The sequence below is a fragment of the Rhizobium sp. CCGE 510 genome (genome assembly GCF_000292525.1).
Classification (GTDB): domain Bacteria; phylum Pseudomonadota; class Alphaproteobacteria; order Rhizobiales; family Rhizobiaceae; genus Rhizobium.
Genome location: NZ_AEYF01000040.1, coordinates 112773 through 167955, shown reverse-complemented (window position 1 = coordinate 167955; position 55183 = coordinate 112773). Strand labels below are relative to the sequence as shown.

Annotated in this window: 57 protein-coding genes (2 of these 57 only partly in view); 16 read left to right on the top strand and 41 right to left on the bottom strand. The window is 61.8% G+C overall.

Annotated features, from left to right (window positions below; translation table 11 throughout):
- The 3 genes from RCCGE510_RS18955 to RCCGE510_RS18945 all read left to right on the top strand — a co-directional run.
- A protein-coding gene (locus tag RCCGE510_RS18955; RefSeq protein ID WP_007632590.1) for an ABC transporter substrate-binding protein crosses the window boundary here: on the top strand, nucleotides 1–76 show its 3' portion. Its footprint begins 935 nt before the window's first position; 76 of the gene's 1011 nt are visible here — the last part of the coding sequence; its start codon lies beyond the left edge, outside the window; it ends in the stop codon at nucleotides 74–76.
- A 156-nt stretch (nucleotides 77–232) separates the two neighbouring features.
- Nucleotides 233–1453 (top strand): acyltransferase, encoded by a 1221-nt coding sequence (locus RCCGE510_RS18950; protein WP_007632589.1) that lies wholly within the window; start codon nucleotides 233–235, stop codon nucleotides 1451–1453.
- A 167-nt stretch (nucleotides 1454–1620) separates the two neighbouring features.
- On the top strand, nucleotides 1621–2358 hold the full coding sequence (locus RCCGE510_RS18945) for a sugar transferase (protein ID WP_007632588.1): 738 nt from the start codon (nucleotides 1621–1623) through the stop codon (nucleotides 2356–2358).
- Nucleotides 2359–2487: 129 nt separating this feature from the next.
- Here the strand turns inward: RCCGE510_RS18945 and RCCGE510_RS18940 are convergent, their stop codons facing one another.
- The 8 genes from RCCGE510_RS18940 to RCCGE510_RS18905 all read right to left on the bottom strand — a co-directional run bounded on the left by RCCGE510_RS18940 (nucleotide 2488) and on the right by RCCGE510_RS18905 (nucleotide 10541).
- Nucleotides 2488–2895: a F0F1 ATP synthase subunit epsilon gene (locus RCCGE510_RS18940; RefSeq protein WP_007632587.1), complete on the bottom strand. Its 408-nt coding sequence runs from the start codon at nucleotides 2893–2895 to the stop codon at nucleotides 2488–2490.
- Nucleotides 2895–3134: a hypothetical protein gene (locus RCCGE510_RS18935; protein ID WP_007632586.1), complete on the bottom strand. Its 240-nt coding sequence runs from the start codon at nucleotides 3132–3134 to the stop codon at nucleotides 2895–2897. Before RCCGE510_RS18935 ends, RCCGE510_RS18940 begins: the two co-directional genes overlap by 1 nt.
- Nucleotides 3134–4570 (bottom strand): F0F1 ATP synthase subunit beta, encoded by a 1437-nt coding sequence (gene atpD / locus RCCGE510_RS18930; protein WP_007632585.1) that lies wholly within the window; start codon nucleotides 4568–4570, stop codon nucleotides 3134–3136. The genes RCCGE510_RS18935 and atpD overlap by 1 nt, the downstream gene beginning before the upstream one ends.
- 23 nt (nucleotides 4571–4593) lie before the next feature.
- Complete coding sequence (locus RCCGE510_RS18925; RefSeq protein ID WP_007632583.1) at nucleotides 4594–5478, bottom strand: F0F1 ATP synthase subunit gamma; 885 nt, start codon at nucleotides 5476–5478, stop codon at nucleotides 4594–4596.
- Between the two features lie 28 nt (nucleotides 5479–5506).
- Complete coding sequence (gene atpA / locus RCCGE510_RS18920) at nucleotides 5507–7036, bottom strand: F0F1 ATP synthase subunit alpha (RefSeq protein ID WP_007632581.1); 1530 nt, start codon at nucleotides 7034–7036, stop codon at nucleotides 5507–5509.
- Nucleotides 7036–7602: a F0F1 ATP synthase subunit delta gene (locus tag RCCGE510_RS18915; protein WP_192815328.1), complete on the bottom strand. Its 567-nt coding sequence runs from the start codon at nucleotides 7600–7602 to the stop codon at nucleotides 7036–7038. Before RCCGE510_RS18915 ends, atpA begins: the two co-directional genes overlap by 1 nt.
- A gap of 255 nt (nucleotides 7603–7857) precedes the next feature.
- Nucleotides 7858–8247, bottom strand: a complete 390-nt coding sequence (locus RCCGE510_RS18910) for a DUF4345 family protein (RefSeq protein WP_007632575.1) — start codon at nucleotides 8245–8247, stop codon at nucleotides 7858–7860.
- 77 nt (nucleotides 8248–8324) lie between these two features.
- Complete coding sequence (locus RCCGE510_RS18905; protein WP_007632573.1) at nucleotides 8325–10541, bottom strand: primosomal protein N'; 2217 nt, start codon at nucleotides 10539–10541, stop codon at nucleotides 8325–8327.
- Nucleotides 10542–10750: 209 nt separating this feature from the next.
- Between RCCGE510_RS18905 and RCCGE510_RS18900 the strand changes: the two genes are divergently transcribed.
- Complete coding sequence (locus tag RCCGE510_RS18900; RefSeq protein ID WP_007632571.1) at nucleotides 10751–11683, top strand: dihydrodipicolinate synthase family protein; 933 nt, start codon at nucleotides 10751–10753, stop codon at nucleotides 11681–11683.
- Nucleotides 11684–11706: 23 nt separating this feature from the next.
- Here RCCGE510_RS18900 and RCCGE510_RS18895 read toward each other — a convergent pair whose 3' ends face one another.
- Nucleotides 11707–12177 (bottom strand): GNAT family N-acetyltransferase, encoded by a 471-nt coding sequence (locus RCCGE510_RS18895; RefSeq protein ID WP_007632570.1) that lies wholly within the window; start codon nucleotides 12175–12177, stop codon nucleotides 11707–11709.
- A 12-nt stretch (nucleotides 12178–12189) separates the two neighbouring features.
- Complete coding sequence (locus tag RCCGE510_RS18890; protein WP_007632568.1) at nucleotides 12190–13140, bottom strand: GNAT family N-acetyltransferase; 951 nt, start codon at nucleotides 13138–13140, stop codon at nucleotides 12190–12192.
- Nucleotides 13141–13279: 139 nt separating this feature from the next.
- On the opposite strand from RCCGE510_RS18890, the gene RCCGE510_RS18885 reads away from it, so the two are divergent.
- Both RCCGE510_RS18885 and RCCGE510_RS18880 read left to right on the top strand, forming a co-directional pair.
- The gene (locus RCCGE510_RS18885) at nucleotides 13280–14215 is read left to right on the top strand and encodes a tyrosine recombinase XerC (RefSeq protein ID WP_007632567.1); all 936 of its coding nucleotides are present in this window, start codon (nucleotides 13280–13282) and stop codon (nucleotides 14213–14215) included.
- A gap of 135 nt (nucleotides 14216–14350) precedes the next feature.
- Nucleotides 14351–15424, top strand: coding sequence for a TraB/GumN family protein (locus RCCGE510_RS18880; RefSeq protein WP_007632566.1), 1074 nt, complete (start codon nucleotides 14351–14353; stop codon nucleotides 15422–15424).
- A gap of 13 nt (nucleotides 15425–15437) precedes the next feature.
- On the opposite strand, the gene RCCGE510_RS18875 is transcribed toward RCCGE510_RS18880, so the two are convergent.
- The 18 genes from RCCGE510_RS18875 to sdhC all read right to left on the bottom strand — a co-directional run bounded on the left by RCCGE510_RS18875 (nucleotide 15438) and on the right by sdhC (nucleotide 33741).
- Entirely contained in the window at nucleotides 15438–15938 is a 501-nt protein-coding gene (locus RCCGE510_RS18875; protein ID WP_007632565.1) for a cytochrome b/b6 domain-containing protein, read from the bottom strand.
- A gap of 103 nt (nucleotides 15939–16041) precedes the next feature.
- Nucleotides 16042–17448 (bottom strand): dihydrolipoyl dehydrogenase, encoded by a 1407-nt coding sequence (gene lpdA / locus RCCGE510_RS18870; RefSeq protein ID WP_007632564.1) that lies wholly within the window; start codon nucleotides 17446–17448, stop codon nucleotides 16042–16044.
- Between the two features lie 26 nt (nucleotides 17449–17474).
- Entirely contained in the window at nucleotides 17475–18113 is a 639-nt protein-coding gene (locus tag RCCGE510_RS18865; protein ID WP_007632563.1) for a LysE family transporter, read from the bottom strand.
- 19 nt (nucleotides 18114–18132) lie between these two features.
- Complete coding sequence (locus RCCGE510_RS18860; RefSeq protein WP_007632556.1) at nucleotides 18133–18885, bottom strand: SDR family oxidoreductase; 753 nt, start codon at nucleotides 18883–18885, stop codon at nucleotides 18133–18135.
- Complete coding sequence (locus RCCGE510_RS18855) at nucleotides 18882–19412, bottom strand: hypothetical protein (protein ID WP_007632554.1); 531 nt, start codon at nucleotides 19410–19412, stop codon at nucleotides 18882–18884. Before RCCGE510_RS18855 ends, RCCGE510_RS18860 begins: the two co-directional genes overlap by 4 nt.
- Nucleotides 19409–20158: a DUF4241 domain-containing protein gene (locus RCCGE510_RS18850; protein WP_007632552.1), complete on the bottom strand. Its 750-nt coding sequence runs from the start codon at nucleotides 20156–20158 to the stop codon at nucleotides 19409–19411. Before RCCGE510_RS18850 ends, RCCGE510_RS18855 begins: the two co-directional genes overlap by 4 nt.
- 11 nt (nucleotides 20159–20169) lie before the next feature.
- A complete protein-coding gene (gene odhB / locus RCCGE510_RS18845; RefSeq protein ID WP_007632550.1) occupies nucleotides 20170–21438 on the bottom strand; it encodes a 2-oxoglutarate dehydrogenase complex dihydrolipoyllysine-residue succinyltransferase in 1269 nt (422 codons plus the stop codon).
- A 40-nt stretch (nucleotides 21439–21478) separates the two neighbouring features.
- Complete coding sequence (locus RCCGE510_RS18840) at nucleotides 21479–21787, bottom strand: YciI family protein (protein WP_037079201.1); 309 nt, start codon at nucleotides 21785–21787, stop codon at nucleotides 21479–21481.
- 15 nt (nucleotides 21788–21802) lie between these two features.
- Nucleotides 21803–24787 carry a 2-oxoglutarate dehydrogenase E1 component gene (locus RCCGE510_RS18835; RefSeq protein ID WP_007632543.1) on the bottom strand — a complete coding sequence of 995 codons (2985 nt, stop codon included), beginning with the start codon at nucleotides 24785–24787 and terminating at the stop codon, nucleotides 21803–21805.
- A gap of 170 nt (nucleotides 24788–24957) precedes the next feature.
- Nucleotides 24958–25860 (bottom strand): succinate--CoA ligase subunit alpha, encoded by a 903-nt coding sequence (gene sucD / locus RCCGE510_RS18830; RefSeq protein ID WP_007632542.1) that lies wholly within the window; start codon nucleotides 25858–25860, stop codon nucleotides 24958–24960.
- A gap of 19 nt (nucleotides 25861–25879) precedes the next feature.
- Entirely contained in the window at nucleotides 25880–27073 is a 1194-nt protein-coding gene (sucC, locus tag RCCGE510_RS18825; protein WP_007632541.1) for an ADP-forming succinate--CoA ligase subunit beta, read from the bottom strand.
- Nucleotides 27074–27109: 36 nt separating this feature from the next.
- Nucleotides 27110–28072, bottom strand: coding sequence for a malate dehydrogenase (mdh, locus tag RCCGE510_RS18820; protein ID WP_007632540.1), 963 nt, complete (start codon nucleotides 28070–28072; stop codon nucleotides 27110–27112).
- Nucleotides 28073–28250: 178 nt separating this feature from the next.
- The gene (gene zapE / locus RCCGE510_RS18815) at nucleotides 28251–29414 is read right to left on the bottom strand and encodes a cell division protein ZapE (RefSeq protein WP_007632539.1); all 1164 of its coding nucleotides are present in this window, start codon (nucleotides 29412–29414) and stop codon (nucleotides 28251–28253) included.
- Between the two features lie 64 nt (nucleotides 29415–29478).
- Nucleotides 29479–29991, bottom strand: a complete 513-nt coding sequence (locus tag RCCGE510_RS18810; RefSeq protein ID WP_007632537.1) for a protease inhibitor Inh/omp19 family protein — start codon at nucleotides 29989–29991, stop codon at nucleotides 29479–29481.
- Nucleotides 29992–30307: 316 nt separating this feature from the next.
- Nucleotides 30308–31087: a succinate dehydrogenase iron-sulfur subunit gene (locus RCCGE510_RS18805; RefSeq protein ID WP_007632536.1), complete on the bottom strand. Its 780-nt coding sequence runs from the start codon at nucleotides 31085–31087 to the stop codon at nucleotides 30308–30310.
- Between the two features lie 18 nt (nucleotides 31088–31105).
- Entirely contained in the window at nucleotides 31106–32947 is a 1842-nt protein-coding gene (sdhA, locus tag RCCGE510_RS18800; protein WP_007632534.1) for a succinate dehydrogenase flavoprotein subunit, read from the bottom strand.
- 7 nt (nucleotides 32948–32954) lie between these two features.
- The gene (gene sdhD / locus RCCGE510_RS18795; RefSeq protein ID WP_007632532.1) at nucleotides 32955–33335 is read right to left on the bottom strand and encodes a succinate dehydrogenase, hydrophobic membrane anchor protein; all 381 of its coding nucleotides are present in this window, start codon (nucleotides 33333–33335) and stop codon (nucleotides 32955–32957) included.
- Between the two features lie 10 nt (nucleotides 33336–33345).
- Nucleotides 33346–33741 (bottom strand): succinate dehydrogenase, cytochrome b556 subunit, encoded by a 396-nt coding sequence (gene sdhC / locus RCCGE510_RS18790; RefSeq protein WP_007632530.1) that lies wholly within the window; start codon nucleotides 33739–33741, stop codon nucleotides 33346–33348.
- A gap of 313 nt (nucleotides 33742–34054) precedes the next feature.
- Between sdhC and RCCGE510_RS18785 the strand changes: the two genes are divergently transcribed.
- A complete protein-coding gene (locus tag RCCGE510_RS18785) occupies nucleotides 34055–34543 on the top strand; it encodes a hypothetical protein (RefSeq protein WP_007632527.1) in 489 nt (162 codons plus the stop codon).
- On the opposite strand, the gene RCCGE510_RS18780 is transcribed toward RCCGE510_RS18785, so the two are convergent.
- From RCCGE510_RS18780 to tsaD, 5 genes are read right to left on the bottom strand one after another with little or no spacing between them, the layout of a single operon-like run.
- The gene (locus RCCGE510_RS18780; RefSeq protein ID WP_007632525.1) at nucleotides 34540–35202 is read right to left on the bottom strand and encodes a methyltransferase; all 663 of its coding nucleotides are present in this window, start codon (nucleotides 35200–35202) and stop codon (nucleotides 34540–34542) included. The genes RCCGE510_RS18785 and RCCGE510_RS18780 overlap by 4 nt on opposite strands.
- Complete coding sequence (locus RCCGE510_RS18775; RefSeq protein WP_007632523.1) at nucleotides 35199–35630, bottom strand: EVE domain-containing protein; 432 nt, start codon at nucleotides 35628–35630, stop codon at nucleotides 35199–35201. The genes RCCGE510_RS18780 and RCCGE510_RS18775 overlap by 4 nt, the downstream gene beginning before the upstream one ends.
- Nucleotides 35631–35633: 3 nt before the next feature.
- Complete coding sequence (locus RCCGE510_RS18770; protein WP_007632518.1) at nucleotides 35634–35927, bottom strand: YciI-like protein; 294 nt, start codon at nucleotides 35925–35927, stop codon at nucleotides 35634–35636.
- Between the two features lie 9 nt (nucleotides 35928–35936).
- On the bottom strand, nucleotides 35937–36920 hold the full coding sequence (locus tag RCCGE510_RS18765; RefSeq protein ID WP_007632516.1) for an NAD(P)H-dependent glycerol-3-phosphate dehydrogenase: 984 nt from the start codon (nucleotides 36918–36920) through the stop codon (nucleotides 35937–35939).
- Nucleotides 36917–38014, bottom strand: a complete 1098-nt coding sequence (gene tsaD / locus RCCGE510_RS18760; protein ID WP_007632514.1) for a tRNA (adenosine(37)-N6)-threonylcarbamoyltransferase complex transferase subunit TsaD — start codon at nucleotides 38012–38014, stop codon at nucleotides 36917–36919. Before tsaD ends, RCCGE510_RS18765 begins: the two co-directional genes overlap by 4 nt.
- 72 nt (nucleotides 38015–38086) lie before the next feature.
- On the opposite strand from tsaD, the gene hemC reads away from it, so the two are divergent.
- The 6 genes from hemC (at nucleotide 38087) to RCCGE510_RS18730 (ending at nucleotide 43973) form a co-directional block, all read left to right on the top strand.
- Complete coding sequence (hemC, locus tag RCCGE510_RS18755) at nucleotides 38087–39016, top strand: hydroxymethylbilane synthase (protein WP_007632513.1); 930 nt, start codon at nucleotides 38087–38089, stop codon at nucleotides 39014–39016.
- Nucleotides 39017–39023: 7 nt separating this feature from the next.
- Nucleotides 39024–39731: a uroporphyrinogen-III synthase gene (locus RCCGE510_RS18750; protein ID WP_007632511.1), complete on the top strand. Its 708-nt coding sequence runs from the start codon at nucleotides 39024–39026 to the stop codon at nucleotides 39729–39731.
- 68 nt (nucleotides 39732–39799) lie between these two features.
- A complete protein-coding gene (locus tag RCCGE510_RS18745; RefSeq protein WP_192815321.1) occupies nucleotides 39800–41101 on the top strand; it encodes a COG4223 family protein in 1302 nt (433 codons plus the stop codon).
- Between the two features lie 4 nt (nucleotides 41102–41105).
- Nucleotides 41106–42716, top strand: a complete 1611-nt coding sequence (locus RCCGE510_RS18740) for a heme biosynthesis protein HemY (RefSeq protein WP_007632507.1) — start codon at nucleotides 41106–41108, stop codon at nucleotides 42714–42716.
- Nucleotides 42717–42733: 17 nt separating this feature from the next.
- Complete coding sequence (locus RCCGE510_RS18735) at nucleotides 42734–43219, top strand: TerB family tellurite resistance protein (RefSeq protein WP_007632506.1); 486 nt, start codon at nucleotides 42734–42736, stop codon at nucleotides 43217–43219.
- Nucleotides 43197–43973, top strand: a complete 777-nt coding sequence (locus tag RCCGE510_RS18730) for a glutamine amidotransferase (RefSeq protein ID WP_240539669.1) — start codon at nucleotides 43197–43199, stop codon at nucleotides 43971–43973. The genes RCCGE510_RS18735 and RCCGE510_RS18730 overlap by 23 nt, the downstream gene beginning before the upstream one ends.
- Here RCCGE510_RS18730 and RCCGE510_RS18725 read toward each other — a convergent pair.
- Nucleotides 43970–45217 carry an MFS transporter gene (locus RCCGE510_RS18725; RefSeq protein ID WP_007632504.1) on the bottom strand — a complete coding sequence of 416 codons (1248 nt, stop codon included), beginning with the start codon at nucleotides 45215–45217 and terminating at the stop codon, nucleotides 43970–43972. The two genes, RCCGE510_RS18730 and RCCGE510_RS18725, sit on opposite strands and share 4 nt — an antisense overlap.
- A 109-nt stretch (nucleotides 45218–45326) precedes the next feature.
- Between RCCGE510_RS18725 and RCCGE510_RS18720 the strand changes: the two genes are divergently transcribed.
- The gene (locus RCCGE510_RS18720) at nucleotides 45327–45647 is read left to right on the top strand and encodes a YggT family protein (protein WP_052029490.1); all 321 of its coding nucleotides are present in this window, start codon (nucleotides 45327–45329) and stop codon (nucleotides 45645–45647) included.
- Nucleotides 45644–45955: a DUF167 domain-containing protein gene (locus RCCGE510_RS18715; RefSeq protein ID WP_007632502.1), complete on the top strand. Its 312-nt coding sequence runs from the start codon at nucleotides 45644–45646 to the stop codon at nucleotides 45953–45955. Before RCCGE510_RS18720 ends, RCCGE510_RS18715 begins: the two co-directional genes overlap by 4 nt.
- Nucleotides 45956–45959: 4 nt before the next feature.
- On the opposite strand, the gene ppa is transcribed toward RCCGE510_RS18715, so the two are convergent.
- The 4 genes from ppa to RCCGE510_RS18695 all read right to left on the bottom strand — a co-directional run bounded on the left by ppa (nucleotide 45960) and on the right by RCCGE510_RS18695 (nucleotide 51453).
- Nucleotides 45960–46496 (bottom strand): inorganic diphosphatase, encoded by a 537-nt coding sequence (gene ppa / locus RCCGE510_RS18710; RefSeq protein WP_007632500.1) that lies wholly within the window; start codon nucleotides 46494–46496, stop codon nucleotides 45960–45962.
- A 147-nt stretch (nucleotides 46497–46643) separates the two neighbouring features.
- Nucleotides 46644–47150 carry a GNAT family N-acetyltransferase gene (locus tag RCCGE510_RS18705; RefSeq protein WP_007632498.1) on the bottom strand — a complete coding sequence of 169 codons (507 nt, stop codon included), beginning with the start codon at nucleotides 47148–47150 and terminating at the stop codon, nucleotides 46644–46646.
- Between the two features lie 237 nt (nucleotides 47151–47387).
- Nucleotides 47388–49208 carry a translational GTPase TypA gene (typA, locus tag RCCGE510_RS18700; RefSeq protein ID WP_007632497.1) on the bottom strand — a complete coding sequence of 607 codons (1821 nt, stop codon included), beginning with the start codon at nucleotides 49206–49208 and terminating at the stop codon, nucleotides 47388–47390.
- A gap of 157 nt (nucleotides 49209–49365) precedes the next feature.
- Nucleotides 49366–51453 carry a M3 family metallopeptidase gene (locus tag RCCGE510_RS18695; protein WP_007632495.1) on the bottom strand — a complete coding sequence of 696 codons (2088 nt, stop codon included), beginning with the start codon at nucleotides 51451–51453 and terminating at the stop codon, nucleotides 49366–49368.
- A gap of 210 nt (nucleotides 51454–51663) precedes the next feature.
- Here RCCGE510_RS18695 and RCCGE510_RS18690 point away from each other — a divergent pair, with 210 nt between their 5' ends.
- A complete protein-coding gene (locus RCCGE510_RS18690; protein ID WP_007632493.1) occupies nucleotides 51664–52095 on the top strand; it encodes a hypothetical protein in 432 nt (143 codons plus the stop codon).
- A 1-nt stretch (nucleotide 52096) separates the two neighbouring features.
- Here RCCGE510_RS18690 and RCCGE510_RS18685 read toward each other — a convergent pair whose 3' ends face one another.
- The 3 genes from RCCGE510_RS18685 to RCCGE510_RS18675 all read right to left on the bottom strand — a co-directional run.
- Entirely contained in the window at nucleotides 52097–52738 is a 642-nt protein-coding gene (locus RCCGE510_RS18685; protein ID WP_007632491.1) for a LysE family translocator, read from the bottom strand.
- Between the two features lie 274 nt (nucleotides 52739–53012).
- On the bottom strand, nucleotides 53013–54122 hold the full coding sequence (locus tag RCCGE510_RS18680) for a sulfite oxidase (RefSeq protein WP_007632489.1): 1110 nt from the start codon (nucleotides 54120–54122) through the stop codon (nucleotides 53013–53015).
- Between the two features lie 677 nt (nucleotides 54123–54799).
- Nucleotides 54800–55183 carry the 3' end of an argininosuccinate synthase gene (locus tag RCCGE510_RS18675; RefSeq protein WP_007632487.1) on the bottom strand. 840 nt of this gene lie beyond the right edge of the window, so 384 of the gene's 1224 nt are visible here — the last part of the coding sequence; the start codon falls outside the window, past its right edge; its stop codon occupies nucleotides 54800–54802.

Sequence of the window (55183 nt, the reverse complement as noted above, 5' to 3'; positions counted from 1 at the left end):
GGTCGATGCGAATGGCGCCGCACTCAAGGAGAAGCCGGACTTTTCCGCCTATTACACCAACGAACTGCTGGCCTGAACCCATTCGCGGCCTTGCCCATCGCGGCTCACCGCGGAAAGGGCACTGCATAGTTTCTTAAATCGGAATCGATATAAGAAATAATCATGGGGTTATTCAATGTGTTGCAACACCGCGCATCTAAAAGGCGCGCGGTGTTGTGAGGCGAAGGACAAGATGCGCCAACAGGAGAGACTGGCCGGAGCGGACTTTCTGCGCGCAACGGCCTGTCTGCTGGTGCTCGCCCACCATCTCGCGCTCCGATTGGACATGCGCAGAATTCCCGACGAACTGGGACCGACCGCAAACATCCTCCGTTTCGGCAATTTCGGCGTTGCCATTTTCTTCGTGCTCAGCGGCTTTCTTCTTGCTCATCCCTTCTGGCGCGCGCTCGACGACGGCCGCACCATGCCCAGCCTCCGCCATTACACAATCCGCAGGGCGGCGCGCATCGCTCCAGGCTTCTGGGCGGCCGCAACCGTCAGCTTCGCCCTCAGCCTGACGCTGCTTGCCCTGCCGCTGACGCCGGAGCTCGCCCTCCGCTACGTCTCCGGGCTGCTGTTCATGAGCCAGTGGCATTGGCGCACCTTCTTTCCGGTCGAAGCCGATGGGCCGCTCTGGTCCATTCCCTTCGAGGTCACCAGCTATGTGCTCCTGCCCGCCTGCTTTTTCCTGCTGTTTCGTTTGTCCGTCCTGAGGCAGCGTCCGTTGCTTGCCCGCTTTGCCTGGCTCTGCGTCATTGCGGGCGTGCTGCTCGCCCACGTGCTGGTCCTCACCGCCTTTCCGCTCGATGACATCGGACGCGGCTGGCAATACGGCCTCCAGGGCGGGGCTAAGGAGTGGATGCCGCGATATAATCCGATCGGATTCTTCGCCGTCTTCGCCCTCGGCGCGCTTGCCGCCGGCGTCGAGATCATGCTGCCTAGGAGGCCCTCCGCCTGGTTCGATGCAGCAGCGCTGCTGGCTCTTGCCGTTGCCGGCTACCGTCTCGTGATATCGCCCGGCGGCTCCGCCGAAGCTTACGGTTGGCTCGAAATTCCCTATGGCTTCCCGGTCTTCCCGCTGGCGGTCGCTACGGCCCTCGTTTCGCTCTGCCATTCGCAACAACTCGGCAGGCTGCTCGACAACCCGCCTGTTCGCTACATCGCGAAAATCTCCTTCGGCATCTATATCTGGCAGGAGATCATCCTGATATCGATCCAGAGACTCGACCCGGGCTCATTCGGCGTTTCCTCGGAAAATGTCGTCATCGGCTGGCTGCAGTCTTGTGGACTGGCCACTGCGCTCGTCCTTCTGGCCGCGAGCCTCAGCTACTTCATGCTCGAAAGGCCGGCGATCGACGTCGGCAATCGTCTGACATCCCGGCAATCCAATCGGGCTACTCCTTTTAAAGTATAATTCCCCAGCAAGCTCAACTACTGGCGTTATTTTTAAAAGGAAATACTCCCATTTTTGGCCTCATTCGGGTTAGCAATTTCTTATTTAGACCGATGACAAACGATAGAAGAGCATGTATTTGTCTCACTTCAGTTCAGTATCGCATCTAAACTTGTGGACCTTGCGTTATGAATGCTTTTACTTCGAAGACGAATTCACGCTTCGATCCGTCTCAGCGTCAGGACAAAACCAAGACCCTGGTTATCGCCAACTCCAACATTCGCCAGCCGGATAGTTTTCCCCTCGTCGAAAGAAAGATGATCGTGCGGCTGGGCATGAAGCGGCTGTTCGATATCGTCGCCTCTCTCAGCGCCCTCATTGTGCTGGCGCCGTTTTTTCTGGCAATCGCTCTCTTCATCAAACTCGACGATGGCGGCCCGGTATTTTTCCGCCAGATCCGCTGGGGGCTGAACGGCCGGAAGATCACGGTCTTCAAGTTCCGCTCGATGCGCGCAGACGCTTGTGATCCGAGCGGCATTCAGCAGACCGTCAAGGGCGACAGCCGGATGACAGCTGTCGGCGCATTGCTTCGAAGGACCAACATCGACGAGCTGCCGCAGCTTTTCAACGTCCTTTTGGGCGAGATGTCGCTGGTCGGTCCGCGCTGCCATGCGGTCAATATGCGCGCAGCCGGCAGGCTCTACGAGGAGCTGGTGCCGGACTACCACCACCGCCACGTCATGCGTCCCGGCATCACCGGCCTGGCGCAGACACGCGGCTGGCGCGGCCCGACGGCACGGCCGTTGCAAGCCCGCGCCCGCATCGCCTGCGATATCTACTATGTCAGGCATTTCAGCCTGCTGCTCGACTTGAAGATTCTATTGAAGACGCTCGTCATCGAGCTGCGTGGCGGCACCGGCTACTGAGACGATCAGGCATATCCGCCACGTCTTCCTTTGAAGCCGCCGATGGACTCAGCCTGCCCCATCCCGAGAGACGAACCAACAAAAAAGGCGGCTGTTGCAGCCGCCTTTGATCGTTGCAGTCGATTGCGATCAATCCTGCTGGACGACGCCGCTCAGATGCGTCAGTTCCATGATGAAATGCTCGAGCTTCGACTTATGCTCATGCAGCTCGGTATTCTCGAGTTCCGTGCGGGCGGCCTCGATGCGACGGGTCAGCTCGTCCTTGTGGAGTTCCTCGACCGGAACGGCGGATTCGGCAAGCAATGTGCAGCCGGTCGGCAGGATATCGGCAAAACCGCCGAATACGACGTAATCCTGCTTCTTGCCGGAAGCCGAACGGACGCTCACGACACCGGGCTTGACCGTCGTCATCGTTGGCGCGTGGTGCGCCATAACAGTCATCTCGCCTTCGGTTGCGGGAATGACGACCTCAGTCACCATCTCCGACAGCAGCAGACGCTCCGGCGAAACGAGCTCAAAGTTGAAATTGTCAGCCATCAGTGACTTACCTTCTCGGCTATGGCTTTCGCATCTTGCAATTGGGTCCCGCAGAACGGGCAGTGCAGTATCGCTTGGTCGAGATAACCGAGGCCTTCCTCGCTCTGGACCAGGCCCACCACCATCATCAACACACCATTATCGGCGCGATAGATGGTCGGCGCTGCCGGTTCCGGAAGATCCGCCACGACCCCTTTCAGGGGATCGCAGCAGAATATCTCGTCAAGCGCGTCGCTCATCAAGCAGCTGCGAGCTTCTTGGCCTTTTCGATCGCTTCTTCCATCGAGCCGACCATGTAGAAGGCAGCCTCCGGCAGGTGATCGTATTCACCGTTGACCAGGCCCTTGAAACCCTTGATCGTGTCTTCGAGAGCAACCAGCTTGCCCGGCGAGCCGGTGAAGACTTCAGCGACGAAGAACGGCTGCGACAGGAAGCGCTCGATCTTGCGGGCGCGAGCAACAGCGATCTTGTCCTCTTCGGACAGTTCATCCATGCCAAGGATGGCGATGATGTCCTGCAGAGCCTTGTAGCGCTGCAGCGTCGACTGGACCTTACGGGCGACTTCGTAATGCTCTTCGCCGACGACCAGCGGATCGAGCATGCGCGAGGTCGAGTCGAGCGGGTCGACGGCCGGGTAAATGCCCTTTTCAGCGATCGAGCGCGACAGAACCGTCGTTGCGTCAAGGTGAGCGAACGAGGTTGCCGGCGCCGGGTCGGTCAAGTCGTCGGCCGGAACGTAGATGGCCTGGACCGAGGTGATCGAGCCGGTCGTCGTCGTGGTGATGCGCTCCTGCATCTGGCCCATGTCGGTTGCGAGCGTCGGCTGATAGCCGACGGCCGACGGGATGCGGCCGAGCAGAGCCGACACTTCGGAACCTGCCTGGGTGAAGCGGAAGATGTTGTCGACGAAGAACAGAACGTCCTGGCCCTGGTCGCGGAAGTGTTCGGCGACCGTCAGGCCGGTCAGCGCGACGCGGGCGCGGGCGCCCGGCGGCTCGTTCATCTGGCCGTAAACCAGCGCAGCCTTCGAGCCTTCGCCGCCGCCATGCTTGTTGACGTTCGATTCGATCATTTCATGGTAAAGGTCGTTGCCTTCGCGGGTGCGTTCACCGACGCCTGCGAAAACCGAATAACCACCATGCGCCTTGGCGACGTTGTTGATCAGTTCCATGATCAGAACGGTCTTGCCGACGCCGGCGCCGCCGAACAGGCCGATCTTGCCGCCGCGTGCGTAGGGGGCGAGAAGGTCGACGACCTTGATACCGGTGACGAGGATCTGCGATTCCGTCGACTGCTCGACATAAGACGGTGCATCCTGGTGGATGGCGCGCTTGTGGGCGGTAACCAGCGGGCCTGCTTCGTCGACCGGCTCACCGATGACGTTCATGATGCGTCCGAGCGTCTCGTTACCGACCGGAACCATGATCGGAGCGCCGGTATCGGCGACTTCCTGGCCGCGGACCAAGCCTTCGCTCGAGTCCATCGCAATGGTACGGACGACGTTTTCGCCAAGGTGCTGCGCAACTTCGAGAACCAGGCGGTTGCCGTTGTTGGTGGTTTCCAGGGCATTCAGGATCTTCGGCAATTCGCCTTCGAAAGCAACGTCGACGACGGCGCCGATAACCTGGGTGACTCTGCCGACAGAGCCGATCTTGGGGGTAGCTGCCTCAGCCATTTTCTGACCCTCTTTTCCTAGCTTCAGAGCGCTTCCGCGCCCGAAATGATTTCAATGAGTTCCTTGGTGATCTGCGCCTGACGCTGGCGGTTGTAGCTCAGCGTCAGTTTGTTGATCATCTCACCGGCATTACGCGTCGCATTGTCCATCGCGCTCATCTTGGCGCCCATCTCGCCGGCGACGTTCTCAAGGAGCGCGCGGAAGATCTGGACGGAGATGTTGCGCGGGATCAGATCTTCGAGGATCGACGCCGGATCCGGCTCATATTCGTAGACGGCGCCCGCGTGCGCGGCATCTTCAGCCGGCGCAGCTCCTGCTGAAGCCGGAATGAGCTGCTGTGCCGTCGGGATCTGGCTGATTACCGACTTGAATTCGGAATAGAACAGCGTGCAGACGTCGAACTCGCCGGCAGCATACATCTCGATGATGCGCTTGCCGATCTGGTCCGCATTCTCGAAGCCGACGCGCTTGACCTCGCGCAATTCCTTGCGCTCGATGATCAACGACGCATATTCGCGGCGAAGGATGTCGTAACCCTTCTTGCCGACGGTGAAGATCTTCACCGTCTTGCCCTCGGCAAGCAGCTTGCGCACATGGTCACGCGCAAAGCGCGCGATCTGCGAGTTGAAGCCGCCGCACAGACCGCGTTCGGCCGTGCAGACCACCAGCAGATGAACCTGGTCCTTGCCGGTGCCGGTCATCAGCGTCGGCGCGCCATCCGCTTCGGTGACGGCCTTGGCGATGTTCGCCAGAACCGCACCCATGCGCTGCGAATAGGGCCGGGCGGCCTCGGCCGCCTCCTGCGCACGCCGAAGCTTCGCCGCGGCGACCATTTTCATCGCCTTGGTGATCTTCTGCGTCGCCTTGACGGAGGCGATCCGGTTTTTCAGATCCTTAAGTGAAGGCATCCGTGATCCGTCCTAACTTAGGGCCTGATTACGCGAAAGACTTTGCGAAGGTATCGAGAGCAGCGGTGAGCTTGCCCCTGGTATCGTCGCTGATTGCCTTTTCCGTGCGGATCGCGTCGAGGATGGCGGAGCCTTCCGAACGCAGATACGAGAGGAAGCCCTGCTCGAACTTGCCGACCGAAGCGACCGGCAGCTTGTCGAGATAGCCGTGAACGCCGGCAAAAATCACCGCGACCTGTTCTTCCGTCTTCAGCGGCGAGAACTGCGGCTGCTTCAGGAGTTCGGTCAGGCGTGCACCGCGGTTCAACAGGCGCTGCGTCGAAGCGTCGAGGTCCGAACCGAACTGGGCAAAGGCGGCCATTTCGCGATACTGGGCGAGTTCACCCTTGATCGAGCCGGCAACCTGCTTCATCGCCTTGATCTGGGCTGCGGAACCAACGCGGGAAACCGACAGACCGACGTTCACCGCCGGGCGGATACCCTGGTAGAACAGGTCGGTTTCAAGGAAGATCTGGCCGTCGGTGATCGAGATCACGTTGGTCGGAATGAAGGCCGACACGTCGTTGCCCTGCGTTTCGATGACCGGAAGAGCGGTCAGCGAACCGGCGCCCTGGTCGTCGTTCATCTTCGCAGCGCGCTCAAGCAGGCGCGAATGCAGGTAGAAAACGTCGCCTGGATAGGCTTCGCGGCCCGGCGGGCGGCGCAGCAGCAGCGACATCTGGCGGTAGGAAACGGCCTGCTTGGACAGGTCGTCGTAGCCGATCAGCGCATGCATGCCGTTGTCGCGGAAATATTCGCCCATGGCGCAGCCGGCAAACGGTGCCAGATACTGCATCGGAGCCGGATCGGAGGCGGTCGCCGCGACGATGATCGAATACTTCAGCGCGCCGCGCTCTTCGAGCACCTTGACGAACTGAGCGACGGTCGAGCGCTTCTGGCCGATGGCGACGTAGACGCAATAAAGCTTCTCGCCTTCCGGACCGTTCTCGTGAATGGCCTTCTGGTTGAGGAAGGCGTCGAGAAGGATCGCGGTCTTGCCGGTCTGACGGTCGCCGATAACCAGCTCGCGCTGGCCGCGGCCGACCGGTATCAGCGCGTCAATGGCCTTGAGGCCGGTCGACATCGGCTCATGAACCGACTTGCGCGGAATGATGCCGGGGGCCTTGATGTCGACGCGCGAACGGCGCGTCGCATTGATCGGGCCCTTGCCGTCGATCGGGTTGCCGAGCGCATCGACAACGCGGCCGAGCAGTTCCGGACCGACGGGAACGTCGACGATGGCGCCAGTCCGCTTGACGGTGTCGCCTTCTTTGATGTCACGGTCGGAGCCGAAGATGACGACGCCGACATTGTCGGATTCGAGATTCAGCGCCATGCCGCGGATGCCGCCCGGGAACTCGACCATTTCACCGGCCTGGACATTGTCCAGACCGTAGACGCGGGCGATACCGTCACCGACGGAGAGAACCTGGCCGACTTCCGAGACTTCTGCCTCTTTGCCGAAATTTTTGATCTGGTCTTTGAGAATTGCGGAAATTTCCGCGGCGCGGATATCCATCAGCCAACCTCTTTCAATGCGAGCTTAAGAGTGGAGAGTTTGGTACGAAGAGACGTATCAATCTGGCGGGACCCGACCTTGACGATCAGACCACCAAGAATTGACGGATCAACCGTGACGGCAATCGTCACGTCTTTGCCGGTAACGCTCTTGAGTGCCACCTTCAATTCGGTTTCCTGCGCTTGCGAAAGCGCATGTGCCGAGGTGACCTCGGCGGAGATTTCACCGCGATGGTTCGCGGCGATGATGCGGAAGGCCCTGATCATGCCCGGCAGGGCAAACAGGCGGCGGTTGCGCGCCACGACCTTCAGGAAATTGGCGAAGAAGCCGCTGATTCCGGCCTTCTCGCTAATGGCGGCGATCGCCTTCAACTGGTCCTCGGCAGAGAAAACCGGGCTTGCGACGAAACGCTTCAGGTCGGCGCTCTCATCCAGCATCGCCTGGAAACGGTCAAGATCGGTGGTGACGCTGTCGACGACACCCTGCTCGAGCGCCAGATCGAAAAGCGACGAAGCATAGCGCTCGGCAACACCAGATGTAAGCTGGGACGTGTCTGCCACGGGCACAAATTTCCCTGATTTCAACCCAAAATCCGGCTCTCGGCGGACGCCGAACCTATGATCTTGAATTCGTTTTGATTTCCCCCAGAAATCACAAGAGAAGCCTCTTGCTTCTTCCGAAATTCGGGGTCCGTCTAACATAGGATGTTCGGACTCGCAACACGCGTAACGCCCGAATACGCCTTTCACATGAATTTCTGTTCGCAAAATTGCGCAATGGCCTGGAAGCCGGCCGGGAAAGCCGTCTGCCAGCCGATGGATTCACGTCTGGATGAAGCCGAAAACATAGAGCAGCGGCAGCGCCGCCAAAACTATTTGCACAACCAAAAGTAAATAGTTGACGAGATTACTCCCCTTATCGGACAGGATCGATATGATCCGGGCAAAGGCCGCCATCGCAAAGGCGGCGCCGAGCGCCATGTAAATCCACTCTTGGGCGAGCATGATCGCCGACAGGCCGAAGCCGAGATAGAAACCGCCCATCGAGCGTCCCTCGCCATATCCTTCCGGCCGCCCCTCCTGCGCCTGCAGGCCGAGAAGACGGAAGGTCTGGCCCGGCGCAAACATCATGATGAAGCCGGCCAACGCCGTGAAAGCGGCGGAGCAGAACGCCAGCTGCTCGCCGAGTTCGGTCGGAAAATAGAATTCCATGCATCGCCCCAAATCACCCGGAAGAATCAGTGTTTTATGACATGGGCCGGAAAAGGAGGAAATGGCGGCGTTCTGATTTATAGGAAACTCTGCGGATCGATGTCGAGCTGCACCTGTACCGATCCGCGCTCCTTGGGCGATTGCGATAGCATCGCCCGCAAAAACCCCTGCATGTCCGAGTTGCGCCGGCCGTGCACCAGCAGGCGGAAGCGATGGCGGCCGCGCACCAGCGCCAGCGGCGCTTCGGCCGGGCCGAGCACCGAAATGCCTGAGACCTGCGGCGCTGCGTTGCGAATGCCGCGCGCATGGTTTTCGGCATCATGGCGGGTTTCGGCCGAAACGATGATCGAGGCCAGCCTGCCGAAGGGCGGCAAGACGGCGCGTTCGCGCTCGGTGATCTCGCGCTCGTAGAAGGCGTCGGAATCGCCGGAGACGATCGCCTGCATGACAGGGTGTTGCGGCTGATAAGTCTGCAGCAGCCCATGGCTCTTGAGGCCGGTGCGCCCGGCCCGGCCGGTCACCTGCGACAACAGCTGGAAAGTGCGCTCTGCGGCGCGCGGGTCGCCATTGGCAAGGCCGAGGTCGGCATCGACGATGCCGACCAGCGTCATCAGCGGAAAATTATGTCCCTTGGCGACGAGCTGGGTGCCGATGACGATATCGGCCTCGCCCTTGGCGATCGCTTCCAGCTCCAGCCGCAGCCGCTTCACCCCACCCATGATATCCGAGGATAAAACGATCGTCCGCGCCTCTGGGAAATGCCGTTCCACCTCCTCGGCGATGCGCTCGACGCCCGGCCCGCAGGCGACGAGATGATCAAGTGTACCGCATTCCGGGCAGGCCTCCGGCGTGCGCTCGGCATGGCCGCATTGATGGCATTGCAGCTGCTTGCGGAAGCGATGCTCGACCAGCCAGCTCGAACATTGCGGGCATTGGAACCGATGGCCGCAGACCCGGCAGAGCGTCAGCGGCGCATAACCGCGGCGATTGAGAAACAGCAGCGCCTGTTCGCGTTTCTCCACCGTCTTGCCGATCGCCCGGATCAGCACCGGCGACAGGAAGCCGCCGCGCTCCGGCGCGTGCCGGCGCATGTCGATGAGATGCAGGTCCGGCAGCGCCGCATCGCCGAAACGCGTCGGCAGGTGGACGGTGCTGTAGCGCCCGCTCTGGCCGTTGACCTGGCTTTCGACCGATGGCGTCGCCGACACCAGGACGACCGGAAAATCACCGATGCGGCCGCGCACCACGGCCATATCACGGGCATTGTAGAAGACGCGGTCCTCCTGCTTGTAGGCAGGATCGTGCTCTTCGTCGACGATGATCAGGCCGAGATCCTCGAACGGCAGGAACAGCGCCGAGCGGGCGCCGGCGACGACGCGCACCTCGCCGGTCACCGCCTGGCGCCAGACCTTTTCGCGCATGCGCGGCGCCAGATCGGAATGCCATTCGGCCGGTTTAGCGCCAAAGCGATCCTGGAAGCGCTCCATGAAACTCGCCGTCAGCGCGATCTCCGGCAGCAGGATCAGCACCTGCTTGCCGCGTTTTAGCGTCTCGGCGATCGCCTCGAAATAGACCTCGGTCTTACCGGAGCCGGTCACGCCGTCGATCAGCGACACCGAGAACTCGCCCTTGCGGACGTCGGAAACGATCTCCTCGGCCGCAGCCTTCTGCGGCCCTTCGAGGCGTGCGGCGGCAAAATCCGGATCCGGCATCGCCACCACCGGCGGCGGCGGCAGGAATATCGCCTCAAAAATGCCAAGCTTGATCAGCCCTTCGACGACGCTGGTCGAGACGCCCGCCGCATGCGCAAGACCGCTGCGTGTCCAGGACAGCCCGTCGGAGGCGGCGTCGAGCACCCGGGCGCGGGCCGGCGTCATCCGCTCCGGTTCGCCGCCGACGAGTTTCAACCCTTCCACCATCGGCTCCGGCTCGAAGGCATTCGGCGCCCTGAGCGCCATGCGGGCGACGAGGCCCGGCGGCGAGAGCGTATAGGTCGCGACCCAATCGACAAATTCCCGCATCTCCCGGGAAAGCGGCGGGCAGTCGAAGACATGGCTGATCGGCCGGAGTTTCTTCGGATCGACTCCATCCTCGCCACCGTCCCAGACGACACCGATAACTTTCCGCGGCCCGAGCGGCACCTGCACGACCGAGCCGGGCTCGACCGCCATGCCATCCGGCACCGAATAGGAATAGGGTTTTGGCGCCGGCATCGGCACCAGCACGGGAACCGTTCGGTTCGCGGGCGGTGCCTCGAAAAGCGCGCCAAAGAGATCGGACGAATCTGTGCTCATCGGGCGAGACCATGCCCGCAAATCGATGCAATTGGAACCGCAAAGACGAGGCTGCGCATCGGGCGGGGAATCGGAGCGACGACGGTTCGACGAGATCGCCCGCGCCCTTACGAAAAGCTTGCCGGGCGAGCGATTGGCCGCATAGATTGCCGGAAGGATTATTCGAAATGCCGGAGCCCGCTCTTCGGCCGCTGAATTGGAGAGCACCAATGGCCAGACTGACCGAAGATGCCAAGGGCGTCTATGTGATCGCCGTAACCCCGTTTACCGATGACGGCGCGCTCGATCTCGAAAGTATCGACAGCATGGTCGATTTCTACGAGGGCGCCGGCGTCACCGGCCTGACGGTGCTTGGGCAATTCGGCGAGGCCCCGAAACTGACTGCGGAGGAATCGCGGACCGTGGTCGAGCGTGTGCTGAAGCGCCTCGGCGGCCGTCTTCCCGTCGTCGTCGGCGTTTCGGCGCCGGGGCTTGCGCCGATGCGCGAACTTGCCGAAGCCGTCATGGGCGAGGGTGCTGCCGGCGTGATGGTCGCGCCGCCCTGGACGGTCAAGACCGACGACCAGGCCTTCGCCTTCTACCAGTCGGTCGGCGAAACCCTGGGCGAGACACCCTTCGTGCTGCAGGATTATCCGCTCACCACCAATGTGACGATCGCGCCCAAGGTTATCGAGCGCATCGTCAACGAAGTGCCGAATTGCGTCATGCTCAAGCACGAGGATTGGCCAGGCCTTTCAAAGATCACCGCGCTTCGCGCCGCAAGCGACAACGGCGCCATGCGGCGCATCTCCATCCTTTGCGGCAATGGCGGACTTTTCCTGCCCGAAGAAATGGGCCGTGGTGCCGATGGCGCAATGACCGGCTTTTGTTATCCTGAGATGATGGTTGGCGTCGTCGAGGCCTGTGCGGCCGGAAATCCCGATCGTGCCCATGCGATCTTCGACGCCTATCTGCCGCTTGCCCGCTACGAACAGCAGCAGGGCATCGGCCTTGCCTCGCGCAAATATGTGCTCGCCAAGCGCGGCGTGATCAAATCCGCCGCCCTGCGCAAGCCAGGCGCCAGGTTGTCGGCGCTCGATATTGCCGATGTCGAGCGGTTGCTGGCGCGTCAGACCATCCGCCTCAAAGAGATCGGTGCGTGAAGCTAACGCGTGAAAAATCAGCCTCAAGCATCATGAGGCCGGCCGGAGGGAATGCGGGAGAGGATTTCGAAACGATGAGTAACGCCGTCCCACTCGCAAAGCTGAAATCCAACCGCCTCCCAGAATTTGGCCGCGTCGGCATTTCCCGCATGAACGGTGACGATACTGCAGAAGTCCCGCGCATGATTTAGCAGAGCCAGCGCCAGCACCCGGCCGATGCCATGCCGGCGCATCTCGGGACGGATGTAGAAACGCCGCATCCGCAACGCTCCGGATAGGGCGGGTTCGATGGTCAGGCCTCCGATGCCGGCGAGCGCCTCGCCGATATAGGCGCCAAGCAGCCTTTCGCCGTCACGCTCGAACCTGAGGTCTCCGGCCGACCATTCTTCGATCAGGCGGGTGATATGAAAATGGCCCTCTTGCTGGGCTTCGCTGTCGAGGTCGGCGATCTCCCGCGGCAATCGATCGCGGATCATGCGGATGCCGACCGTCATGGCAAAACCTATTTAGACCGCAACAACGGGAAGCTCGCGAGGCGTGACTGCAGCCGGCAGGCTGACCGGCAGGAAAGTCGCGTCGCCATCGACTGCCATGTGGCGCACCGTATGGTTCTCCAGCGCCTTCGTCACCTCGTTGAGGTCGCCGTCCAGATGTTCGGCCGGAATGAGATTGCCGATTACGAAATCGAAGCGGTCGCCACGTTTGTTCAACAATTCGTGGAACACCGTCATGTCGCGAAGCTCCGTCGACCATTTCGCCAGCCAGTAGAACAGCCCGGAATTACGCGCCGTCATATGCACGGGAAGGATCGGCAGATTGTATTTGCGCGCCAGCCCGACGGCCGAGGTTTTCCATGGACGTTCGTTCAGCCGGCCGTTCGCCCAGTAGGCGATGCGGCCTGACGGGAAGAGCACCGTCGCTTTACCTTGCCGCACCGCGTGATTGGTCAATTGCAGCGTCTCGCGCGCCTTGAGCTTGCTCTTGTGCTCCTCCCGCCATTCGACGGGGATGATCATCTCGGCAAACCGCGGATTGACGCGGATGGCATCGCGATTGGCAAAAAACATCATATCCGGCCGGCGCGCTTTCAGCAGATCGAACACGGCGACACCATCGGCAATGCCTGTGGGATGGTTGCTGACGAGGATGAAGCCGCCGGTATCGGGAATACGTTCGCCATTGGTGATGCCGATATCGAGTTTCAGCACGTCGCTCAGATATTCGAACGACTGGAAGCCCGGCATCTTGGCGACGGCATTGGCGAATTCGATCGCCTTGTTGTAACGCAGCAGCGTGTAGAGAAACGGCCGCATGACCGGCCAGAGCGGATTCTTCACGATCCTCTGGCCGCGTTCGGCGATCAGCGTATCGACGATATGACCGGGCTTTCCCTGTGAAACGAGAGCAATCGCTTCCGCGAGCTGTCCGAAAGCCGTCATGGAATCGCGCCGTGCCATGAAAGATCCTGTCTATGGGTATAAAGCTATCGCAGTAGAATATGATCTAGGGATGACAAAGGTTTGGCCGGCATTAGCAATTCCATAACCGTTTCTGCTCCAAATTGGCGGACTTGAAGGCAAATTCAAGGCCAGCGCTGTGAATGAACTGCTTGTTATCGCCGATCCGCGCCTGATGGCGGAACGGGCCGCGTGGCTCGAAAATCTTGCCAGCGAGCGCCGTCTTTCCGAGCACACACTCGATGCCTATGAGCGCGACACCCGCCAATTCCTGACCTTCCTCACCGGCCATCTCGCCGGCCCGGCGACGCTTGCCGATATAAGGGAATTGCGCCCCGCCGATTTCCGCGCCTTTCTGGCAGCGCGGCGCAAGCAGGGCTCCGGCGCCCGCTCGCTCGGCCGCAATCTCGCCGGCCTTCGTTCGTTGCTGCGCCACTTGGAAAAGAAGGGTCTGGTCAATGCCGCGGGTTCTGCCGCGATCCGCTCGCCGAAACAGCCGAAATCGCTGCCCAAGCCACTATCGGACACGCAGGCGATCACCGTCGTCAGCAACGAAGCCCAGCTCCATGATGAACCCTGGATCGCCGCGCGCGATGCGGCTGTCATGACGCTGCTCTACGGCTGCGGCCTGCGCATCTCCGAAGCGCTGGATCTCGCTCCCTTTGACCTGCAAAAGGGCGCCACAACGCTGCGCATCACCGGCAAGGGTAACAAGACGCGGCTGGTGCCGCTGCTGTCGGTGGTTTTCGACGCCGTCGAGAAATACCGCACGCTCTGCCCCTATCACCTCGAACCCGGCGAGCCGCTTTTCCGCGGCGCCCGCGGCGGCAAACTGCAGGCGGCGATCATCCAGCGCGCTATGCAGAAGCTGCGCAGTGCCTTCGGCCTGCCGGAGACCGCGACACCCCATGCGTTGCGCCATTCCTTCGCCACCCACCTGCTTGCCGGCGGCGGCGATCTGCGCACCATCCAGGAACTGCTCGGCCACGCCAGCCTTTCCACAACGCAGGTCTATACCGGCGTCGATGCATCGCGGCTGCTGGAGGTGTATGATCGGGCGCACCCGCGCGCCTAGACCCTTTTCTGATCAGATTGAACATTTGCCGGAGCAAGAAAGACTCTAAGCTTTCGTTAACGCATTCTCTTAAAGGAATATGCGCAAGCCGGGCGTAGAGCATGAAGCCACAAGGCATATGACCGGAACATCATCATGACGACATCGATCGGCCGCCGGACTTTTCTCGCAGCACCCGGCAATCTGCTGCTCTGGCTGATTGCCGGCTTTCACACGCTGCTTCTTGCGGCCCTGTTTGTGGCATTCCTGGCTGCACGGCCGGCCGCGGCCGAAGAGGTGGCCTGCACCGGCCGCAACCTGATGGTCGAGCTGCAGCAGAACGACCCCGCCCGCTATGCCGAGGCGCTGAAGGAAGCCGACGCAACGCCGAACGGCAGGGGCATCTTCTGGAAGATCGAAAAGCCCGGACTTGCTCCCTCGTGGCTGCTCGGCAGCATGCACGTCACCGACCCGCGCGTTCTGGCCCTGCCGCCGCGCGCCCAGGCCGCCCACGACGCGGCCAATACGATCATTATCGAATCCGACGAAATCCTCGATGAGCGCAAGGCGACCGCCGCCCTGCTCGCAAAGCCGGAACTGACGATGTTCACCGACGGCACGACGATCGACAAGCTGCTCTCCCCCGAGGATTACAAGCGTCTCGAAACCGGCTTGAAGCAGCGCGGGATCCCGCTCAGTGCGGTTTCCCGCATGCGCCCCTGGATGATTTCGAGCGCCGTTGCCCTGCCGGCTTGCGAAATCGCCCGCAAGGCCAAAGGCGTGCAGTTCCTCGACCAGAAGATCGCCACCGACGCCGTTGCTCAGGGCAAACAGGTCAAGGGGCTGGAGACCCTTGCCGAACAGATCCAGGCCATGGCTGATCTGCCGGTCGAATTCCATCTGAAGTCGCTGATCGAGACGCTGGAACTCGGCGACAAGATGAGCGATGTCGTCGAGACGATGACCGACCTTTATCTCTCCGGCGAGATCGGCATGACAATGCCGATGCTGAAGACCGTGACGCCGGAGAAGGAAGGCGAAGATAACGATTATGCCGCCTTCGAGCAGCGCGTCATCCTCGACCGCAACAAGGTGATGGCCGAGCGCGCCGCGCCGATCCTCGACGGCGGCAACGTCTTCATGGCGGTCGGCGCCCTGCACTTGCCCGGCAAGGCCGGCGTCATCGAATTGTTACGCCAGCAGGGGTTCACCGTCACCGCGGTGAACTGAACCGACCGGGCGCTCAGCCGAGCGTCATCCGGCGCAGCGCATTGGTTTTCCAATAGAACTGATGGACGAGCGCGCCGGCGACGTGCGCCGCGATCAGCGCCCAGAGGATGATCTTCAGGATGTCCGCGTGGAGCGAACCGGCGGCATTGATGCCGAAATAGTAGGCGGCGATGCCCGTAAGCGGTATGGCGAAGATCAGGATATAGAGACCGGCATGGGCAAGCCGCGCCGCAAGAAGGAAGATCGCCGGTTCCTCGGCAGCCTCGGCCGGCACGCCCTTGGTGAAACGCAGCCCGAGCCGGACGATCGCAAGCAGCAGGATGGCGATGCCGACATAGGCATGGATATTCGCCGACGAAACCTGCTCCGGTGTCGGCACCTGTCCCCTGCGCACCAGCCGATGCCAGACATTCATGCCGTCGGGAAACAGCAGATTGAAGAAGATCAGCAGCGCCACCGTCCAATGAAGGAAGCGTTGGCTGAGACTGTAAGCCATGATGGGCGGCGGCTGCATTTTCTCGACCTTAGTCAAATGTTGAAGTCTGCGCATCACAACAACTAAAACAGCCGCCCGCCTTCCGGCAAGCGGCTATATGCTTTGTTACGAATATGTAAGATTACATATGGATCGGCTTGAAGAAGGTCGCAAGCGCAGCCTCCTTCACCGCTTCCGACATGGTCGGATGCGCATGGCAGGTACGGCCGAGATCTTCCGACGAGCCGCCGAACTCCATCAGCACGGCGATCTCGTGGATCATTTCGCCGGCGCCGAAGCCGACGATATGGCCGCCGAGCACCCGGTCGGTTTCCTTGTCGGCGAGGACCTTGACGAAACCGTCTGTCGCCAGCATTGCGCGGGCGCGGCCATTGGCCGTGAACGGGAACTTGCCGACCTTGTAAGCGATGCCCGCGGCCTTCAGCTCTTCCTCGGTCTTGCCGACCGAAGCAATCTCAGGCTGGGTATAGACGACGCTCGGGACCACGTCGTAATTGACGTGGCCATGCTGGCCGGCGAGAATTTCGGCGAGCGCCACGCCCTCGTCTTCCGCCTTATGCGCCAGCATCGGACCCTTGACCACATCGCCGATCGCATAGATGCCGGCGACATTGGTCTTGAAGTGACCGTCGATCTCGACGCGGCCGCGATTGTCGAGCGCAACACCCGCTTCTTCGAGGCCGAGCCCCGCCGTATAGGGCTTGCGGCCGGTGGCGATCAGCACGACTTCGGCATCGAGCACCACCTTGTCGCCCCCCTTCACCGGCTCGAAGGTGACCTTGGCGCCCTTGTCGCCCTTTTCGACGCCGGTGACCTTGGCGCCGAGATGGAAATCGATACCCTGCTTGGCGAGCATGCGCTGGAACTGTTTGGAGACTTCGCCGTCCATGCCGCCGAGGATTGTGTCGAGATATTCGACGACGGTGACCTTGGCGCCGAGCCGCGACCAGACCGAGCCGAGCTCGAGCCCGATGACACCGCCGCCGACGACGATCAGCGTCTCCGGCACCTTTTCCAGCGCGATGCCGCCGGTGGACGAGATGATGGTCTTCTCATCGATCTCGACCTGCACACCGGGAATGCCGGCAACGTCGGAGCCGGTGGCAATGACGATATTCCTGCCTTCAATCTCCTGCACCTTGCCGTCGTCGGCTACGACGGCAACCCTGCCGGCAGAGACGATCTTGCCGCTGCCCTGAAAGGCATCGATCTTGTTCTTCTTGAAGAGGAAGGCGACGCCGTCGACATTCGACTTCACGGTGGCGTCCTTGTGGGCCATCATATTGCCGAGGTTGAGCGTCGGCGCCGGGACGTCGATCCCGAGAGCGCTCATGCCGTGGCCGGCCTGATGGAACATCTCGGAGGCATGCAGCAGCGCCTTCGACGGAATGCAGCCGACGTTCAGGCAGGTGCCGCCATAGGTCGCGCGCTTTTCGACGACGGCGACCTTGAGGCCGAGTTGGGCTGCTTTGACGGCGCAGACATAGCCGCCCGGGCCGGTGCCGATAATGATCACATCGTAGGACATTGCTTCTTTCCCTTTGGATTTTTCGTTTAGTCGGCCGCGCGCGACAGCGCGAGGCGGAAGCCGAAGCCGACGAGCGCCGCTCCGGTGATGCGGTTGAACCATTTGCCGCTGGCAATGAAGCGGTCACGGATCGTCTTGACCGTGAAGAAATAGGAGACCCCGGCAAACCAGGCGATCAGCGCCGTCGCCATGCCGATGCCGTAGGAGAACTGGATCAGCGCCGGCGTGTCGTGATGCACGAGCGTCGAAAACAGCGACAGGAAGAACAGCACCGGCTTCGGGTTCAGCGCATTGGTGATGAAACCCATGCCGAGGCACTTCAGCATCGAGACCGGCTTGCGGTCTTCGGCCGTCACCTCAATCTCCTGCACCTTGAAGCCGGGGGCGCGGAACGACTTGATGCCGAGATAGACCAGATAGGCGACGCCAGCCCATTTGATGACCGCAAACAGCATCAGCGATTTCGAGACGATCAGGCCGAGGCCGAGAATGGTGTAGCTGATATGAAAGAGCAGAGAGAAACCCATGCCGAGCCCGGTCATGATGGCGGCGCGCCGCCCATGCACGATGCTCTGGCGCAGAATGACGGCGAAATCAGCCCCCGGCACGACGATGAAGATCGAGAAGACGGCCATCAGGCCGAGGAATTCGAGGATGTAAGGCATGCTGTTTTCGCCCTATCTTTTAGCGGCCGCCGCTGACGTTGAGGATCGCGCCGGTTATATAGGAAGCCGAAGGGGAAAGGAGATAGAGGATCGCACCCGCCACCTCCTCGGGTGTGCCGCTGCGCTGCATCGGGATCGATGGCGCCATTTCGCGGGCCCGGTCCGGCAGCCCGCCGGATGCATGGAGATCGGTTTCGATGACGCCGGGCCTGATGGCGTTCACGCGAATGCCCTCGGCGGCGACCTCGCGCGAAAGCCCGACGGTGAACGTGTCGATCGCCGCCTTCGAGGCGGCATAATCGACATACTGCGTCGGCGAACCGAGGATCGCCGCCATCGAGGAGACGTTGACGATCGCGCCGCCCTGGCCACCGCGCCGGCTCGACATACGGCGCACGGCCTCTGCGGCGCAGAGCATGGAGCCGGTCACATTGATGCGCATCATGCGTTCGATCCGCTCTGCTGCCATCTCATCGACGCGCTGTGGATAGTCGACGACGCCGGCATTGTTGACCAGCCCGTCGAGCCGGCCGAAATGCCGGTCGACCGCTGCAAACATCGCGACGATGTCCGCAGCCTTGCCGACATCGCCCTCGATCGCCACGGCCGCGCCGCCGCCTTCTGCAATCGCCGCAACAACGGCGTCCGCGGCCTTCCGGTTGGCGGCGTAATTAACCGCGACACGCCAGCCCTGGCGCGCGGCGAGCCGCGAGACGGCCGCGCCGATGCCCCGGCTTCCGCCGGTCACGAGAACAACCGGTGCATCACTCATATTGCGCACTCCTTGAATGTCAGCACGTCCCAGGGCGCCACGGTAGCCTTGCCCTCGCCCCAGGCGCTGGATTGGCGGATGGCGGGACCGAGACCGGGAAACACCAGCCTTTCAGCCGCCAGGGCACCTTCCGGCTGCAGATTGTCCATTTCGCCCTTGGCATCCATGCCATAGACGGCGCCTTGCCAGACGGTGCAGGCATTAAGATCGGCGCCGGTCGCGTCACCCTCGGGACAATTGAACATCAAGATGCCGATGGCGCGAACCGGATCTTCCGACGGCATCACATAGCCTTCCATCACCACGGATGTCTTCAGCGCACTGACCTTGAACTGATTGCTCGCCGCAGCCGACTGTGAATTCAGTGGGGCAAAGCGCAACTCGTATGCCCCGTCGCGATCGACGTAAATGGCCTGTTCCTGCTTGCAGGCGGCACTGAGCGTCGATACCGGAACGGCGAAAAACGCCGCGGCTGCGATCGCAGCCACGCCCTTCCGTTTCGCCGTAATCCCGATCCTCCCGCTCATTGCAGCTTCGGTTCCTTCCGCCCGTCGGCATTCTCGACAACGTTGAAATCGGTCAGCAGCACCAGTGCCCGGCCATCGCGATCGAGCCCCCAGAAAACCGGATAGAAGCCGTCGCCCCAACCGCTCCAGAAGACCGCGACATTGCCCTTCTTGCCGGCGACCGGCCGGTGCAGCGCGTAAGCGCCCTTGTTGGCGTCGAGGTCCGATGCCAGCACATCATCGTAATAATTGATATCGGCGTCAGGTTTTTGCGCCTGCACCTGCGCTTCACGTTCTCCGATCAGACCAAGCGTCTCGGCATCCATGTAACAGCCGAGGCCGGCATCGACGGGGTAACCGAAGATTTCGCCGTCCTTCAGCGTCGCTACGTCCTGCCCCGGCAGGACCGCAAGCTCCCAATGATCCGGCTTGCCCTCGGCAAACCGCATGCTGGCGGCGGCGATCCGCCCGAAGGCTCGGTAGAGCGTCAGCGGATATTCGCCCGGCGCAACCGTTCTTGCCAGCGCCGGACGATCGGGCTGGGCGAGCGGGTCGGCGGCAACGATGCGCCCCGAGGTCAACTCGACATTGCCCATATGGATCACGCCGATCGACCGGCCGGAAAGTTCGGCGTCGCTGAGCGCCACCAGTTCGAAATTGCTGCTTGCCTTGCTGATATCGAATCCGGCCGCTGCTGCTGAAACCGGGACATGCGTGGCGGCAGCGCAGAGAAAAAGACGCGCCGCTCGCATGATCCGGTTCCGCATGGAAAACTCCCTTAAAGATCGAGAACCAGGCGTTCCGGATCTTCCAGGCTTTCCTTGACGCGCACGAGGAAGGTGACGGCTTCCTTGCCGTCGACGATGCGGTGATCGTAGGACAGCGCCAGATACATCATCGGACGGATGACCACCTGGCCGCCGATCGCCACCGGCCGCTCCTGGATCTTGTGCATGCCGAGAATGCCGGACTGCGGTGCGTTGAGGATCGGCGACGACATCAGCGAGCCGTAGACGCCGCCATTGGTGATGGTGAAGGTGCCGCCCTGCATGTCGGCCATCGACAGCGAGCCATCACGGGCTGCCTTGGCAAGACGGCCGAGTTCCTTCTCGATTTCGGCGATCGACATCTGGTCGGCGTCACGGATGACGGGAACGACGAGGCCCTTGTCGGTGCCGACGGCCATGCCGACATGGCAGTAGTTCTTGTAGATAAGGTCGGTGCCGTCGATCTCGGCATTAACCGCCGGCAATTCCTTCAGCGCATGCGTCACCGCCTTGGTGAAGAAGCCCATGAAGCCGAGCTTGACGCCATGCTTCTTCTCGAAAATGTCTTTGTACTTGTTGCGCAGGTCCATGACCGCCTTCATGTCCACCTCGTTGTAGGTGGTCAGCATCGCAGCGGTGTTCTGGGCGTCCTTCAGGCGCTTGGCGATCGTCTGGCGCAGGCGCGTCATCTTCACGCGCTCTTCGCGCGAAGCATCCTCGACCGTCGACGGGCCACGCGGGGCAGCAGGCGTTGCAGCCGGTGCTGCCGCCGGAGCGGAAATGCCCTTGGCGACGGCAGCGATGACATCGCCCTTCAGCACCTGGCCGCGCTTGCCGCTGCCATCGACCTGGTCGGCCGAAAGGTTGTTTTCAGCAAGCATCTTCGAAGCCGCCGGTGCCGGCGGCATGGTGGAGACGGAAGCACTCGACGACGACGATGCGGCAGCAGCGGCAACCGGCGCCGGCTGAGCAGGAGCAGCCGCGGCTGGCTGGGCAGGAGCGGCGGCCGGTGCCGCAGCAGCGGGCGCGGCGGCAGCGACAGCACCTTCGGCGATCTGCCCGAGCAGCGCGCCGAGGCCGACGGTCTCGCCGGCAGCGACGACGATTTCCGAAAGCGTGCCTGAGGTCGGCGCCGGAACTTCGATGGTCACCTTGTCGGTTTCAAGCTCGAGAATCGGCTCGTCGGCCTTGATGATGTCGCCGACCTTCTTGAACCAGGTGCCGACGGTTGCCTCGCTGACGGATTCACCGAGAGTTGGAACGCGGATTTCTGTGGCCATTGTTCAGATCCTGATTTCGTGTGTGTTCGTTTAATGCGTTTCAGACGGCCGGCGGCCGCAAGATGATCGAGGGCATCGGCAGGATATCGAAACGGAAACCGAAACCGGAAGCGATGATCGGATCACCATCGGCAAGCACCTCGGCCGCCGCCTGATCCTCGACTTCGACAATCGCCATGCCGAAGGCACCTTCACCCTCGAACACGGGACCGACGACGATCGCCGATCCCGCAAGGGCGTGCCGGTGCCAGTATTCGACGTGGCGTTCCATCGCCGCCATTTCCTCTCCGGTCCCGTCATGCGGGAAAGTGGGGCGCGGCGGCAGCAATCTCAGAAAGAAATAAGCCATTGCGCCCCCCTTGTGTTAACCGCCCAATGCATCCTCGAGGAATGCGGCGAGCTGCGACAGATGCTTTGACATCAGGCCCGTCGCCGGCGAGGCGGCGGCCGGACGGCCGGTATAACGGACGCGCTGGTATTTTGCATCGATATGGGCGAGCACCCATTCGAGGAAGGGGTCGATGAACGACCATGCGCCCATATTCTTCGGCTCTTCCTGGCACCAGACCATCTCGGCATTGCGGAAGCGCGACAGCTCGTTGATCAGCGCCTTTGCCGGGAACGGATAGAGCTGTTCGACACGCAGGAGATAGACATCGTCGATGCCGCGCTTTTCACGCTCTTCGAGAAGGTCATAATAGACCTTGCCGGAGCACATGACGACGCGGCGGATCTTGTTGTCCTTTTGCAGCTTGATCGGGCCGTCCTTGATCACCTCGGCATCGTCCCAGAGCAAGCGATGGAAGGCGGATTCGCCTGCCATTTCGGCAAGCGTCGAGACTGCCCGCTTGTGGCGCAGCAGCGACTTCGGCGTCATCAGGATCAGCGGCTTGCGGAAGTCGCGCTTCAGCTGCCGGCGCAGGATGTGGAAGTAGTTCGCCGGCGTCGTGACGTTGGCGACCTGCATGTTGTCTTCTGCGCAGAGCTGCAGGAAACGCTCGAGGCGGGCCGAGGAGTGTTCCGGACCCTGACCTTCGTAGCCATGCGGCAGCAGGCATACGAGGCCCGACATGCGCAGCCACTTGCGTTCACCCGACGAGATGAACTGGTCGAAGACCACCTGCGCACCATTGGCGAAATCGCCGAACTGCGCTTCCCAGAGCGTCAACGCATTCGGGCGGGCAAGCGAATAGCCGTATTCGAAACCAAGCACCGCCTCTTCCGAAAGCATCGAATTGATGACTTCGTAGCGACCCTGCGTCGGCGAAAGATTGGCGAGCGGGATGTAGCGTTCCTCGGTTTCCTGATCGTAGAGAACCGAGTGGCGCTGCGAGAAGGTGCCGCGTTCGCAATCCTGGCCGGACAGGCGGATCTTGCTGCCTTCGACACAAAGCGCGCCGAAGGAGAGCGCTTCGGCCATCGCCCAGTCGATACCTTCGCCGGTGGCGATCATATTGGCGCGGTTTTCCATGAAGCGCTGGATCGTGCGGTGCGCGGTGAAGCCCGCCGGGATCTCCGACAGCTTGCGGCCGATATCCTTCAGCGTCTTCATCGGCACGGCAGTCTTGCCGCGGCGCTGCTCGTCGGCATTGTCGGCCGCGCGCAGGCCCGACCACTCACCATCAAGCCAGTCGGCCTTGTTCGGCTTGTAGTGCTGGCCGGCCTCGAACTCCTGTTCGAGATGGGCGCGCCAGTCGGCCTTCATCTTTTCGACCTCACCTTCGGTGAGCAGGCCCTCTGCGACGAGGCGGGCCGCGTAGATCTGCAGCACGGTCTTATGGCCGCGGATAACCTTGTACATCTTCGGCTGCGTGAAGGACGGTTCATCGCCTTCATTGTGGCCGTAGCGGCGGTAGCAGAACAGGTCGAGCACCACCGGCTTGTGGAACTTCATGCGGAATTCGGTCGCAACCTTGGCCGCATAGACCACCGCTTCCGGATCGTCGCCGTTGACGTGGAAGATCGGCGCCTCGATCATCTTGGCGACGTCGGACGGATAGGGCGACGAACGCGAGAAGGCCGGGTTCGTGGTGAAGCCGATCTGGTTGTTGATGATGACATGCATGGTGCCGGCGACGCGGTGGCCGCGCAGACCGGAAAGGCCGAGGATTTCGGCAATTACGCCCTGGCCGGCGAAGGCTGCGTCGCCGTGGATCAACAGCGGAAGAACCTTGGCGCGTTCGGAAAGCGGAATGATGTCACCGTCCCAGACGGTGGCATTCATGTCCTGCTTGGCGCGGGCTTTGCCCATGACGACGGGATCGACGATTTCGAGATGCGACGGATTGGCCGTTAGTGAGACATGCACCTTGTTGCCGTCGAATTCGCGGTCGGAGGAGGCGCCAAGATGGTACTTGACGTCGCCCGAACCTTCGACCTCGTCGGGAGCGGCCGAGCCGCCCTTGAACTCGTGGAAGATCGCCCGGTGCGGTTTGCCCATGACCTGCGAGAGCACGTTGAGGCGGCCGCGGTGGGCCATGCCGAACAGGGCCTCCTTGAGGCCGAGCTGGCCGCCGCGCTTGAGGATCTGCTCCAAAGCCGGGATCAGCGACTCGCCGCCGTCGAGGCCGAAACGCTTGGTGCCCTTGAACTTGACGTCGAGGAACTGTTCGTAGCCCTCGGCTTCGGCGAGCTTGGCAAGGATTGCCTTCTTGCCCTCGGCCGAGAAAGCGACGCCCTTGTCCGGCCCTTCGATACGCTCCTGGATCCAGGCTTTCTCTTCCGGATTGGAGATGTGCATGAATTCGACGCCGAGCGTCGAACAATAGGTGCGCTCGAGGATATCGATCATCTCGCGGATGGTCGCATATTCCAGGCCGAGCACGTTGTCGATGAAGATCCTGCGGTCGTAATCGGCTGATGTGAAGCCGTAATTCTCCGGCGACAGCTCGCGATAGTCGTCGACCGGAGCGGCGATGCCGAGCGGGTCGAGCTTGGCATGCAGGTGGCCGCGCATGCGGTAGGCGCGGATCATCATGATGGCGCGCACGGAATCGCGCGTCGCCTGCAGCACGTCGGTGCTGTCGGCAGGTTTGCCCTGCGCTTCGGCCTTTGCCTTGACCTTGGTCTCGATGACCTTCTCGACGATGCCCCAATCGCCATCGAGAGCCGACACCAGGTCACCGCTGGCGGCCAGCGGCCAGTTCTTCCTACGCCAGGAAGCTCCCTTGGCCGCCCTCTTCACATCGCTGGGATCTTCCTCCAGCGCCTTGAAGAAGGTCCGCCACTGATCGTCGACCGAGGCGGGGTCCTCTTCGTAGCGCGCATGGAGCTGCTCGATATAGGCAGCGTTGGCGCCATCCAGAAACGAGGTGACCTGAAACTGCTCGTTGGCTTCTTGCCGTGCCATGGTGATATGCGGACGCTTCCGCCCGCCTCCTGACTTTGATGAATTTGCCGGCTTGATCGCCGGCTGCCGCATTCCGATTGCCGCCTGTCCGCGGCGCATCTGCAAGTCTCGTGCCGTCAAGACCGGGCGGAAGGCGCAGATGCCGCTCCTCCGCCCGGGTATAAGTTGGTTTAGCCCTTGAGGACTTCAACCAGCGTCTTGCCGAGGCGGGCCGGAGACGGCGACACCTTGATGCCTGCCGATTCCATTGCCGCGATCTTCGATTCCGCATCGCCCTTGCCGCCGGAGACAACGGCGCCGGCATGGCCCATGGTGCGGCCCTTCGGCGCCGTGCGGCCGGCAATGAAACCAGCCATCGGCTTGCTGCGGCCCTTCTTGGCTTCATCCTTGAGGAACTGTGCAGCATCTTCCTCTGCCGAACCGCCGATTTCGCCGATCATGATAATGGACTGGGTGGCTTCGTCGGCGAGGAACATTTCCAGGACGTCGATGAACTCGGTGCCCTTGACCGGGTCGCCGCCGATGCCGACGGCCGTGGTCTGGCCGAGGCCTTCGTTGGAAGTCTGGAACACGGCTTCATAGGTCAGCGTACCCGAGCGGGACACGATGCCGACCGAACCCTTACGGAAGATCGAGCCCGGCATGATGCCGATCTTGCATTCTTCCGGCGTCAGGATACCCGGGCAGTTCGGGCCGAGCAGCCGCGACTTGGAGCGATCGAGGCGAGCCTTGACGCGCACCATGTCCATGACCGGGATGCCTTCGGTGATGCAGGTGATGAACGGGATCTCGGCATCGATCGCCTCGATGATCGCGTCGGCGGCGCCGGCCGGCGGAACATAGATGACGGTCGCGTCGGCGCCGGTCTTTTCCTTGCCCTCGGCAACGGTTGCGAAGATCGGCAGGTTTTCGCCCTTTGCGCCGGTCCAGGTTTCGCCGCCCTTCTTCGGGTGGATACCGCCGACCATCTGCGTGCCGTAATAGGTGAGCGCCTGTTCGGTGTGGAACGTGCCGGTCTTGCCGGTCAGACCCTGAACGAGGATCTTGGTGTCTTTATTGACGAGAATTGACATTCTTTCAGATCCTTCAAAATTAGCCGTTGATCGCCGCGACGATCTTCTTGGCCGCATCGTCCAAGTCGTCAGCCGCCGTGATCGCCAGACCCGACTCGTTCAGGATCTTCTTGCCGAGCTCGACATTGGTGCCTTCAAGGCGCACGACGAGCGGAACCTTGAGACCGACTTCTTTGACCGCGGCAATCACGCCCTCGGCAATGACATCGCACTTCATGATGCCGCCGAAGATGTTGACGAGAATGCCTTCGACCTTGGGGTCTGCGGTGATGATCTTGAAAGCCGCAGCAACCTTTTCCTTGCCGGCGCCGCCGCCGACGTCGCAGAAGTTGGCCGGCTCCTTGCCGTAGAGCTTGATGATGTCCATCGTCGCCATGGCGAGGCCTGCGCCGTTGACCATGCAACCGATATTGCCGTCGAGGGCGACATAAGCGAGATCCCACTTGGAGGCCTCGATTTCCTTGGCGTCTTCTTCGGTCTCGTCGCGCAGCGTCTTGACGTCATCGTGACGGAAAAGCGCATTGCCGTCGAAGGACATCTTGGCGTCGAGGACGCGCAGGTGACCGTCCTTCATGACGATCAGCGGATTGACCTCGAGCAGCGCCATGTCCTTCTCGTTGAAGGCCTTGTAGAGCGCCGGAAACAGCGACTTGGCATCTTCGGCGGCAGCACCGTCGAGGGCGAGCGCCTTGGAGATCGCAGCAACGTCGGCAGCCGTGACGCCGGCTTCCGGATCGATGGCGATCGTATGGATCTTCTCGGGCGTGTCATGGGCGACCGCTTCGATGTCCATGCCGCCTTCGGTCGACACGACGAAGGCAACGCGGCCGACCGAGCGGTCGACAAGGATCGAGCAATAGAGCTCGCGAGCGATGTCGGCGCCGTCTTCGATGTAGAGGCGATTGACCTGCTTGCCGGCCTCGCCGGTCTGCGCCGTCACCAGCGTGTTGCCGAGCATATCCTTGGCATGGGCGACCACTTCGTCGATCGACTTGGCGAGACGCACGCCGCCCTTGGCATCGGGGCCTAGTTCCTTGAACTTGCCCTTGCCGCGGCCGCCGGCATGGATCTGGCTCTTGACCACGTAAAGCGGGCCGGGAAGCGACTTGGCGGCAGCCGCAGCCTCTTCAACCTTGAGAATAGCCACGCCCTCGGCAACCGGTGCGCCATAGCCCTTCAGCAGAGCCTTGGCTTGATATTCATGAATGTTCATGGGTTTATCCCTGTTTGATGACTCAGCGCGCGTCGACTACTTCAACGCAGGCGCGATGTTGATGCAGGCTTCGCAAAGACCGGCGACGGCGCCGACGGACTTCTCGAAGGCTTCCTTCTCGGTCTTGTTGAGGTCGATCTCGATGATGCGCTCGACGCCGCCGGCGCCGATGACGGTGGGAACGCCGACATACATGTCCTTGACGCCGTACTGGCCGGTCAGCTGGGCAGCGCAGGGCAGCACGCGCTTCTTGTCCTTGAGGTAGGATTCAGCCATCTCGATCGCCGAGGCGGCCGGCGCGTAGTAGGCCGAGCCGGTCTTCAGCAGGCCGACGATTTCGGCGCCGCCATCACGGGTGCGCTGGATGATCTCTTCGAGACGTTCCTTGGTGACCCAGCCCATGGTGACGAGGTCGGTGAGCGGAATGCCTCCGACCGTCGAGTAACGGGCAAGCGGCACCATCGTGTCGCCATGGCCGCCGAGCACGAAGGCGGTGACGTCCTGGACGGACACGTTGAATTCCTTGGCGAGGAAAAGACGGAAACGCGACGAGTCGAGAACGCCGGCCATGCCGACGACCTTGTTGGCCGGAAGGCCGGAGAATTTCTGCAGCGCCCAGACCATGGCGTCGAGCGGGTTGGTGATGCAGATCACGAAGGCGTTCGGCGCATACTTCTTGATGCCGGCCCCGACCTGCTCCATGACCTTGAGGTTGATGCCGAGAAGATCGTCGCGGCTCATGCCCGGCTTGCGGGCGACACCGGCGGTAACGATGCAAACGTCGGCGCCTTCGATCGCGGAATAGTCGCTGGCGCCCGTCAGGTTGACGTCGAAGCCTTCGACCGGAGAGGACTGTGCGATATCGAGACCCTTGCCCTGGGGAATGCCGTCCGCGATGTCGAAGAGGACGATGTCGCCCAGTTCCTTCAGGCCGGCGAGGTGCGCCAATGTGCCACCAATCATGCCAGAACCAATGAGTGCGATCTTGTTACGCGCCATTTCGCTGTTTCCTTTGCGATCAAATTCGTCGAGCGATGCGCAGCAAGGCGCAGCCGAATGACGCAATCGCATAGACCCAAAGCCTAAAAATGGCAATCCATTAATTTTGATGCAGCAATTTCAATCGTTTAGATACTAAATATCTTACGTAAACGTAAGATATCGTGTCACCGAATTGTTACTCGGCGGCGCGCTTTTCATGATGCAGTGCGAGATATTCGGCGCTGCGCATTTCGAAAAGGCGGGATGTGGTGCGGTCGAACTCAAAACCCTCGGTGCCGCGGCGCTGCACCAGCAGTTCCTCCGGCATCGCCGCTGCCGAGATGTAGAGCCGCACGGCATGATCGTAAAACGTATCGACCAGAATGATGAAGCGTTTGATCTGGTTTCGCTTTTCCGGCCTGAGCAAGGGAATGTGATCGACGAAGACTGTATCGAAACGCTCGGCGATGGCCAGGAAGTCGGCCGGCCCGAGCGGCTTGTCGCAGAGATCGTCGAAGGAGAACCGCGCCATGCGGTCAACGGCAAGCGGCACGTGGATGTGGCGCCCCTTCATCGGAATATCCAGCGGTTGCGCCTTGCGCCCGTGCAGCGCCTGCGTCCAAGACGCATCCATCGCCATATCGTTATGATCGTTGATCGGCACCAGATAGACCGGCTGGCTGCTCAGCTTCTCCATGCGGTAGTCGGTCGGCGAACCCAGGGTAACGACATCGACATGCTGCTTGAGAAGAGCGACGAAGGGCAGGAAGAGGCCGCGATTGAGACCATCCATGTAGAGATTGTCGGGCTCGACATTCGAGGTCGCGACCAGCACGCATCCGCGCGCGAAAAGCTCGGTAAACAGCCGCGACAGGATCATTGCATCGGCGATATCGGTGACGGTGAATTCGTCGAAGCAGAGCAGTTCTGCTTGGTCATAGAGGGCCGCGGCAACCGGCGGCATCGGATCGGCCTGCTTCGTCTCGCCGTTCTTAAGCTTCAGCCGGTGCGCCGCGATGCGGTTGTGCACGTCCGCCATGAATTCGTGGAAATGCGCCCGGCGTTTCTTCTTGCACGGCGCCAACGAGAAGAACATGTCCATCAGCATGGTCTTGCCGCGGCCGACACTGCCGTGGATGTAAAGCCCGTTGATGCCGTCGGCCGATTTCTTCTTGGCGGCAAACAGCCAGCCCAGCGCGCTCGATTTTGCCGCCGGCCGCCGCTGCTTCAGCCCGGCCAGCACCCGATCCAGGCTCTTTGCCACGTCCATCTGGGCGGAGTCGACCTGCAACGCGCCCGATGCGGTCAGCGCTTTAAGCTGTTCGCAGACGCTGAGCGCATAATCGGGCATTGGCTGCATGAGGGCTTATCCGCCTGTCAGACATCGGCGGAGGCCCGCCGGTGGTTTACCGCGCCGGTTCGTTTTACCGGCTGAGGCTGATCTGCTGGCCCGTGCTGGTCTGTCCCTGGAAGCGGTTGTCGGCCGTCTTGTAGACGCTGCCGAGCTGATTGCCCGAACGGTCCTTGAGCAGCACCTGCTTGCCGGCAACCTCCCAGGAACCCATCGCCGTCAGCTCGCCGACGCAGCCGCGCGTACCGCCGCGCGAACCGCTGCCGAGATTGGTCAGCGTCAGGAACATGTCGCAGCTGCCATTGACGCGCCAGCTTCCGACCATCGATTCCTTGGTGACATCAAGCGCATTTGCGGCCATTGCGCCGGGCTGCGCACCCGGCATCGGCGCCGTCGTCGTCGGCGCGGCTGGAAACTGCGCATTGTTGACCGGCGGAAGCTGCCCGCCCTGCACCGAGGGAACCGGCTGCGCCGTCAGCGGTGCCGGCCCGGCATTCGGGCTGGAGCTGTAATCATATGCCGTACGCTGACAACCGGCTAGCGACAGAACCACTACCAGACCTGTCATCGCATATCGCAACTGCATCATCATACTCCTGAATTCGGCTGTCGCCGCAGAGAAACGGGCGTGAGACAAGTCCGATTACCGTAATTCGCTTTGGTTAATAAAGTCGAACTGCATAAATTGCCCGTGCCAACAACTAATCGAAAAACGATACAGTTCAACTGCCCCGCTGCAAAACTTCCTGCACATAGAATTTGTCAGCAAGGTGTTGCGCACGCTGATCTCTGTGCGGATCCCTGTCGAACTCCCATAATATCTCGGAATAGCGCTTCACTACCACCTGATCTTCGTGACGGCTTCGAGATCGAAGCCGTCTCTTCCGCCATCTGCATGCCGATCAGACCCGGCGCTCGACCATCATCTTCTTGATTTCGGCGATCGCCTTGGCCGGGTTCAGGCCCTTCGGGCAGGTCTGCGCACAGTTCATGATCGTGTGGCAGCGATAAAGCCGGAACGGGTCCTCGAGATTGTCGAGACGCTCGCCGGTCGCCTCGTCTCTGGAATCGATCAGCCAGCGATAGGCCTGCAGCAGAACGGCCGGTCCGAGATAGCGGTCGCCGTTCCACCAGTAGCTCGGACAGGAGGTCGAACAGCAGGCGCAGAGGATGCATTCATAGAGGCCGTCGAGCTTCTGACGGTCCTCGTGGCTCTGCTTCCATTCCTTGGCGGGCGCCGGCGACACCGTCTTCAGCCACGGTTCGATCGAACGATGCTGGGCATAGAAGTTGGTGAGGTCAGGCACCAGATCCTTGACGACGGGCAAATGCGGCAGCGGATAGATCTTCACCGAGCCCTTGATATCGTCGAGGCCCTTGGTGCAGGCGAGCGTGTTGGTGCCGTCGATATTCATCGCGCAGGATCCGCAGATGCCCTCGCGACAGGAGCGGCGCAGCGTCAGCGTCGGATCGATCTTGTTCTTGATGTAGAGCAGGCCGTCGAGCACCATCGGCCCGCAATCGTCGACATCGATGTAGAACGTGTCAATCGACGGGTTCTGGCCGTCATCCGGGCTCCAGCGGTAGACGCGGAATTCGCGGGTGTTCTTGGCACCGGCCGGCTTCGGCCAGACCTTGCCTTCGCGCATCTGGGAATTCTTGGGGAGAGCGAGTTCAACCATGTCCGGTTCCTCTTGAGATCAGTACACGCGAGCCTTCGGCTCGATCTTATGCGGATCGATGCCTTCGGCGATAAGCTCGGTGTGAACCGGCCGGTAATCGAGTTTCACGTCGCCTGCCTCGTTGACCCAAGAAAGCGTGTGCTTGCGCCAGTTGACGTCGTCGCGGCCGGCGAATGCGCCCTCGGTATAGTCCTCGCGGGCATGCGAACCGCGGCTCTCCTTGCGGGCCTCGGCGCCGTAGATCGTCGTGATGGCGTTGGCCATCAGGTTCTGCAGTTCCAGCGTTTCCACCAGATCCGAGTTCCAGATCATCGAGCGGTCGGTGACCTTGATGTCACGCATTTCCTGCCAGATCGCCGAAATGCGGCGGCAACCGGATGCCAGCGATTCCTGCGTACGGAACACCGCCGCATCTTCCTGCATGGCGCGCTGCATCTTCTCGCGCAGTTCCGCCGTCGGCGTGCCGCCGCTGGCATGACGCAGACCGTCGAAGCGGTCGATGATCTTGTCGCAGGCTGCGACGTTCAGATGCGGGATCGGCGCTGCACGATCAATCACCTCGCCGGCGCGGATCGCAGCGGCGCGGCCGAAGACCACGAGGTCGATCAGCGAGTTGGAACCGAGGCGGTTGGCGCCGTGCACCGAGGCGCAGCCGGCTTCACCGACGGCCATCAGTCCGGGGATGATCCGTTCCGGATTGGCGCTGTCGGCATTCAGCACCTCGCCCCAATAATTCGTGGGAATGCCGCCCATATTGTAGTGAACGGTCGGCAGGACCGGGATCGGCTCGCGTGTGACGTCGACGCCGGCAAAGATCTTGGCGCTCTCGGAAATCCCTGGCAGCCGCTCATGCAGCACGGCTGGATCGAGATGGTCGAGATGCAGGAAGATGTGGTCCTTGTTCTTGCCGACGCCGCGGCCTTCGCGGATTTCCAGCGTCATGCAGCGCGAAACGACGTCGCGCGAGGCAAGATCCTTGGCCGACGGCGCGTAGCGCTCCATGAAGCGCTCGCCCTCAGAGTTGACGAGGTAGCCGCCTTCGCCGCGCGCACCTTCGGTGATCAGACAGCCCGAACCATAGATGCCGGTCGGGTGGAACTGGACGAATTCCATGTCCTGCAGCGGCAGGCCGGCACGCGCCACCATGCCGCCGCCGTCGCCGGTGCAGGTATGGGCTGAGGTTGCCGAGAAATAGGCGCGGCCGTAGCCGCCGGTCGCCAGCACCACCATCTTGGCGGCGAAGCGATGAATGGTGCCGTCATCGAGGCACCAGGCGACGACGCCGGTGCAGCGGCTGCCGTCTTCCGACATGATCAGGTCGAGTGCGAAATACTCGATGAAGAATTCGGCATTGTTGCGCAGCGACTGGCCGTAGAGCGTATGCAGGATGGCGTGGCCGGTACGGTCGGCAACGGCGCAGGTGCGCTGTACCGGCGGGCCTTCGCCGTAATTCTGCATATGGCCGCCGAACGGGCGCTGATAGATCTTGCCTTCCTCGTTGCGCGAGAACGGCACGCCGTAATGCTCGAGCTCATAGACCGCCTTCGGCGCTTCCATGGTCAGATACTGCATGGCGTCGACGTCGCCGAGCCAGTCGGAACCCTTGACGGTGTCATAAAGGTGCCACTGCCAGCTATCGGGCGTCATGTTGCGCAGCGAGGCGGCAATGCCGCCCTGGGCCGCGACCGTGTGCGAGCGGGTCGGGAATACCTTGGTGATGCAGGCCGTGCGGAAACCCTGCTCGGCCATCCCGAGCGTGGCGCGCAAGCCGGCGCCGCCGGCGCCAACGACGATCACGTCGTAGGAGTGATCGATATACTTGTAGGCCTTGCCGTTCTGGGCGGGTGAGGTCGGTGCCATATCGAGCTTATCCTACGAATGCGATTTTCAGGATGGCGAACAGACAGAGGCCGGCGATCACGATCGCAAAGAACGTGTTCAGCATCAGCAGCGCGATCTTGCCGAACTCGCCATGCACGTAATCCTCGATGATGACCTGCATGCCGAGCTTCATATGGATGACGCCGGAGATCACCATCAGCCCCATGATGACCGCGACGAAGGGGTTCGACAGCGCACGAACCACGTCCGCATAGGGCGCGCCGGCATAGGTGAGCAGGAAGATGAGGAAGAACAGGATCAGCGGAACATTGGCGACGGCCGTCAGTCGCTGGCGCCAGAAATGGTCCGTGCCGTCCTTGGCGGAGCCGAGCCCGCGAACCTTGCCGAGGGGGGTGCGCATATCCATGAGAGGACCTTCAGAAGCGAATGAGGAAGCCGATCACCCAGACCAGCACGGTCAGACAGAGCGACCCGATGATGTTGGCGATGGCGAGCTTGGTCGAGAATTCTTTCCCGAAGCCGTAGCCGAGGTCCCACATGAAGTGGCGGAAACCGCCGAGCATGTGGTGCAGCAGCGCCCAAGTATAGCCGAGCAGCACGAGCTTGCCGAGAAGGCTGCCCAGCACCCAGTTGGCCCAGTCATAGGAACCCTGGCCGCTTGCCGCTGCGATCAGCCACCAGGCGACCAGCAGCGTGCCGACGTAAAGCGCGCTACCGGTAATGCGGTGGACGATGGACATGACCATGGTGGGAATAGGTTTGTAAATTTGCAGATGCGGCGATAGGGGCCGGTTATTTGTCACGTTCGCCATCAGAACCTCGCGGCGGCTTCTCTGCGCTCCCGGATTTCGGAGCATGCTCAGTCAACCACACGAATGACAAATTCTCTGTGTGCGTTGCATCAATTGCGACGTTTAATCACCGGGAACGCCGACGACAAGCACAATCGCTGTCGGCTTTTAATTTAATCGATTCGCGTTACCGGGAAGTTTGCGGGCTAAAGAAACTGGTCTTTTCCGCTCAATATTTATGCATATTCTCCAGCCTGAATGGACAAGCCTCGGCTTTTGGCGCAATCTGGCGTTAACGATTTGTTAACGATCGGAATTCCGGAGGCCGGCATCCATGTTTCGCAGTCTGTCCGCAGTCACCCTGCTTGCCCTGTCAGCGCTTGCCGCATTCCCGGCCGCGGCCGGCGACCGGCATAACGATCATCGCTTTCCCGGCCATCGTCACGCTTTCCATGGCGGATCGTTTCTCGGCGAACGTGTGAACTGGCGCGATCGCGGTATCCGTTTCGATCATGCTTATGGCCGTCGGGCCGACAGAGACAGGATGCCGGTGCTGAAGCAGTTTTCATCGGCGGCGACCAATCGCGTCGGGCGCAGCAATCTCGTCATCGTCCCTCCCGAGCCCCGGGGTTATGACGGCGGCGACACCTATGCCGGCTCTTCTTATGTCTATCAGGCTGATGGCGGAACCTATGTCGGCGGCTATAGGTTCTATCCGCCCGGACGGCCTGAAGCTTTGGCACCGAAAGCAAAGGTCATCGACGTCGCCGTCCGGGACGACCCTTGCGCCTATGAGGCCAATGTCTGCGTCATCCGGCCTTAGAGGCAGGACAAGCCGGAAGCAAACCGCCACACCGTCGTCTTCTTGATTTCGCTGTCTTCGAGCGCCCGCGTCACCGGCACCTCATAGGCCGCGCAGAATTCCAGCCGATCCGGAGGCAGGTAGCTGCGGCCGGGATCGCCGACCAGAACCAACTTACCCTCCGTCGCCAGCCGCGACAGCCAGGGAATGAGCGCATCGGCAAAGGCGCGGTCATAGAAAACGTCGCCGGCAAGCACGATATCCGCGTCGACCGCCTGCCCGATCAGATCGGCGTCGGTAAAGCCGAGCGAAATGCCATTGACCTCGGCATTCAGCCGGACTGCCGTCTCCGCCCAGGGATCGATATCATTGGCGGTAACCTCCAGGGCACCGGCCATCGCCGCTGCAATGCCGACAAGACCGGAACCGCTGGCGAAATCCAGCACCCGCTTGCCGCGCACCACGTCCGGATGATCGAGGATGTAGCGCGCCAGTCCCTGGCCACCCGCCCAGGCGAAAGCCCAGAAGGGCGGCGGCAGGCCGATCGCCTCCAGCTCCTCCTCCGTCTTCAACCACAGCTCATGCGCCTCGCTGGCCAGATAGAGTGAAATCTCCGGCACATGCGGCGGCGCCATTGGGCTGGTATTGGCCCTGATGAAGGCTTCCGGATCGGTCTTCAACGCGGCGGATTGTCCAATCCGCCCATGCGGCAGACTTCGGCCCATTCGTCATCCGTCACCGGCTGCACCGAAAGCCGCATCGAGGTGACGAGCGCCATCTTGGCGAGCTTCTCGCTCGCCTTGACATCCTTCAGCGTCACCGGCTTCGGCATGTCCATGACGGCGCGGATATGGACGCAATCCCACTTCGGGTCGCCCTTGGCGGTGGAATCGGGTTGCGACAGCGCCGAGACCTCGACAATGCCGACAACTTCGAGCCCGTCATTGGAATGATAGAAAAACCCTTTGTCGCCGATCTGCATCGCCCGCATGTTGTTACGCGCCAGATAGTTGCGGACACCGGTCCATTCCGTGCCCTTTTCGCCGGCAGCCTTCTGCTGCTCCCAGGACCAGGAGGCTGGTTCGGATTTATAAAGCCAGTGCGCCATGCCTCACGCCTCCGGTTTGTTGAAGACCCAGTTGTAGGCCTTGACGTCCACACTTTCGAACAGTCCGGCCTTGGCATAAGGATCGGCATCGGCAAGCGCCCGCGCCGCTTCCTTCGTCTCCGCTTCGACGATGATCAGGCTGCCGCAGGCCTTGCCCTCGTCATCGAGAAATGGGCCGGCGATCTTCAGCGTTCCCTCGGCGTTCAACCCGTTCAGATATTCGACATGTGTCGGGCGCGTCTCCATGCGCACGTTCAGATGTCCCGGCTTGTCCTTGCAAAGAAGGGCGAAAAGCATGTCTGTCTCCTATTCGGTGGTGATCGGACGCGTCATCAGCTGCTCTATCGCCTCTGATATATCGAGCCTGCCGTCGATGATGGCGGAAACGGCATCGGTGATCGGCATGCTGACCGCAAGCTCTGCCGCAAGCCGCGAGGCGACGGACGCAGCAAGCGCACCTTCCACCAGCGCGCCCTGCAGCGGATCGGCCTTTTCGCCGCGCCCGAGAGCGATGCCGAAGCGCAGATTGCGCGATTGATGGCTCGTCGCCGTCAGCACCAGATCGCCGAGGCCGGAAAGCCCACGCACAGTATCCGCCTGCCCGCCCTTGGCGACGACGAAGCGCGACATTTCCGCAAGCCCGCGCGCAATCAGCGCCGCACGGGCGGAATCGCCGATGCCGCCGCCTTCGACGATGCCGCAGGCGATCGCCAGGACGTTTTTCAGCGCGCCGCCGAGCTGCACGCCGATCCGGTCGCTGGAAGCGTAGAGCCGAAAGGTCCGGCCGGAAATCGCCTGGGCGAGCCGCTCCGCGACCTCCATATCCTCAGCCGCAATCGCCATCGCCGTCGGCAGGCCCTTGGCGATATCGGCGGCAAAACCCGGGCCGGAGAGCACGGCGACGGAATGGTCCGGCAGTTCCCGTTCCAGCATGTCGGTCAGAAGATTGCCGGTTGCCCGCTCGATGCCCTTGGCGCAGGTGACGACAACGGCATCCTTGGAAAGATAGGGTCCGTATTGGCGGGCCGCATCCGCTTGTGCCTGCGACGGCATCGCAAAAAGCACGATGGAGGCGTCGGCAATCGATGCCGCCTCGGCGGCAAATTCCAGCGTATCCGGCAGAGAAATGCCGGGCAGCACCGCATCATGCAGCCGTTCGGCCTTCAGATCGGCCATTAGCGAAGGATTGCGCCCGACGAGCGTCACCGCGCTGCGGCCGGCAAGGGCGATGACGGCGGCAAGCGCCGTGCCGAAAGCCCCCGATCCGACGACGGCGATGTTTTCGCTCATGCCTTGGCCCCTCTCTTGCCGAAACCGATCAGCGTTTCCGCATGGGAATCGAGCGGCCAGCGCGAGCGCGGCTGGACGTCGAGCGGATCAGGCGCGGCACCGGTCGCCATTCGCTCCAGTCCTGCCCAGGCAATCATCACCGCATTGTCGGTGCAGAGATGCAGCGGCGGCGCAATGAAGCGGAAGCCGTTTTTGTCGCAGAGCGCCTGCAGCGTGCCGCGCAGTTCGAGATTGGCGGCGACACCGCCGGCAACGACAAGCGCCGGCTTCTCATCGGTCGCGGCAAACTCCGTCTTGAACCGCTGCAGGCCGCGGCCGATGCGATCCTTCAGCGTGCGCGAAACCGCTTTTTGAAACGAGGCGCAAATATCCGCCACATCCTGATCGCTGAGCGGCGCGATATCCTGCGCCACCTGCCGCACCGCCGTCTTCAGGCCGGAGAAGGAGAAATCGAGCCGTGCCTCGCCGACCAGTGGCCGCGGAAAATTGAAGCGATCGGGATTGCCGTCGCGCGCCATCCGTTCCACCGCCGGGCCGCCGGGATAGGGCAGACCGAGCAGCTTTGCCGTCTTGTCGAAGGCCTCGCCGAGCGCATCGTCGATCGTCGTGCCCCAGCGCTCATACTGTCCGACGCCGCGCACCAGGATCAGCTGGGTATGGCCGCCGGAGACGAGCAGCATCAGATAGGGAAAGGAAAGCCCGTCCGTCAGCCGCGCCGTCAGCGCATGGCCTTCGAGATGGTTGACCGCATAAAGCGGCTTGCCGGCGGCCCTGGCGATCGCCTTGCCGGTCATCAATCCCACAAGCAGCCCGCCGATCAGCCCCGGTCCCGACGTGGCGGCAATGGCGTCGATATCAGCCAGCGACACATTGGCGCGCTTCAGCGCCTCCTCGATCAGCTCGTCCAGCGCCTCGACATGGGCGCGCGCGGCGATCTCCGGCACCACACCGCCATAGGCGCTATGCTCGTCGAGCTGGGAAAGCACGACGTCCGACAGCACGTTGGAATGCCCCTCCGCATCGCGCTCGACGACCGCAGCGGCGGTCTCGTCGCAGCTCGTTTCGATGCCAAGGATGCGCAGAAAGGGAGCCATGAAGCCTGTTCGTTGATTGCGATGGGATGGAAACCCGTTTACGAGAACTCCGGTAACAACGGAATAGAGCGGATGCAAACAAAACCTTTCCGGATCGGCACGCGGGGCAGCCCGCTGGCGCTTGCCCAAGCGCATGAGGCCCGCGACAGGCTGATGGCGGCGCATCATCTGCCCGAGGACATGTTCGAGATCGTCGTGCTGACGACCAAGGGCGACCGCATCACCGACCGTTCGCTGGCCGAGATCGGCGGCAAGGGCCTCTTCACCGAGGAAATTGAGCAGAAGCTTGTTGCCGGCGAGCTCGATTTCGCCGTGCACTCCGCCAAGGATATTGCAACGAAGCTGCCGGAGGGGCTTTATCTCTCCGCCTATCTGCCACGCGAAGATATCCGCGACGCCGTCATCGGCCGCACCGCGCGCAAGCTGATCGACCTGCCGCATGGCGCCACCGTCGGTTCCTCGTCGCTGCGCCGTCAGGCGCTGATCCGCCGCATGCGGCCGGATATCAATGTGGTGACCTTCCGCGGCCTGGTGGAAACGCGCCTGCGCAAGCTCGAAGAGGGCCAGGTCGATGCCACCTTGCTGGCGCTTGCCGGCCTGAAACGGCTTGGGAAGGTCGAGGTTCTCACCGATATTCTCGATCCCGACACCTTCCCGCCGGCGCCGGCGCAGGGGGCGATCTGCATCGAAAGCCGCATCGGTGATACCAGGATCGACGATCTGCTGGCGCCGGTCAACGATGCCGCAACCTTCGACACGGTCTCCTGCGAGCGCGCCTTCCTCGCCGCGCTCGACGGCTCCTGCCGCACGCCGATCGGCGGTTATGCCGTCTGCGAAGGCGACCTGATCCGCTTTTCCGGCCTGATCATCACGCCTGACGGCCGCAGCCAGCATGCGGTAACGACCGACGGCCACCGCCGCGATGCGGCAGCCCTCGGCACCCGCGCCGGCCAGGACGTGCGCGCAAGGGCCGGCAGCGCCTTTTTCGACGACTGGCACTGACGCGGCCATGCGCGTGCTCGTCACCCGCCCCGCGCATTCGGCCGAGAAAACCGCACAACGTCTGCGCGATATGGGCCACGAGCCGCTGCTGCTGCCGCTGCGCCAGCCGCTGCACGACAGCGCCGCAGCCGCGACTGCGCTGGCAAGAACCAGCGGCGCAATCGCCGTGACCAGCGCCGAAGCTGTCAGGGTCATCTCCGCTCTCGGTGAGCAGCTTCGTCCACATCTTGCTCGCCCGCTTTTCGCCGTCGGTGAGACGACGGCGGAAGAAGCGCGCAAGCTTGGCTTCCGGTCGGTCGCTTCATCCAAGGGCAACGGCCGCGATCTCGCCGACCTCGTCGCGGCGCAGGGAGACGGCCGCTTGCTCTATCTTGCCGGCATGCCGCGGGCCGAAACTTTCGAAGCAGGATTGCGCCAGCGCGGCATCCGCTTTTCCGTCGCCGAATGTTATCGCATGCAGCCGGTCGTCCCCGGCCCGGCAGAGATCGAGGGGATTTTCTCAAGCCGGAGGCCGGAGGTCATTCTCTTCTATTCCCGGCAGACGGCCGAGGATTTCTTTGGCGTCCCCGAACTGCGATCAGCCCTGCCGGACGACAGCGAAATCCGCCTTCTCTGCCTCAGCGAGGCAGTGGCGCAAGCCATCCCGACCGCTCTGAAAAAAAGCGTAATGATTTCGCCAATGACGGATGAGAAAAGCCTTTTGTCGCTGCTTTGAAGGCTTTAGCCGCCCAAATTTGATCTAACCTCTTCCCTTAACTGGCATCACTGTCTAGTTTCGTTGCAATGCAGGATAAAGAGGACCTCATGGTATCGGGAAACCCGCCACGCCATTCGAAGAGCGCCGACGAGCCGGTCACGATCGACCTCGCAGCACAGGATTTCGCCTCTGCAGCCGATACCGAAAAACCGGTCGAGAATGATGTCGGCGATGCCGTCACCGGCCCCGCCGATGCCGGCGTGACACCCGAAACTGACGCTGCGCCGCAGGTCGAAGATGAACGGGTCGAGCAGGAAAAGGCCGAACACGAGGACCAGCTCGGAACGGATGCGCGCGCGGAGGAACCGGTAGCCCGGGAAGCTTCCTTCACGCCCGCGGCCGAACAGCCCGCGCCGAAGAGCGCCACCACCTCCGGTCTCATTGCCGCCGGCATCGTCGGCGGCCTCGTGGCGCTGCTTGGCGCCGGCGCCATCCAATATGCCGGTTACCTCCCGGGCGGCTCGTCCGCGCCACAGACGGCCTCGCCGCAGACGGCCGAGCTTTCCGGCGAGATCGACGGCCTGAAACAGACCGTCGCCAACCTTGCCGCCAATCCGGCGAGCGTAGATGATGGTGCGCTTGCAAAGCGCGTCGCTGCGCTGGAAACGGCTGCGAAGGCCCCGACAGCCGCAGCACCGGCCGATTCGGCAAATGTCGAGGCACTCAACCAGAAGATTGCGGAACTGACCGGCCAGGTCGACCAGTTGCGCACCACCCTTTCCCAGTCTTCCGAGCAGCAGACGACGAGCGGTGCCGATATCTCCAAGCGCCTCGAAGAGGCTGAGAAGAAACTGAACGCGCCACGCGAGGATGTCGCCGTTGCGCGGGCGATTGCGGCGGCCGCTCTGAAGGCGGCGATCGATCGCGGTGGGCCGTTCCTGGCCGAACTCGATACCTTCGCCGGTGTCGCACCCGATGATCCCACTGTTGCCGATCTGCGCGCCTTTGCCGAGACCGGCATTCCCTCACGCGCCGAACTCGTGCGTCAGGTTCCCGATGTCGCCACCGCGATTGTCGAAGCCGTCAACCAGCCGGATCCGAACGAAAGCTGGTCGGACCGGTTGATGTCGAGCGCCAAGTCGCTGGTGTCAGTCCGTCCCGTCGGCAATATCGAGGGCGAAAGCGTCGAAGCCGTCGCTGCCCGCCTGGAGGACAAGGTGAAGAGCGGCGACCTGCCGGGCGCTTCCGCCGAATGGAATAATCTGCCGGCTCCGGGCAAGCAGGCTTCCGCCGCGTTCAAGCAATCGCTCGAAGCGCGTATCCGGGTCGAGGAACTGGTGGGCGGGGCGCTGTCGAAAGCGGTTTCCGGCACCGGCAAGGAGGGATGAGACCATGCTGATCCGCCTTGTCGCCTTCGCCCTCTTCGTGCTGCTTCTCGCCTATGGCTTCTCCTGGCTCGCCGATCGTCCGGGTGACCTCTCGCTGATCTGGGAGGGCCAGCTCTACCAGACCAAGCTGATCGTCGCCGCCAGCGCGATCATCGCTCTGATAGCCGCCGTGATGATCGGCTGGTGGTTCGTCCGCCTGGTCTGGACCTCGCCGCATTCGGTGACGCGCTATTTCCGCGCCCGCAAGCGCGACCGCGGCTATCAGGCGCTGTCGACCGGCCTGATCGCTGCCGGCGCCGGCAATGCGGCTCTCGCCCGCAAGATGGCCGCCCGCTCACGCGGCCTCATCCGCGCCGATCAGGAGCCGCTGATCAACCTGCTCGAAGCCCAAGCCGCGCTGATCGAAGGCCGCCATGATGAGGCGCGCGCCAAATTCGAGGCGATGGCCAACGATCCCGAGACGCGCGAGCTCGGCCTGCGCGGCCTTTATCTGGAGGCCCGCCGCCTCGGCGCCAATGAGGCCGCCCGCCAATATGCCGAAAAGGCTGCCGACACCGCGCCCTATCTGCCTTGGGCCGCTCAGGCGACGCTTGAATATCGTAGCCAGGCCGGCCGCTGGGACGATGCCATCCGCCTGCTCGAACAACAGAAGGCCGCCCGCGTCGTCGAAAAGGCCGAAGCCAACCGTCTGCACGCCGTCCTGCTGGCAGCGCGCGCCGGCGAGAAGTTGGAAAGCAATCCGACCGGTGCCCGCGACGACGCGCTGCAGGCGCTGAAACTCGCCGCCGATTTCATACCGGCAGCCCTGATTGGCGCCAAGGCGCTATTTCGCGAAGGCGGTGTGCGCAAGGCCGCCTCGATCCTCGAACAGGCATGGAAATCGGCACCGCATCCTGAGATCGGCCAAGCCTATGTCAGGGCCCGCAGTGGTGATTCCACCCTCGATCGGTTGAAGCGCGCCGAACGGCTGGAAGGGCTGCGCCCGAACAATGTCGAATCCCTTCTCGTCGTCGCCCAGGCTGCGCTCGACGCGCAGGAATTCGCCAAGGCTCGCGCCAAGGCGGAAGCAGCAGCACGCATGCAGCCGCGTGAGAGCGCTTTCCTGCTGCTGGCCGACATCGAAGAAGCCGAAACCGGCGACCAGGGCCGGGTGCGCCACTGGCTGGCCCAGGCGCTGAAAGCCCCGCGCGATCCGGCCTGGGTGGCGGATGGTTTCGTGTCCGACAAATGGCTGCCGGTCTCGCCGGTGACCGGCCGCCTCGACGCCTTCGAATGGAAAGCGCCGTTCGGCCAGATCGAGGGTCCGCTCGAAGACGGCTCAGTGCCGGCCTCGATCGAAACAGCCCTGAAGACCTTGCCGCCGCTGCGCGACGTCAGGCCGGAAAGCCCGGTCAACGACCATCGCATCATCGAGCTGGAAAGCGCCGCGACGATTGCCGAAGCTGTGCGCCCGACGCCGGCACCGGCAAAACCGAAGCCCACCGAACCGGCCGCGAGCGACAAAGCGCCCGCACCGGGCGAGGCAAAACCTTTCTTTGGCGGGCGGCCGGATGATCCCGGCGTTCGCGATCCCAGGGTGGAACAGGAACCCAAGACCCGGCTCCGCCTTTTCTGAAATGGAACGAAAACCGCATGTTCGAACGCTTTCAGGCATTCTTCCAGAATCTTACCGCCGACCACCCCAGGAAAGGTTTTGCCCCTGACGATCCACGCATAACAGTGGCAGCGCTCTGTATGCAGGTCATGGAGGCAGACGGTCAGATCAAAGCCAGCGAGAAAAAGCGGCTGCGCAAGCTGCTGAAGGAGCAGTATGCACTCGACGGCAAGCAGCTCGATGCGCTGATCGCCGCCGGCCTTGAGGCCGAAAGCACCGCCGTCGACTATTATCGCTTCACCGCCGACTTGAAACGCCATCTCAATACCGAGCAACGGCTGGAACTGATCGGCATTCTCTGGGACATCGTCTATGCCGATGGCGAACGCAGCGAAATGGAAGACCATGTAATCTGGCGTATCGCCGATCTGCTCGGCGTCTCCTCGCGCGAGCGCATCCAGAAGCGGCAGGAGGCCGCCGCCAGGGTCACAGATGTCCGGGTTGCGCAAGATGATACCGACTGAGCAAAACTCCGACCGCGACCGGCGCCCGATCCTCATCGTCCTGCATCAGGAGCGGTCGAGCCCCGGCCGTGTCGGCCAATTGCTTGTCGAAAAAGGCTACCGCCTCGATATCCGTCGCCCGGTTCTCGGCGAGCCGCTTCCGGTAACGCTCGAAGACCATGCCGGCGCTGTGGTCTTCGGCGGGCCGATGAGCGCCAATGATCCCGATGACTTCGTCAAGAAGGAAATCGGCTGGATCGACGTGCCGCTGCGGGAAAAACGCCCTTACCTCGGTATCTGCCTTGGCGCCCAGATGCTGGTGCACCATCTCGGCGGCAAGGTGCAGACGAATGCCGACGGCTCGACGGAGATCGGCTGGTACCCTCTCCGCCCGACCGAGAAGGGCCGCCTGCTGATGCACTGGCCGAAGATGGTCTATCATTTCCACCGCGAGGGCTTCGAGCTGCCGCACGGCGCCCACCTTCTGGCCGAAGGCGATGCATATCCGAACCAGGCCTTCCGCTACGACGGTAACGCCTGGGGACTGCAGTTCCATGCCGAATTGACCCGAGTGATGATGCACCGCTGGGTGGTGCACGGCGCGCACCGCTTCATCCTGCCGAACGCCCAGCAGGGCCGCGAACATCTCGAAGGCCGCATGCTGTTCGACGCGCCGCTGAAAGCCTGGCTGAGCGAATTCCTCGATATCGTCTTCGAAGGCAAGACGGCAAAGGCGACGTCTTCTATCGCGCTTCGCGCATCGTCCGTTTCTTAAGATTCCGACGATGCAGTGGGCGCGTCGAGCGTATCGATCCGCCGCAATTTCGGGAAACTCGACGCCCAGATCGCCGCCACCGCCAAAGTTCCGATCCCGCCGATAACGACCGCCGGCACAGCGCCGAAGATCGATGCCATCGTGCCGGCCCGGAATTCCCCGAGTTCGTTCGAAGCACCGACGAAGACCATGTTGACCGCATTGACGCGGCCGCGCAGCTGATCCGGCGTCCAGAGCGCAATCAGGCTCTCGCGGACATAGACCGACACCATGTCAGCCGCCCCCATCAGCGCCAGCGCCGCGATCGAGACTTCGGTATTGGTCGAGATCCCGAAGATGATCGTTCCTAGACCGAACAGGGCGACGCCGATGAACATGTAGATGCCGGCGCGATGTTTGAGCGGATAGGCGGCGAGGAGGATCGCCATGACGATGGCGCCAAGTCCCGGCGCCGAGCGCAGCAGTCCGAGGCCCCAGGGGCCGAGCGTCAATATATCACGTGCGAAGATCGGCATCAGTGCGGTTGCGCCGCCGAGCAGCACGGCGAAGAGATCGAGCGAGATCGCCCCGAGCACCACCTTTTCGGCGCGGATGAAACTGAAGCCGCCAAGGATCATCGCCCAGCTCTTGGTCTCGCCCGTCGTCTTCTGCACCGGTTTTGGGATCATGTAGAGAAGAGCCGCGCCGAGCACGGAAAAGATCACCGCCACCGTATAGGCGGTCGGTGCGCTGACGCCGTAGAGCAGACCGCCGAGCACCGGCCCGGTGATTGCCGCGAGCTGCCAGGACGACGAATTCCAGGCGATCGCGTTGGAGAGATCCTGCTCTGGCACGAGATTGGGAGCCAGCGATTGCACCGCCGGCGACATGAAGGCGCGTTCGATGCCGAAGATCAAAAGCACCGCGAAAACCGGCAGCGGCGTGAAGGTCCCCATCGCCGTCATGACCAGCAGCGCCAGCGTGCAGAGCGCGCTCACCAGCGAGCAGAGGGCGGCGATCGCTCGGCGATTGTACCGATCGGCCACCGAGCCGGTGACGAGCATGAGCAGCAGCGACGGCAGGAACTGCACAAGGCCGATCAAACCGAGATAGATCGCGCTGCCGGTCTGGTCGTACATCTGCCATCCCACGGCAACGCTGACGATCTGCTGCGAGAAGGAAAGCAGGAAGCGCGCTAGGAAGAACCGCGTATAGGACGAATGCCGGAACGCGGCAAAACGGTCTCCGGTGGGCGAAAACGACATGGGTGTTTTCCGAGGGGACGGGCGCCGGAAGTGCGGCAAGGCCGCCCGTTAAACATGATTCACCGCGTGTTTCCACACGGCACTTGCTCGTTTAGTCGCCAATGTCTACATGTCTGTCAACAACGAATTGGAGACGACGATGTTTGCGCTGTTTCAAACCATTGATTTGGCTTTGAATATTTACACTTGGATCCTGATTGGCAGTGCCATTTTTTCCTGGCTCTATGCCTTCAACGTCATCAATTCCAGCAATCAGTTCGTCAATTCGGTCGGCACATTCCTCTATAATGTCACCGAACCGGTGCTGAAGCCGATCCGCCGCTTTTTGCCGAACCTTGGCGGCATCGACATTTCGCCGATCATCCTGCTGCTGATCATCTTCTTCCTGCGCACCTTGCTTTGGACCACGGTTTACCCGCTGGTCGCTTGAGCCGTCCCTGGAGTCTTTTCCACGATCATCTGCGCCTCGCCGTCCGGCTCACACCGAATGGCGGGCGTGACGCGATCGACGGCATCGAGGCCGACGGCGAAGGTGGAGCGCTTCTCAAGGCACGCGTCACATCAGCGCCGGAGAAAGGCAAGGCCAACAAGGCCCTGATCCTTCTGGTCGCCGACGCCCTGCGCATTCCCAAATCCAGCATCAGCCTCGTCGCCGGCCAGACCGCGCGTAAAAAAATCCTCCGGATCGAGGGCGACCCGGAGGATTTGGCAAAAAAGCTCGAAACGCTTTTAGGCTGAATTATCAGCCCTTGTTCTTCTTGGCGCGCTCGACGGCTTCAAGGATGAGTTCGCCGGCTTCCTTGGAATCGCCCCAGCCATAGATCTTCACCCACTTGCCGGGCTCCAGATCTTTGTAGTGTTCGAAGAAATGCTCGATCTGCTTCAGCGTGATCTCGGGAAGATCGGTGTGGTTCTTCACCTTTTCATAGCGCAGCGTCAGCTTCGGCGACGGCACGGCGATGATCTTCTCGTCCTTGCCGGAATTGTCTTCCATCTTCAGGACGCCGATCGGGCGCACGTTGATGACGCAGCCCGGAACCAGCGGGCGGGTGCTGGCGATCAGCACGTCGATCGGGTCGCCGTCTTCCGACAGCGTGTGCGGCACGAAACCATAATTGCCCGGGTAGGTCATCGGCGTATAGAGGAAACGATCGACGACCAGCGTGCCGGCTTCCTTGTCCATCTCATACTTGATGGGATGGCCACCGACCGGAACCTCGACGATAACGTTGACGTCCTCAGGTGGATTATTACCGATTGAAATGGCGTCGATGCGCATAGGAAACTCCCGCGAGGTTAAATTGCTCGCAGCCAGATAATCAGTTTCATGTGGCAACGCAACATTTGAGATCACCAATGCGTGACAGCACCGGCGCAAAATACTCAAACTTTCGAATGGGAAAACAGGCCGTCGCAACCAGCCCGGTCAGTTCCAGATGAAGCCGATCTTCTTCAACTGCCTGTGGTCGAAACTTTCCATGCCTTCGCAGAAATCGACCCCGCCGTGATGACGGTAGAAACGGCCGGCGGTCTCGTTTTCCTCGAGGCACCAGACGACCAGCCCCTTGCAGCCGAGCGACTTCAACAGTCGGCGCGCCTCACCGAACAGCATCCGGCCGAGGCCGATGCCCTGATATTCCGGCCGAAGGTAAAGTTCGTAAATCTCGCCTTCCTGCGGCAGCGCCCGGGCGCGGTTGAGGCCGAGCGTCGCGTAGCCGGCAACGGTTCCGGCGACATCGAGAACCAGCAACGTCGCCGGACCGCGCGTTGCCTTGCGCCACCAGTTTTCACCGCGCCGCTCGATCATCTGCGTCAGTGCGCGATGCGGAATAATGCCTGCGTAAGTATGCTGCCAGGCGAGTCTATGGGTTTCCGATATGGCTCGGGCATCGTTGGGTTCGGCCCGCCGAACATCGATCGACAACGTCTTCATAACGTTCACTCTGGTCCCGCCAAAGGCAATTAACCATATGCGGCCAGCGCATCGTGATCGATTGCCCACAGACTTGATATGTGGACGACAGATAAAATTTAACGCTTTTTTAACGATTGTCACAAGTCGGAATCAGCGCAGCGCACAATAAAAAACCCCGGCACCAAGGCCGGGGTCTCAAACGTTGTTTTTAAAGCTCTTTGTTGATGCATGTCGTTATCCGCGACATGCGACTTCTCACAGAGCCGCTTTGGACTTTTCGAAGCGCTTGCGATCGTTTGCGTCGAGATACATCTTGCGCAGACGAATATTCTTCGGTGTCACTTCCATCAGTTCGTCTTCCTGGATCCAGGAAAGAGCACGATCAAGCGTCATGCGGATCGGCGGCGTCAGCTTGACGGCTTCGTCCTTGCCGGCGGCGCGGATGTTGGTGAGCTGCTTGCCCTTCAGGACATTCACTTCAAGGTCGTTGTCGCGCGTGTGGATGCCAATGATCATGCCGGCATAGACCTTTTCGCCCGGCTCGATGATCATCGGGCCGCGATCTTCCAGGTTGAACATCGCATAGGCGACGGCTTCGCCGGGAGCGTTGGCGAGCAGCACGCCGTTGACGCGGCCACCGATCACACCCTTGTAGGGCTGGTAGTCGTGGAACAGGCGGTTCATGATCGCCGTGCCGCGCGTATCCGTCAGCAGTTCCGACTGGTAGCCGATCAGGCCACGGGTCGGCGCGTAGAAACGCAGGCGAAGACGGTTGCCACCCGACGGACGCAGCTCGACCATTTCGGCCTTGCGCTCGGACATCTTCTGCACGACGACACCGGAATGTTCTTCGTCGACGTCGACGACGACCTCTTCGATCGGCTCCAGAAGCTGGCCGTTTTCATCCTTGTGCATCACGACGCGCGGACGCGACACGGCAAGCTCGAAGCCTTCGCGACGCATGGTTTCGATGAGAACGGCGAGCTGAAGTTCGCCGCGGCCGGATACGTAGAACGAATCCTTGCCTTCGGCCTCTTCGATCTTCAGGGCGACGTTGCCTTCGGCTTCCTTGAGCAGACGGTCGCGGATGACGCGGGAGGTAACCTTGTCGCCTTCGGTGCCCGCCAGCGGGCTATCGTTGACGATGAACGACATGGTGACGGTCGGCGGATCGATCGGCTGCGCCTGCAGCGGCTCGGTGACCGAGGGATCGCAGAAGGTGTCGGCGACCGTGCCCTTGGAAAGGCCGGCGATCGCGACGATATCGCCTTGATGCGCTTCGTCGATGGCCGTGCGCTCGATGCCACGGAAGGCGAGGATCTTGGAAATCCGGCCGGTTTCGATCGTCTTGCCGTCGGCGTGAAGAACCTTCACCGCCTGGTTCGGCTTGATGGAACCGGAATTGATGCGGCCGGTGATGATGCGGCCGAGGAAGGGGTTGGCTTCGAGGATCGTGCCGATCATCGTGAACGGGCCTTCGTGAACGGTCGGCTCCGGGACATGCGCGAGCACCAGGTCGAGCAGAGGTGCGAGACCCTGGTCCTTCGGGCCTTCCGGATTGACGTTCATCCAGCCGTCGCGGCCCGAACCGTAGAGGATCGGGAAGTCGAGCTGCTCGTCGGTCGCGTCGAGATTGGCGAAAAGGTCGAAGACTTCGTTGATGACTTCTTCGTGGCGGCCGTCCGGACGGTCGATCTTGTTGATCGCGACGATCGGGCGAAGGCCGACCTTCAGCGCCTTGCCGACGACGAACTTGGTCTGCGGCATCGGGCCTTCGGACGCATCGACGAGAACGATCGCGCCGTCCACCATCGACAGAATGCGCTCGACTTCACCGCCAAAGTCGGCGTGGCCGGGGGTGTCGACGATGTTGATGCGGACACCCTTCCACTCGACCGAGGTCGCCTTGGCGAGAATGGTGATGCCGCGTTCTTTTTCGAGATCGTTCGAATCCATCACGCGTTCAGCGACACGCTGATTTTCGCGGAACGAGCCGGACTGCTTGAGAAGCTCATCCACCAGGGTCGTCTTGCCATGGTCAACGTGCGCGATGATCGCGATATTGCGAAGTGCCATATGTAAAATCTCTGAGGCTGCGGCGCACGCTCTTGAGGACGCGCCTATTGGTTTGGGGCGTCCATACAGTTTTTTTTGCGTTTGCGAAAGAGGGGAACGCGCAAAAGCTGCGGCATGGCTGTCGCCCTGCCGCATCATGGCGTGTCATCAAATTGTCTTAGGCGTCGCTGCCTGTCAATTCCTCGAAGGTCGAAAGCCCCTTTTTGACCAGCATCGCATGCGGGCTCGGCAGCTTGCCGCGGAAGGCCTTGTAGGCGTCCTCTGGATCGACCGAACCGCCGACGGAATAGATATTCTCCTTGAGCTTGCGCGCCATCTCGCCGTTGAAGGCATCTCCCGTCTCCTCGAAGGCGGCAAACGCGTCGGCATCAAGCACCTCCGACCACATATAGGAGTAATAGCCGGCCGAATAACCGCCGGAGAAGATATGCTGGAAGTGCGGGGTCGCATGGCGCATGACGATCGATTTCGGCATGCCGATCTCGGCCAGCACCTCCGCCTGCACCGCCATCGGATCGGCAACCGCCTCACGCGTGTGAAACGCCATATCGACCAGCGCCGACGAGGTGAACTCGACGGTGTTGAAGCCAGCGTTGAAGGTCCGGGCGGCAAGCACCTTGTCGAGCAGATCCTGCGGCATCGGCTCGCCGGTTTCGATATGCACGGCGTAGCGCTTCAGGATATCGGGCACCGTCAGCCAGTGCTCGTAGAGCTGCGACGGCAGTTCAACGAAATCGCGCGAAACGCCGGTGCCGGCGACGGAAGGGTAGGTGACGTTTGAAAGCATGCCGTGCAGCGCGTGGCCGAATTCGTGGAACAGCGTGCGCGCATCGTCGAGCGACAGCAGTGCCGGCTTGCCCTCGGCCGGCTTGGCGAAATTGCAGACGTTGTAGATGATCGGCAGCTCGCCGTGGCGGCCGTTCTTCAGCTCCAGTCTGTGCTGCGATTGCAACGAGCTCATCCAGGCGCCTGATCGTTTCGAACCGCGGGCAAAATAATCGCCGAGGAAAAGGGCGACCAGCCGGTCTTCGCGATCCCTGATTTCAAACACCCTGACATCCGGGTGATAGGCGGGCACGTCCTTCTTCTCGACGGCGTGGATACCGAACAGCCGGCCGGCCACCTCGAAGCAGGCCTCGATGATCTTCTCGAGCTGCAGATAGGGTTTGAGCTCGGCCTCGGAGAAATCGAACTTTCGCGCCCGGATCTTTTCGGCGTAGTGGCGCCAGTCCCAGGGCATCACCTCGTGGTTTCGCCCTTCCTCGGCAATCAGCGCTGATATATCGGCCTCCTCCTCGCCGGCGCGTTTTACCGCCCGCGCCCAGACGGCCTTGAGCAGGTCGTTCACCGCATCCGCCGTTTTTGCCATCGTGTTGTCGAGCTTCAACTCGGCGAAATTGCCGTAACCAAGCAGCGTTGCCACCTGATGGCGCAGCGCCAGCGTTTCCTTGATGACGGCGCGATTGTCCGTCTCGCCGTCATTTTCGCCGCGTGCCACCCAAGCCTTGAAAGCCTGCTCGCGCAGATCGCGGCGTTCCGAGAAGGTCAGGAACGGTTCGATAATCGAGCGTGACAGCGTCACCGCATATTTGCCCGCTTCACCGCGTTCGCGCGCTGCCGCGGCCATCGCGTCGCGCAGGAATTCCGGCAGCCCGTCGAGTTCCGCTCCGGAAGAAAGCGCGAGTGCCCAGGCCTTCTCGTCGGCGAGCACGTTCTGGCCGAATTGCGTCCCGAGGCCGGCAAGCTTCTCATTGATCGCCGCAAGCTCCTCCTGCTCTGCCTTTTCAAGCTTGGCGCCCGATTTGACGAAACCTTTCCAGTGGCGTTCCAGCACGCGTGTCTGTTCGAGCGTCAGGCCAAGGCTGTCGCGCGTTTCCCAGAGCGTGTCGATGCGCGCGAAAAGCGCTGCGTTCATGCCGATCTTCGAATAGTGGCGCGACATCTTCGGTGAGATCTCCCGCTCCAACGCCTGGATCACATCATTGGTATGAGCGCCCGCCTTGTTCCAGAACAGCGCCGAAACGCGCGACAGCGCGTCGCCGGCGATCTCCAGCGCCACGACCGTATTGTCGAATGTCGGCGCCTCGCCATTGCCGGCGATCTCGTCGATCTCCCCCTCATGGGCGGCAAGCGCCGCGTCGAAGGCGGCGGCGAAATCACCGTCTTCAACGGCATCGAAACGCGGCAGGCCGTGAAGGCCGTCCCAAGTCACCAGCGCCGGATTGAAATCATGTGGAGAAGGCATCGGAGAATTCCTTTTTGGCATGCACGGGGTTCGTCAATATAGGAGAGCCGGCGCAGAATTGGTATGTTGCCGGGAAGGACCTTTTGCCTCGCCTGCAAAATCTGGTGGACAAAAGTTGACGCGCGAAAATTAACCAATCGTTAACGATTGACGCGAATCACGCGCAAGCGCTAGTTTTCCCATGTTTCGCCGTGCACGGGGACATGCGCCATGGAAATTTTTTCTGTGCGGTCTTCTCAGAGTTTGCTTTTTAAAAATAATCCAAATAACGCAAAAAGTTCGAAGACCTCTGATATTGAAATTGAGACCAGAGCTCCCGCCCCGGCCTCGTTTAAGATCGACGACAATAGTGACGAAGGGCCGGATTTCACCGCGGTCAGCCCAGGAGAACTGCGCAATTACGCGCGCCAGAGTTTCGACAGCGGGCTGATCGATCAGAATACCTACGCGGCGATCTCCGAGCCGCTGCCGATGCATGCGATCGATCCGCTCGGCAACGTCATCGATCTCTCCAGCGTCACCGACGGCACCAACTTCAATTTCCTCGATTATTACAAAAATCAGTTGCAGGTCGCCATGTCGATCGGCGAACCGGACGAGGTCCAGACGCTGAAATCGATCGTCAATTTCCTGGATAGTTGAATCAGGCCTTGCGCCAGCCGATAAGGCCGGGTGTTGCATGCCATAATGCCTGGGCGGCAAAGCCCATGAACAGTACGCCCGAACAACGCACGATCAACCGTTCATGCGCCCGATAGAAACGGCGGACCGCGCCCGCGCCGATGACGCCAATCAGGATGATGTCGGCCGTCACGAAACCGACGAACGACACACCGACAAGCAGCGGCAACGCCTCGAAATCAAGCGCTCCGGCCGAGCCCGCAACCAGTGCGGTGAAGGTGGCTAGCGCCACCGGATAACCCTTCGGATTGGTGACGCCGAAGATCAGACCGCGGCGAAACGGCCGCTCGACCACCACCAGCGCCTGCCCCTCGGCTTTCGGCTTGGCATTGACGGCGCTCCAGCCGATCCAGGCGAGATAGAAGCCGCAGGCAAGGCCGAGCAGGTCGAAGACGAAGGTTCCGATCGTCTTTGCCCCGACGATCGCGATCAGCGCCAGCGACGACCATATGATATCCCCGACCAGATGCCCCATCATGAAGAAGGCGCCCGCTTTGCGGCCCTGCCCGGCGCCGATGCCGAGCAGTTGCAGGAAGGCGGGTCCCGGAATGAGCACATAAAAGAGCGCCGCCAGAAAGGCGCCGACGACGAGGGACTGCGTCATGGGGATACTCCGGAGGATGATTGCGGCAGACTAAGCAATGACGGCCGTCCGTCAAGGGAGGTCGAACGGCGATGAAAGGCGGAATCAGGTAGAAACGCCACTGGGGGCGGCTTTCGGCCCGGCGCGGACATTATTCGTTGTCGAAAAATAAGGCTGCTCTGCGCCCCATAATGGTCATCGAGCCCCCCGTCGCTGTTGCTGCAAGCGGACATGACGCAGTGACAACGCGGGTCGCAGTTGCGCCAACAGCCGCCATTCCTCCCCATGCGGGTGATTAGATCACGAATTCCTCCTCGTACCTCTGTGGCTCGGGAACAACCGTAACCTCCACCGGAACGATCCAATTGGCCGCGTAGCTCTCGCAGTCGGAACGCTGGAGGTCGGGCTGCACGCACCCCGCCCCATCGATCGCGCGACATCGCAGTATATATCGCCCCACTTCTTCGGGGGTCCACACATACTCCCACAAGCGCCATGCAAAGGGACGGTCTGTTTCGAGGAGCCTTCCCTCGCGCCAGCCCCTGCCATCTCCGGTGCAGACCTGCACCTGCCGGATAGCAGCCTCTCCGCTCCAGGCGGCTCCGAAAATCCGGTACGGTTGGCCGGCGATGAGATGCGCCCCCTGTACGGGACGCGCGATCTGCGCTTTGACCTCCATCTCCGCAAGGGGGACCAGCCTGGGTTCCCCGAGGCTGCGCTCCCAACGGAAATAGTCGCGCGCCTGCCAGTAGCCAAGGAACGGTTGCTCCACAACCGTGATATGCGTGATCCACTTGACCCAAGCCATGCCGAACCAGCCACCCACGACCGCGCGTAGCGGGTAGCCATGATCCCGCGTCAACGGCTCCTCGTTCATCGAATAGGCAAGGATCGTGCTGTCAGCGATGGCCTTCTCAAGCGGTAAACTGCGCGCAAACGCGATGGGGCCGGGAGAAGCCGTTTTCTTGTTTGTGTCGACGACGCCGCTGTCGGCGCCTGCGAGCAGAACCTCACATGCGGTTTGCTTAACGCCCGCCATTTCCAAAATCTCGCGCAGAAGAACACCTGTCCACGCGGCATTGCCGACGGCTCCGTTCTGCCACTGCAACCCCTCCTTCGGCGGCTCATAGTAGACGCGCCCGTTCCCTGCACACTCGACGACGGCGGTGAAAGTCGTGCTCCGCATCGCCTTGATGCTGTCGAGGTCTAGTTCGATCGGCCGCTCCACCGCCCCGCCAACGCGCAATCTCCAGTCTCGCGCATCGAGGTCCGGCGACGGGAAATGGTTTCGCACGAAGAACTGCTCGGTTGGGATCAGCCAATCGGAGAGCGACGCAAACGGAAACTCGATGTTCGGTGGGGATTTCTGTCGAACTATTGGACTGGGTTGCTGTGGTGTCGGCATCGTCCTCGTCTCCCCTTTCAACAGCACAACGTCGGCTCTCGGTCGCGCGAATTCCGGTACGATCACACCGCCCCTCGCAGTGCGTCTGTCGCATTCCGCCTTCGGGCCAAACATCATGATACAAAACCGCGGCGACGGAGAGAAGCGCGAGGAAGTCGCAGCATCCTAGATATGAAGCATATGGAAGCTACCGCCGCGCATGCGCAAGCTTATTGTCGGCATGCCGCCGCACGACCTTCTTGGCCACTTCTATGCGCAGTACCGCGTTAGGCAGCGGAAGATACGTTGAAGGCGTGGCCGGCCGCTCGATCTTCCGACTGACCTAGCTGCGGGGCGCGCCGCACGGAAGCAATAGAGCGCGGCAATAGACCAGACATCGTCATGCCTGCGGCGTCGCTCGCCTTCGCCTGTTCAGGTGTGGGACTGCAGTTGGCGTATCTCCCGTTCGGGCATGGGAAGAGGATTCACGTTCGTGATCTTCAGCCGAATCCGTCCGGCTTCGGAACGACCGCTGTCGACGACCCATTCAGGCGGCCCCAAATCGGACACTTACTCAAGCCGAGTTAATGCCCGCAATTGGTCATCTTAGACGCTCTAAGGAGATTAGTGGCACTTGCGAAAAAGCCCGCGCGGTGCAGAACCGGCGGGCTCATATCGAATTCGAAGGCGAACCGTGATTACTTCACAAGGTTGCGCTTGGCGAGCGTGCGCAGGCGCAGCGCATTGAGCTTGATGAAGCCGGCTGCGTCCTTCTGGTCGTAGGCGCCCTGATCGTCCTCGAAGGTGACGAGCTTGTCGGAATAAAGCGACTTTTCGCTTTCGCGGCCGATGACCATGACATTGCCCTTGTAGAGCTTCAGCGTCACTTCGCCCTCGACATGCTCCTGGCTCTTGTCGATCAGCGCCTGCAGCATCTCGCGCTCCGGCGAGAACCAGAAGCCGTAATAGATCAGCTCGGCGTAGCGCGGCATGATCTCGTCCTTGAGGTGGGCGGCACCGCGGTCGAGCGTGATCGATTCGATGGCCCGGTGCGCCGTAAGCAGGATCGTGCCGCCTGGCGT

What these genes read in the sequence shown, in the direction of transcription:
- RCCGE510_RS18950 (WP_007632589.1), top strand. Translation starts at nt 233, where the DNA reads ATGCGCCAACAGGAGAGACTGGCCGGAGCGGACTTTCTGCGCGCAACG.
- RCCGE510_RS18945 (WP_007632588.1), top strand. Translation starts at nt 1,621, where the DNA reads ATGAATGCTTTTACTTCGAAGACGAATTCACGCTTCGATCCGTCTCAG.
- RCCGE510_RS18940 (WP_007632587.1), bottom strand. Translation starts at nt 2,895, where the DNA reads ATGGCTGACAATTTCAACTTTGAGCTCGTTTCGCCGGAGCGTCTGCTG.
- RCCGE510_RS18935 (WP_007632586.1), bottom strand. Translation starts at nt 3,134, where the DNA reads ATGAGCGACGCGCTTGACGAGATATTCTGCTGCGATCCCCTGAAAGGG.
- atpD (WP_007632585.1), bottom strand. Translation starts at nt 4,570, where the DNA reads ATGGCTGAGGCAGCTACCCCCAAGATCGGCTCTGTCGGCAGAGTCACC.
- RCCGE510_RS18925 (WP_007632583.1), bottom strand. Translation starts at nt 5,478, where the DNA reads ATGCCTTCACTTAAGGATCTGAAAAACCGGATCGCCTCCGTCAAGGCG.
- atpA (WP_007632581.1), bottom strand. Translation starts at nt 7,036, where the DNA reads ATGGATATCCGCGCCGCGGAAATTTCCGCAATTCTCAAAGACCAGATC.
- RCCGE510_RS18910 (WP_007632575.1), bottom strand. Translation starts at nt 8,247, where the DNA reads ATGGAATTCTATTTTCCGACCGAACTCGGCGAGCAGCTGGCGTTCTGC.
- RCCGE510_RS18905 (WP_007632573.1), bottom strand. Translation starts at nt 10,541, where the DNA reads ATGAGCACAGATTCGTCCGATCTCTTTGGCGCGCTTTTCGAGGCACCG.
- RCCGE510_RS18900 (WP_007632571.1), top strand. Translation starts at nt 10,751, where the DNA reads ATGGCCAGACTGACCGAAGATGCCAAGGGCGTCTATGTGATCGCCGTA.
- RCCGE510_RS18895 (WP_007632570.1), bottom strand. Translation starts at nt 12,177, where the DNA reads ATGACGGTCGGCATCCGCATGATCCGCGATCGATTGCCGCGGGAGATC.
- RCCGE510_RS18890 (WP_007632568.1), bottom strand. Translation starts at nt 13,140, where the DNA reads ATGGCACGGCGCGATTCCATGACGGCTTTCGGACAGCTCGCGGAAGCG.
- RCCGE510_RS18880 (WP_007632566.1), top strand. Translation starts at nt 14,351, where the DNA reads ATGACGACATCGATCGGCCGCCGGACTTTTCTCGCAGCACCCGGCAAT.
- RCCGE510_RS18875 (WP_007632565.1), bottom strand. Translation starts at nt 15,938, where the DNA reads ATGCAGCCGCCGCCCATCATGGCTTACAGTCTCAGCCAACGCTTCCTT.
- lpdA (WP_007632564.1), bottom strand. Translation starts at nt 17,448, where the DNA reads ATGTCCTACGATGTGATCATTATCGGCACCGGCCCGGGCGGCTATGTC.
- RCCGE510_RS18865 (WP_007632563.1), bottom strand. Translation starts at nt 18,113, where the DNA reads ATGCCTTACATCCTCGAATTCCTCGGCCTGATGGCCGTCTTCTCGATC.
- RCCGE510_RS18860 (WP_007632556.1), bottom strand. Translation starts at nt 18,885, where the DNA reads ATGAGTGATGCACCGGTTGTTCTCGTGACCGGCGGAAGCCGGGGCATC.
- RCCGE510_RS18855 (WP_007632554.1), bottom strand. Translation starts at nt 19,412, where the DNA reads ATGAGCGGGAGGATCGGGATTACGGCGAAACGGAAGGGCGTGGCTGCG.
- RCCGE510_RS18850 (WP_007632552.1), bottom strand. Translation starts at nt 20,158, where the DNA reads ATGCGGAACCGGATCATGCGAGCGGCGCGTCTTTTTCTCTGCGCTGCC.
- odhB (WP_007632550.1), bottom strand. Translation starts at nt 21,438, where the DNA reads ATGGCCACAGAAATCCGCGTTCCAACTCTCGGTGAATCCGTCAGCGAG.
- RCCGE510_RS18840 (WP_037079201.1), bottom strand. Translation starts at nt 21,787, where the DNA reads ATGGCTTATTTCTTTCTGAGATTGCTGCCGCCGCGCCCCACTTTCCCG.
- RCCGE510_RS18835 (WP_007632543.1), bottom strand. Translation starts at nt 24,787, where the DNA reads ATGGCACGGCAAGAAGCCAACGAGCAGTTTCAGGTCACCTCGTTTCTG.
- sucD (WP_007632542.1), bottom strand. Translation starts at nt 25,860, where the DNA reads ATGTCAATTCTCGTCAATAAAGACACCAAGATCCTCGTTCAGGGTCTG.
- sucC (WP_007632541.1), bottom strand. Translation starts at nt 27,073, where the DNA reads ATGAACATTCATGAATATCAAGCCAAGGCTCTGCTGAAGGGCTATGGC.
- mdh (WP_007632540.1), bottom strand. Translation starts at nt 28,072, where the DNA reads ATGGCGCGTAACAAGATCGCACTCATTGGTTCTGGCATGATTGGTGGC.
- zapE (WP_007632539.1), bottom strand. Translation starts at nt 29,414, where the DNA reads ATGCAGCCAATGCCCGATTATGCGCTCAGCGTCTGCGAACAGCTTAAA.
- RCCGE510_RS18810 (WP_007632537.1), bottom strand. Translation starts at nt 29,991, where the DNA reads ATGCAGTTGCGATATGCGATGACAGGTCTGGTAGTGGTTCTGTCGCTA.
- RCCGE510_RS18805 (WP_007632536.1), bottom strand. Translation starts at nt 31,087, where the DNA reads ATGGTTGAACTCGCTCTCCCCAAGAATTCCCAGATGCGCGAAGGCAAG.
- sdhA (WP_007632534.1), bottom strand. Translation starts at nt 32,947, where the DNA reads ATGGCACCGACCTCACCCGCCCAGAACGGCAAGGCCTACAAGTATATC.
- sdhD (WP_007632532.1), bottom strand. Translation starts at nt 33,335, where the DNA reads ATGGATATGCGCACCCCCCTCGGCAAGGTTCGCGGGCTCGGCTCCGCC.
- sdhC (WP_007632530.1), bottom strand. Translation starts at nt 33,741, where the DNA reads ATGGCGAACGTGACAAATAACCGGCCCCTATCGCCGCATCTGCAAATT.
- RCCGE510_RS18785 (WP_007632527.1), top strand. Translation starts at nt 34,055, where the DNA reads ATGTTTCGCAGTCTGTCCGCAGTCACCCTGCTTGCCCTGTCAGCGCTT.
- RCCGE510_RS18775 (WP_007632523.1), bottom strand. Translation starts at nt 35,630, where the DNA reads ATGGCGCACTGGCTTTATAAATCCGAACCAGCCTCCTGGTCCTGGGAG.
- RCCGE510_RS18770 (WP_007632518.1), bottom strand. Translation starts at nt 35,927, where the DNA reads ATGCTTTTCGCCCTTCTTTGCAAGGACAAGCCGGGACATCTGAACGTG.
- RCCGE510_RS18765 (WP_007632516.1), bottom strand. Translation starts at nt 36,920, where the DNA reads ATGAGCGAAAACATCGCCGTCGTCGGATCGGGGGCTTTCGGCACGGCG.
- tsaD (WP_007632514.1), bottom strand. Translation starts at nt 38,014, where the DNA reads ATGGCTCCCTTTCTGCGCATCCTTGGCATCGAAACGAGCTGCGACGAG.
- hemC (WP_007632513.1), top strand. Translation starts at nt 38,087, where the DNA reads ATGCAAACAAAACCTTTCCGGATCGGCACGCGGGGCAGCCCGCTGGCG.
- RCCGE510_RS18750 (WP_007632511.1), top strand. Translation starts at nt 39,024, where the DNA reads ATGCGCGTGCTCGTCACCCGCCCCGCGCATTCGGCCGAGAAAACCGCA.
- RCCGE510_RS18745 (WP_192815321.1), top strand. Translation starts at nt 39,800, where the DNA reads ATGCAGGATAAAGAGGACCTCATGGTATCGGGAAACCCGCCACGCCAT.
- RCCGE510_RS18740 (WP_007632507.1), top strand. Translation starts at nt 41,106, where the DNA reads ATGCTGATCCGCCTTGTCGCCTTCGCCCTCTTCGTGCTGCTTCTCGCC.
- RCCGE510_RS18735 (WP_007632506.1), top strand. Translation starts at nt 42,734, where the DNA reads ATGTTCGAACGCTTTCAGGCATTCTTCCAGAATCTTACCGCCGACCAC.
- RCCGE510_RS18725 (WP_007632504.1), bottom strand. Translation starts at nt 45,217, where the DNA reads ATGTCGTTTTCGCCCACCGGAGACCGTTTTGCCGCGTTCCGGCATTCG.
- RCCGE510_RS18720 (WP_052029490.1), top strand. Translation starts at nt 45,327, where the DNA reads ATGTCTGTCAACAACGAATTGGAGACGACGATGTTTGCGCTGTTTCAA.
- ppa (WP_007632500.1), bottom strand. Translation starts at nt 46,496, where the DNA reads ATGCGCATCGACGCCATTTCAATCGGTAATAATCCACCTGAGGACGTC.
- RCCGE510_RS18705 (WP_007632498.1), bottom strand. Translation starts at nt 47,150, where the DNA reads ATGAAGACGTTGTCGATCGATGTTCGGCGGGCCGAACCCAACGATGCC.
- typA (WP_007632497.1), bottom strand. Translation starts at nt 49,208, where the DNA reads ATGGCACTTCGCAATATCGCGATCATCGCGCACGTTGACCATGGCAAG.
- RCCGE510_RS18695 (WP_007632495.1), bottom strand. Translation starts at nt 51,453, where the DNA reads ATGCCTTCTCCACATGATTTCAATCCGGCGCTGGTGACTTGGGACGGC.
- RCCGE510_RS18690 (WP_007632493.1), top strand. Translation starts at nt 51,664, where the DNA reads ATGGAAATTTTTTCTGTGCGGTCTTCTCAGAGTTTGCTTTTTAAAAAT.
- RCCGE510_RS18685 (WP_007632491.1), bottom strand. Translation starts at nt 52,738, where the DNA reads ATGACGCAGTCCCTCGTCGTCGGCGCCTTTCTGGCGGCGCTCTTTTAT.
- RCCGE510_RS18680 (WP_007632489.1), bottom strand. Translation starts at nt 54,122, where the DNA reads ATGCCGACACCACAGCAACCCAGTCCAATAGTTCGACAGAAATCCCCA.